The 53,325-nt window shown below is 55.4% G+C and carries 63 protein-coding genes and 5 pseudogenes (2 of these 68 only partly in view); 34 read left to right on the top strand and 34 right to left on the bottom strand.

Features of this window, described 5'->3' with window-relative positions:
• The 3 genes from HNQ72_RS22415 to HNQ72_RS30420 all read left to right on the top strand — a co-directional run.
• A protein-coding gene (locus HNQ72_RS22415; RefSeq protein ID WP_183995451.1) for an Rmf/CrpP family protein crosses the window boundary here: on the top strand, positions 1 to 151 show its 3' portion. Its footprint begins 260 nt before the window's first position; only the last 151 of its 411 coding nucleotides appear in the window; the start codon falls outside the window, past its left edge; it ends in the stop codon at positions 149 to 151.
• Positions 152 to 299: 148 nt separating this feature from the next.
• Entirely contained in the window at positions 300 to 932 is a 633-nt protein-coding gene (locus tag HNQ72_RS30425; protein ID WP_210319685.1) for an IS110 family transposase, read from the top strand.
• The gene (locus tag HNQ72_RS30420; protein WP_210319684.1) at positions 866 to 1,327 is read left to right on the top strand and encodes a transposase; all 462 of its coding nucleotides are present in this window, start codon (positions 866 to 868) and stop codon (positions 1,325 to 1,327) included. Before HNQ72_RS30425 ends, HNQ72_RS30420 begins: the two co-directional genes overlap by 67 nt.
• Before the next feature lie 286 nt (positions 1,328 to 1,613).
• On the opposite strand, the pseudogene HNQ72_RS31340 reads toward HNQ72_RS30420, so the two are convergent.
• From HNQ72_RS31340 to HNQ72_RS22390, 3 genes and pseudogenes are all read right to left on the bottom strand, one after another.
• Positions 1,614 to 2,051, bottom strand: a pseudogene (locus HNQ72_RS31340) (GNAT family N-acetyltransferase).
• Between the two features lie 252 nt (positions 2,052 to 2,303).
• Positions 2,304 to 2,933 carry a hypothetical protein gene (locus HNQ72_RS22395; protein ID WP_183995447.1) on the bottom strand — a complete coding sequence of 210 codons (630 nt, stop codon included), beginning with the start codon at positions 2,931 to 2,933 and terminating at the stop codon, positions 2,304 to 2,306.
• Positions 2,934 to 3,673: 740 nt separating this feature from the next.
• Positions 3,674 to 5,111 (bottom strand): annotated as a pseudogene (locus HNQ72_RS22390) (IS1182 family transposase).
• Between the two features lie 336 nt (positions 5,112 to 5,447).
• Here HNQ72_RS22390 and HNQ72_RS22385 point away from each other — a divergent pair.
• Both HNQ72_RS22385 and HNQ72_RS22380 read left to right on the top strand, forming a co-directional pair.
• The gene (locus HNQ72_RS22385; RefSeq protein ID WP_183995445.1) at positions 5,448 to 5,798 is read left to right on the top strand and encodes an antitoxin Xre/MbcA/ParS toxin-binding domain-containing protein; all 351 of its coding nucleotides are present in this window, start codon (positions 5,448 to 5,450) and stop codon (positions 5,796 to 5,798) included.
• Between the two features lie 9 nt (positions 5,799 to 5,807).
• Positions 5,808 to 6,305, top strand: coding sequence for an RES family NAD+ phosphorylase (locus HNQ72_RS22380; protein ID WP_183995443.1), 498 nt, complete (start codon positions 5,808 to 5,810; stop codon positions 6,303 to 6,305).
• On the opposite strand, the pseudogene HNQ72_RS30660 reads toward HNQ72_RS22380, so the two are convergent.
• Positions 6,300 to 6,568 (bottom strand): annotated as a pseudogene (locus tag HNQ72_RS30660) (class I SAM-dependent methyltransferase); the annotation flags it as partial. The gene HNQ72_RS22380 and the pseudogene HNQ72_RS30660 sit on opposite strands and share 6 nt — an antisense overlap.
• 400 nt (positions 6,569 to 6,968) lie before the next feature.
• Between HNQ72_RS30660 and HNQ72_RS22375 the strand changes: the two are divergent.
• Together HNQ72_RS22375 and HNQ72_RS22370 are read left to right on the top strand one after the other, a co-directional pair.
• Positions 6,969 to 7,388 (top strand): hypothetical protein, encoded by a 420-nt coding sequence (locus tag HNQ72_RS22375; protein WP_183995441.1) that lies wholly within the window; start codon positions 6,969 to 6,971, stop codon positions 7,386 to 7,388.
• 141 nt (positions 7,389 to 7,529) lie between these two features.
• A complete protein-coding gene (locus HNQ72_RS22370) occupies positions 7,530 to 8,114 on the top strand; it encodes a hypothetical protein (protein ID WP_183995439.1) in 585 nt (194 codons plus the stop codon).
• Here HNQ72_RS22370 and HNQ72_RS22365 read toward each other — a convergent pair.
• Positions 8,111 to 8,314 (bottom strand): hypothetical protein, encoded by a 204-nt coding sequence (locus HNQ72_RS22365; protein WP_183995437.1) that lies wholly within the window; start codon positions 8,312 to 8,314, stop codon positions 8,111 to 8,113. The two genes, HNQ72_RS22370 and HNQ72_RS22365, sit on opposite strands and share 4 nt — an antisense overlap.
• 279 nt (positions 8,315 to 8,593) lie before the next feature.
• Between HNQ72_RS22365 and HNQ72_RS22360 the strand changes: the two genes are divergently transcribed.
• The 4 genes from HNQ72_RS22360 (at position 8,594) to HNQ72_RS22345 (ending at position 10,740) form a co-directional block, all read left to right on the top strand.
• Entirely contained in the window at positions 8,594 to 8,959 is a 366-nt protein-coding gene (locus tag HNQ72_RS22360; RefSeq protein ID WP_244654470.1) for an NUDIX hydrolase, read from the top strand.
• 160 nt (positions 8,960 to 9,119) lie between these two features.
• Positions 9,120 to 9,695 (top strand): hypothetical protein, encoded by a 576-nt coding sequence (locus HNQ72_RS22355; protein ID WP_183995433.1) that lies wholly within the window; start codon positions 9,120 to 9,122, stop codon positions 9,693 to 9,695.
• Positions 9,696 to 9,803: 108 nt separating this feature from the next.
• Positions 9,804 to 10,115 (top strand): hypothetical protein, encoded by a 312-nt coding sequence (locus HNQ72_RS22350; protein WP_183995431.1) that lies wholly within the window; start codon positions 9,804 to 9,806, stop codon positions 10,113 to 10,115.
• Positions 10,116 to 10,527: 412 nt separating this feature from the next.
• Positions 10,528 to 10,740, top strand: a complete 213-nt coding sequence (locus tag HNQ72_RS22345; protein WP_183995429.1) for a hypervirulence associated TUDOR domain-containing protein — start codon at positions 10,528 to 10,530, stop codon at positions 10,738 to 10,740.
• On the opposite strand, the gene HNQ72_RS22340 is transcribed toward HNQ72_RS22345, so the two are convergent.
• From HNQ72_RS22340 to HNQ72_RS22330, 3 genes are read right to left on the bottom strand one after another with little or no spacing between them, the layout of a single operon-like run.
• Entirely contained in the window at positions 10,724 to 11,272 is a 549-nt protein-coding gene (locus tag HNQ72_RS22340) for a GXWXG domain-containing protein (protein WP_183995427.1), read from the bottom strand. The genes HNQ72_RS22345 and HNQ72_RS22340 overlap by 17 nt on opposite strands.
• Positions 11,273 to 11,281: 9 nt before the next feature.
• Positions 11,282 to 12,058: an exodeoxyribonuclease III gene (gene xth, locus HNQ72_RS22335; RefSeq protein ID WP_183995680.1), complete on the bottom strand. Its 777-nt coding sequence runs from the start codon at positions 12,056 to 12,058 to the stop codon at positions 11,282 to 11,284.
• A 16-nt stretch (positions 12,059 to 12,074) separates the two neighbouring features.
• Entirely contained in the window at positions 12,075 to 12,341 is a 267-nt protein-coding gene (locus tag HNQ72_RS22330; protein WP_183995425.1) for a hypothetical protein, read from the bottom strand.
• A 213-nt stretch (positions 12,342 to 12,554) separates the two neighbouring features.
• Between HNQ72_RS22330 and HNQ72_RS22325 the strand changes: the two genes are divergently transcribed.
• Together HNQ72_RS22325 and HNQ72_RS22315 are read left to right on the top strand one after the other, a co-directional pair.
• Positions 12,555 to 12,944, top strand: a complete 390-nt coding sequence (locus HNQ72_RS22325) for a response regulator (RefSeq protein ID WP_183995423.1) — start codon at positions 12,555 to 12,557, stop codon at positions 12,942 to 12,944.
• 923 nt (positions 12,945 to 13,867) lie between these two features.
• Positions 13,868 to 14,038: a hypothetical protein gene (locus HNQ72_RS22315; RefSeq protein ID WP_183995421.1), complete on the top strand. Its 171-nt coding sequence runs from the start codon at positions 13,868 to 13,870 to the stop codon at positions 14,036 to 14,038.
• A gap of 40 nt (positions 14,039 to 14,078) precedes the next feature.
• On the opposite strand, the gene HNQ72_RS30415 is transcribed toward HNQ72_RS22315, so the two are convergent.
• Complete coding sequence (locus HNQ72_RS30415; protein ID WP_210319683.1) at positions 14,079 to 14,297, bottom strand: hypothetical protein; 219 nt, start codon at positions 14,295 to 14,297, stop codon at positions 14,079 to 14,081.
• 223 nt (positions 14,298 to 14,520) lie between these two features.
• Here HNQ72_RS30415 and HNQ72_RS22310 point away from each other — a divergent pair, with 223 nt between their 5' ends.
• Positions 14,521 to 14,790, top strand: coding sequence for a hypothetical protein (locus tag HNQ72_RS22310; RefSeq protein ID WP_183995419.1), 270 nt, complete (start codon positions 14,521 to 14,523; stop codon positions 14,788 to 14,790).
• 33 nt (positions 14,791 to 14,823) lie between these two features.
• Here the strand turns inward: HNQ72_RS22310 and HNQ72_RS22305 are convergent, their stop codons facing one another.
• The gene (locus HNQ72_RS22305; RefSeq protein WP_183995417.1) at positions 14,824 to 15,384 is read right to left on the bottom strand and encodes a hypothetical protein; all 561 of its coding nucleotides are present in this window, start codon (positions 15,382 to 15,384) and stop codon (positions 14,824 to 14,826) included.
• 69 nt (positions 15,385 to 15,453) lie between these two features.
• Positions 15,454 to 15,966, bottom strand: a complete 513-nt coding sequence (locus tag HNQ72_RS22300; protein ID WP_183995415.1) for a ferritin-like domain-containing protein — start codon at positions 15,964 to 15,966, stop codon at positions 15,454 to 15,456.
• Positions 15,967 to 16,175: 209 nt separating this feature from the next.
• On the opposite strand from HNQ72_RS22300, the gene HNQ72_RS22295 reads away from it, so the two are divergent.
• Positions 16,176 to 17,897, top strand: coding sequence for a GAF domain-containing sensor histidine kinase (locus HNQ72_RS22295; protein ID WP_183995413.1), 1,722 nt, complete (start codon positions 16,176 to 16,178; stop codon positions 17,895 to 17,897).
• A gap of 63 nt (positions 17,898 to 17,960) precedes the next feature.
• On the opposite strand, the gene HNQ72_RS22290 is transcribed toward HNQ72_RS22295, so the two are convergent.
• The 3 genes from HNQ72_RS22290 to HNQ72_RS22280 all read right to left on the bottom strand — a co-directional run bounded on the left by HNQ72_RS22290 (position 17,961) and on the right by HNQ72_RS22280 (position 19,062).
• The gene (locus HNQ72_RS22290; protein WP_183995411.1) at positions 17,961 to 18,176 is read right to left on the bottom strand and encodes a hypothetical protein; all 216 of its coding nucleotides are present in this window, start codon (positions 18,174 to 18,176) and stop codon (positions 17,961 to 17,963) included.
• A 1-nt stretch (position 18,177) separates the two neighbouring features.
• A complete protein-coding gene (locus tag HNQ72_RS22285; protein ID WP_183995409.1) occupies positions 18,178 to 18,375 on the bottom strand; it encodes a hypothetical protein in 198 nt (65 codons plus the stop codon).
• Positions 18,376 to 18,852: 477 nt separating this feature from the next.
• Positions 18,853 to 19,062 carry a cold-shock protein gene (locus tag HNQ72_RS22280; protein ID WP_183995408.1) on the bottom strand — a complete coding sequence of 70 codons (210 nt, stop codon included), beginning with the start codon at positions 19,060 to 19,062 and terminating at the stop codon, positions 18,853 to 18,855.
• Between the two features lie 146 nt (positions 19,063 to 19,208).
• Between HNQ72_RS22280 and ligD (HNQ72_RS22275) the strand changes: the two genes are divergently transcribed.
• Complete coding sequence (gene ligD, locus HNQ72_RS22275) at positions 19,209 to 21,881, top strand: DNA ligase D (protein ID WP_183995406.1); 2,673 nt, start codon at positions 19,209 to 19,211, stop codon at positions 21,879 to 21,881.
• A 97-nt stretch (positions 21,882 to 21,978) separates the two neighbouring features.
• Positions 21,979 to 22,218 (top strand): hypothetical protein, encoded by a 240-nt coding sequence (locus tag HNQ72_RS22270; RefSeq protein WP_183995404.1) that lies wholly within the window; start codon positions 21,979 to 21,981, stop codon positions 22,216 to 22,218.
• A 38-nt stretch (positions 22,219 to 22,256) separates the two neighbouring features.
• Here the strand turns inward: HNQ72_RS22270 and HNQ72_RS22265 are convergent, their stop codons facing one another.
• The gene (locus tag HNQ72_RS22265) at positions 22,257 to 22,604 is read right to left on the bottom strand and encodes a hypothetical protein (protein ID WP_183995402.1); all 348 of its coding nucleotides are present in this window, start codon (positions 22,602 to 22,604) and stop codon (positions 22,257 to 22,259) included.
• A 3-nt stretch (positions 22,605 to 22,607) separates the two neighbouring features.
• Positions 22,608 to 22,871, bottom strand: coding sequence for a hypothetical protein (locus tag HNQ72_RS22260; protein WP_183995400.1), 264 nt, complete (start codon positions 22,869 to 22,871; stop codon positions 22,608 to 22,610).
• A gap of 358 nt (positions 22,872 to 23,229) precedes the next feature.
• Here HNQ72_RS22260 and HNQ72_RS22255 point away from each other — a divergent pair, with 358 nt between their 5' ends.
• Complete coding sequence (locus HNQ72_RS22255; RefSeq protein ID WP_183995398.1) at positions 23,230 to 23,880, top strand: hypothetical protein; 651 nt, start codon at positions 23,230 to 23,232, stop codon at positions 23,878 to 23,880.
• 26 nt (positions 23,881 to 23,906) lie between these two features.
• Here the strand turns inward: HNQ72_RS22255 and ligD (HNQ72_RS22250) are convergent, their stop codons facing one another.
• Complete coding sequence (ligD, locus tag HNQ72_RS22250; protein ID WP_183995396.1) at positions 23,907 to 24,938, bottom strand: non-homologous end-joining DNA ligase; 1,032 nt, start codon at positions 24,936 to 24,938, stop codon at positions 23,907 to 23,909.
• Between the two features lie 473 nt (positions 24,939 to 25,411).
• Between ligD (HNQ72_RS22250) and HNQ72_RS22245 the strand changes: the two genes are divergently transcribed.
• Positions 25,412 to 26,511, top strand: a protein-coding gene (locus HNQ72_RS22245) for an IS3 family transposase (RefSeq protein ID WP_183995394.1) whose coding sequence is annotated in 2 segments (ribosomal slippage) — positions 25,412 to 25,664 and positions 25,664 to 26,511 — 1,101 coding nt in all. Because the reading frame shifts where the segments join, the coding sequence is not laid out codon by codon here.
• 132 nt (positions 26,512 to 26,643) lie between these two features.
• Here HNQ72_RS22245 and ku (HNQ72_RS22240) read toward each other — a convergent pair.
• The 5 genes from ku (HNQ72_RS22240) to HNQ72_RS22220 form a co-directional block, all read right to left on the bottom strand.
• The gene (gene ku / locus HNQ72_RS22240) at positions 26,644 to 27,462 is read right to left on the bottom strand and encodes a non-homologous end joining protein Ku (RefSeq protein ID WP_183995392.1); all 819 of its coding nucleotides are present in this window, start codon (positions 27,460 to 27,462) and stop codon (positions 26,644 to 26,646) included.
• A gap of 2 nt (positions 27,463 to 27,464) precedes the next feature.
• A complete protein-coding gene (gene ku / locus HNQ72_RS22235; protein ID WP_183995391.1) occupies positions 27,465 to 28,352 on the bottom strand; it encodes a non-homologous end joining protein Ku in 888 nt (295 codons plus the stop codon).
• 79 nt (positions 28,353 to 28,431) lie between these two features.
• On the bottom strand, positions 28,432 to 29,124 hold the full coding sequence (locus HNQ72_RS22230; protein ID WP_244654471.1) for an SDR family oxidoreductase: 693 nt from the start codon (positions 29,122 to 29,124) through the stop codon (positions 28,432 to 28,434).
• A gap of 57 nt (positions 29,125 to 29,181) precedes the next feature.
• Positions 29,182 to 29,544, bottom strand: a complete 363-nt coding sequence (locus HNQ72_RS22225; RefSeq protein WP_183995387.1) for a response regulator — start codon at positions 29,542 to 29,544, stop codon at positions 29,182 to 29,184.
• Complete coding sequence (locus HNQ72_RS22220; RefSeq protein WP_183995385.1) at positions 29,544 to 31,004, bottom strand: PAS domain-containing sensor histidine kinase; 1,461 nt, start codon at positions 31,002 to 31,004, stop codon at positions 29,544 to 29,546. Before HNQ72_RS22220 ends, HNQ72_RS22225 begins: the two co-directional genes overlap by 1 nt.
• Positions 31,005 to 31,448: 444 nt before the next feature.
• Between HNQ72_RS22220 and HNQ72_RS22215 the strand changes: the two genes are divergently transcribed.
• The 3 genes from HNQ72_RS22215 to HNQ72_RS22205 are packed head-to-tail and all read left to right on the top strand — an operon-like array spanning position 31,449 to position 35,808.
• Positions 31,449 to 32,021: a PAS domain-containing protein gene (locus tag HNQ72_RS22215; RefSeq protein WP_244654472.1), complete on the top strand. Its 573-nt coding sequence runs from the start codon at positions 31,449 to 31,451 to the stop codon at positions 32,019 to 32,021.
• Positions 32,022 to 32,045: 24 nt separating this feature from the next.
• Positions 32,046 to 35,465 carry a CheR family methyltransferase gene (locus HNQ72_RS22210; RefSeq protein WP_183995381.1) on the top strand — a complete coding sequence of 1,140 codons (3,420 nt, stop codon included), beginning with the start codon at positions 32,046 to 32,048 and terminating at the stop codon, positions 35,463 to 35,465.
• A complete protein-coding gene (locus tag HNQ72_RS22205) occupies positions 35,458 to 35,808 on the top strand; it encodes a response regulator (protein ID WP_183995379.1) in 351 nt (116 codons plus the stop codon). The genes HNQ72_RS22210 and HNQ72_RS22205 overlap by 8 nt, the downstream gene beginning before the upstream one ends.
• A gap of 171 nt (positions 35,809 to 35,979) precedes the next feature.
• Here the strand turns inward: HNQ72_RS22205 and HNQ72_RS22200 are convergent, their stop codons facing one another.
• The 3 genes from HNQ72_RS22200 to HNQ72_RS22190 form a co-directional block, all read right to left on the bottom strand.
• Positions 35,980 to 36,468, bottom strand: a complete 489-nt coding sequence (locus HNQ72_RS22200) for a cupin (RefSeq protein WP_183995377.1) — start codon at positions 36,466 to 36,468, stop codon at positions 35,980 to 35,982.
• 54 nt (positions 36,469 to 36,522) lie between these two features.
• On the bottom strand, positions 36,523 to 36,768 hold the full coding sequence (locus tag HNQ72_RS22195; RefSeq protein WP_183995375.1) for a DUF2188 domain-containing protein: 246 nt from the start codon (positions 36,766 to 36,768) through the stop codon (positions 36,523 to 36,525).
• Positions 36,769 to 36,867: 99 nt separating this feature from the next.
• Entirely contained in the window at positions 36,868 to 37,731 is an 864-nt protein-coding gene (locus tag HNQ72_RS22190; RefSeq protein WP_183995373.1) for a glucose 1-dehydrogenase, read from the bottom strand.
• A 440-nt stretch (positions 37,732 to 38,171) separates the two neighbouring features.
• Between HNQ72_RS22190 and HNQ72_RS22185 the strand changes: the two genes are divergently transcribed.
• Positions 38,172 to 38,657, top strand: coding sequence for an alpha/beta fold hydrolase (locus HNQ72_RS22185; RefSeq protein ID WP_183995371.1), 486 nt, complete (start codon positions 38,172 to 38,174; stop codon positions 38,655 to 38,657).
• Between the two features lie 418 nt (positions 38,658 to 39,075).
• On the opposite strand, the gene HNQ72_RS22180 is transcribed toward HNQ72_RS22185, so the two are convergent.
• Entirely contained in the window at positions 39,076 to 39,303 is a 228-nt protein-coding gene (locus HNQ72_RS22180) for a DUF2934 domain-containing protein (protein WP_244654473.1), read from the bottom strand.
• Between the two features lie 105 nt (positions 39,304 to 39,408).
• On the opposite strand from HNQ72_RS22180, the gene HNQ72_RS30980 reads away from it, so the two are divergent.
• From HNQ72_RS30980 to HNQ72_RS22165, 3 genes are all read left to right on the top strand, one after another.
• Entirely contained in the window at positions 39,409 to 39,672 is a 264-nt protein-coding gene (locus tag HNQ72_RS30980; RefSeq protein ID WP_183995367.1) for a DUF2934 domain-containing protein, read from the top strand.
• A 9-nt stretch (positions 39,673 to 39,681) separates the two neighbouring features.
• Positions 39,682 to 39,876: a DUF6894 family protein gene (locus tag HNQ72_RS22170; protein ID WP_183995365.1), complete on the top strand. Its 195-nt coding sequence runs from the start codon at positions 39,682 to 39,684 to the stop codon at positions 39,874 to 39,876.
• A 393-nt stretch (positions 39,877 to 40,269) separates the two neighbouring features.
• Complete coding sequence (locus HNQ72_RS22165; RefSeq protein WP_244654474.1) at positions 40,270 to 40,599, top strand: ArsR/SmtB family transcription factor; 330 nt, start codon at positions 40,270 to 40,272, stop codon at positions 40,597 to 40,599.
• A 3-nt stretch (positions 40,600 to 40,602) separates the two neighbouring features.
• Here the strand turns inward: HNQ72_RS22165 and HNQ72_RS22160 are convergent, their stop codons facing one another.
• A complete protein-coding gene (locus tag HNQ72_RS22160) occupies positions 40,603 to 40,986 on the bottom strand; it encodes a PAS domain-containing protein (RefSeq protein ID WP_244654475.1) in 384 nt (127 codons plus the stop codon).
• A gap of 26 nt (positions 40,987 to 41,012) precedes the next feature.
• On the opposite strand from HNQ72_RS22160, the pseudogene HNQ72_RS30655 reads away from it, so the two are divergent.
• The 5 genes and pseudogenes from HNQ72_RS30655 to istB form a co-directional block, all read left to right on the top strand.
• Positions 41,013 to 41,678: pseudogene (locus HNQ72_RS30655) on the top strand (ImuA family protein); the annotation flags it as partial.
• Complete coding sequence (locus tag HNQ72_RS22155; RefSeq protein ID WP_244654488.1) at positions 41,623 to 43,158, top strand: Y-family DNA polymerase; 1,536 nt, start codon at positions 41,623 to 41,625, stop codon at positions 43,156 to 43,158. The pseudogene HNQ72_RS30655 and the gene HNQ72_RS22155, both read left to right, overlap by 56 nt.
• 193 nt (positions 43,159 to 43,351) lie before the next feature.
• On the top strand, positions 43,352 to 43,867 hold the full coding sequence (gene msrA, locus HNQ72_RS22150; RefSeq protein WP_183995363.1) for a peptide-methionine (S)-S-oxide reductase MsrA: 516 nt from the start codon (positions 43,352 to 43,354) through the stop codon (positions 43,865 to 43,867).
• 144 nt (positions 43,868 to 44,011) lie between these two features.
• A pseudogene (istA, locus tag HNQ72_RS22145) lies at positions 44,012 to 45,538 on the top strand (IS21 family transposase).
• Positions 45,528 to 46,340 (top strand): IS21-like element helper ATPase IstB, encoded by an 813-nt coding sequence (gene istB / locus HNQ72_RS22140; RefSeq protein ID WP_183995361.1) that lies wholly within the window; start codon positions 45,528 to 45,530, stop codon positions 46,338 to 46,340. The pseudogene istA and the gene istB overlap by 11 nt, the downstream one beginning before the upstream one ends.
• A gap of 638 nt (positions 46,341 to 46,978) precedes the next feature.
• Here istB and HNQ72_RS22135 read toward each other — a convergent pair.
• The 7 genes from HNQ72_RS22135 to HNQ72_RS22105 all read right to left on the bottom strand — a co-directional run bounded on the left by HNQ72_RS22135 (position 46,979) and on the right by HNQ72_RS22105 (position 51,134).
• Positions 46,979 to 47,992, bottom strand: coding sequence for an IS30 family transposase (locus HNQ72_RS22135; protein WP_112504184.1), 1,014 nt, complete (start codon positions 47,990 to 47,992; stop codon positions 46,979 to 46,981).
• Between the two features lie 115 nt (positions 47,993 to 48,107).
• On the bottom strand, positions 48,108 to 48,401 hold the full coding sequence (locus HNQ72_RS22130; protein ID WP_183995359.1) for a hypothetical protein: 294 nt from the start codon (positions 48,399 to 48,401) through the stop codon (positions 48,108 to 48,110).
• 655 nt (positions 48,402 to 49,056) lie between these two features.
• Complete coding sequence (locus HNQ72_RS22125; protein WP_183995357.1) at positions 49,057 to 49,359, bottom strand: hypothetical protein; 303 nt, start codon at positions 49,357 to 49,359, stop codon at positions 49,057 to 49,059.
• Between the two features lie 98 nt (positions 49,360 to 49,457).
• Positions 49,458 to 49,736, bottom strand: coding sequence for a metalloregulator ArsR/SmtB family transcription factor (locus HNQ72_RS31335; protein WP_183995355.1), 279 nt, complete (start codon positions 49,734 to 49,736; stop codon positions 49,458 to 49,460).
• A gap of 519 nt (positions 49,737 to 50,255) precedes the next feature.
• Positions 50,256 to 50,423 (bottom strand): hypothetical protein, encoded by a 168-nt coding sequence (locus HNQ72_RS22115; RefSeq protein WP_183995353.1) that lies wholly within the window; start codon positions 50,421 to 50,423, stop codon positions 50,256 to 50,258.
• 308 nt (positions 50,424 to 50,731) lie between these two features.
• Positions 50,732 to 50,938, bottom strand: coding sequence for a hypothetical protein (locus HNQ72_RS22110; protein WP_183995352.1), 207 nt, complete (start codon positions 50,936 to 50,938; stop codon positions 50,732 to 50,734).
• Positions 50,939 to 50,948: 10 nt separating this feature from the next.
• Positions 50,949 to 51,134: a hypothetical protein gene (locus tag HNQ72_RS22105; protein WP_183995350.1), complete on the bottom strand. Its 186-nt coding sequence runs from the start codon at positions 51,132 to 51,134 to the stop codon at positions 50,949 to 50,951.
• A 203-nt stretch (positions 51,135 to 51,337) separates the two neighbouring features.
• Here HNQ72_RS22105 and ku (HNQ72_RS22100) point away from each other — a divergent pair, with 203 nt between their 5' ends.
• The 3 genes in view from ku (HNQ72_RS22100) to HNQ72_RS22090 are tightly spaced (at most 12 nt apart) and all read left to right on the top strand, a layout consistent with a single transcriptional unit that may run on beyond the window.
• A complete protein-coding gene (ku, locus tag HNQ72_RS22100) occupies positions 51,338 to 52,243 on the top strand; it encodes a non-homologous end joining protein Ku (protein WP_183995348.1) in 906 nt (301 codons plus the stop codon).
• Between the two features lie 12 nt (positions 52,244 to 52,255).
• Positions 52,256 to 53,068 (top strand): non-homologous end joining protein Ku, encoded by an 813-nt coding sequence (gene ku, locus HNQ72_RS22095; RefSeq protein ID WP_183995346.1) that lies wholly within the window; start codon positions 52,256 to 52,258, stop codon positions 53,066 to 53,068.
• Between the two features lies 1 nt (position 53,069).
• Positions 53,070 to 53,325 carry the 5' portion of a hypothetical protein gene (locus HNQ72_RS22090; protein ID WP_183995344.1) on the top strand. 65 nt of this gene lie beyond the right edge of the window, so the window shows 256 of its 321 coding nt (coding positions 1-256); it begins with the start codon at positions 53,070 to 53,072; its stop codon lies off the right edge, out of view.

Raw genomic sequence — 53,325 nt, 5'->3', positions numbered from 1 at the left:
AGGCAGGGAAGCCGCCGAGCTTGGAGATCCAGCATCTGTTTGTCCATATACCGAGGACGAAAACCCAGAGAGAATGGAAATTTGGCTCATTGGTTATGCGCCCCACATAGATCCGGACATCGTCGCCAATGACAACGTCGCGCCCTCATGAGCTTTTTAGGGCATCCCCTTTGGTTACGAGCGTAACTCGCCGCCCTGACATCGTCGGCTTTGCGCCATTAGCATGCGTAATCGGGCGGTCCCACGAGAGGCAAGCTCCTAGTACAATCCTGGTGCAACCGGGATGAAGGGAGATGACGATGTTCTACGCTGCTTTAGACGTGTCACTGCGCTCAGTGGCAATTTGCATCATCGACGAGGCCGGAAAAGTCAGGCTCGAACGGTCCGTGCCATCAGACGTACCTGATATTGTCCGTTGCTTGGAGGAGTTAGGTAAACCTATCCATCAGATCGGACTGGAAGCTGGCACGTTGACCCAACACCTGACGTACGGCCTCACGGAAACTGGCTTCGATGTCGTGTGCATGGAGGCTCGCCAAGTCAATGCTGCTCTTTCGGCCATGCGGAATAAAACGGACAAAAACGATGCGCGCGGTATCGCCCAACTGCTTCGATCGGGTTGGTACAGCAGGGTACACGTGAAGAGTGTTGGAAGCCACTATACCCGAGCGCTTCTTAGCAGCCGGAAGGTAGTGCAGCGAAAATGCCTTGATCTCGAAAACGAGCTTCGAGGGCTACTCAAGGTCTTCGGCGTCAAGCTGCCGATACGCCTGTCTGGTGGTGCATTTGAAAAGGCCGTCCGCGACCGATCGAAAACGATCCAGCGCTCAGTCATGCGCTTTTGCCAATGCTGGAGGCTAGGCAAATGCTTCTGGAGACGTTCCTCGAGCTGGATCGACGTGTCCGAAAGGCCGCCAATCAAGATGCCGTAACCACTCGTTTCATGAGTGTTCCGGGCGTCGGATATGTCACGGCTCTGAGCTTCAAGGCCGCAGTCGATGACCCAGCCCGTTTCAAGAGCTCACGAACGGTCGGAGCTCACTTCGGATTAACGCCACGGCGCTTCCAGTTTGGAGAAAAAGATAATCCCGGTCGCATCTCACACGCTGGTGATGCCGATGTGCGCGCGACGCTCTACGCCGCGGCCAACGCAATGCTTATGCGATCGATCGCGTGGAGCAGCCTGAAAGCCTGGGGTGTACGCCTCATGAAAACAAAAGGAAGGCGGCGAGCCATTGTCGCTGTTGCCCGCAAAATTGCTGTCTTGCTCCATCGCATGTGGCTTGACGGCACAGAATTCCGGTTTGGATCGGAGGCTGCAGCATGAATTGAAACAGCGACCGAAACCGATCCTGCCCGGATCGTCCCATGCGGACGACGGGATGGATAAAGCCGACTATGACTGCTGCGCTTCGAGCGCGTCCAAAAGCGAGGCTCTCCAGACCCTGATCCCATGCATGCGCGCAGCGGCTCCAAGCGAAACGGAGCCAACAGACTGCGAAGAGAAGCGTGACCCGCGTGAACGATCAGGCCGTTAATTATCAGAAAGAAAGAGCTTGACCCAAATGCCCGATTAGAGAAGCAGACATTGTCCTGTGCCGCTCATAGCTTGTTTATTCAGCGCTGGCGGTTGTATCGCGCCACGCTCTAAAAACGCGGGAGGGGCCGTCGCCGTCACACTCCTGTAAGCCTTCATCCGTCATGCCGATCTTCGCAGCGACGTGGATCGATCCGAATTTTTCAGGATCAATGTCCGCGATCACACCATCGAGATCGAGGGTTTCCAGTGCGTAATCCAGAATGGCCTTGGCGGCTTCAGTTGCCTATCCCTTCCCCCAAGCACTGCGATTGAATCTCCAGCCGATCTCGACTTCGGAGTTGATGTTGTCGGTGGGAATAAGCAAAATCCACCCGAGGGAAAGGTCGGGGTGCTCGTGCTGGAAAACAGACCAATAACCAAGTCCATACCCGAAGGTAGCCTCGATCCGCTCTCGAACAAACGCCTCATGACGCTCCGGGTCTGACCAAGGACCGGGAATGAACTTCGTCACTCCGGGTCACGATGCATTGCCCAGACAAGCGGCAAGGCCTCCTAGTTCGCGTGGCTTGGCAAGAGGCGAGCGGTTTTGAATGTAGGAAGTCTCGACATAGTTCTGCCATTTCTCACTTAGAAACATTTAGTCCACTAGCAACATGCGCTTCCGGTTTAAGTGCTCAAACGTCTGCTTCGGGCCGACTGCGGTCTTCCGCTTCGTGCCGATGGCCGCCATGACGCAGAAGCGCTAATCTATGATGCGGTGTCTTTACCGAAGAAGCCCGTCGACATCGAAATCTTCCCAACCGCGAAGCTGTGGCGCCGGATCATCGGGATTACGATCTGGCTTCTTGGGTCCCTTCGTTGCCTTTTTAACAGAACGGTTCAGGTTTCTCTGATGAGCGGCCCGCCGCCGTTTTTCAGCTTTCGCCTCAGCATCTTCCCCCCGCCACTCGTCGACTATACCCCGGTCGAGAAGGTCCTCCACGATTTTGGGATCGAATACATGGAACGTGATCTGACGGGCGCGACCATTCAACCGGACCGTTCGCGTCCCGGCGCTCGGTAGTCGCCCGTCTGCGAGCCATCGATGACGCTCGCTCGTCTTTATAGTCAGGATATCCCGTATTTCACGAGGGATCACCGGAAGAGTTTCGACATCCTTCATCGCCTTCGAGACGACAGCCACCGCTGTTAAGAAAGCGGTCTTATCGCTGGCGGGCATCGCAAGGGTGAGGTCGCGGCCCTCCAGAACTAACGACTTCTTCGTTGTACCCGAGAGCCGCGATTGGATCTCCTGCAATATTCCCTTTGCTCGTACGGACGATCCCAGGGTGGCCGCTGGCGAAAGCGTCCATGTTTTCAGCAGCTCGATGTCTGTTTTCGCGATCTTTGGCATCGCCCTAAGATGGGGGCAGCACACCCGCAGGTCAACGATATGTAGTGTTCGGCATAGACGGAGCCGACGGAGATCGCATTCTATCGACCGTAACTTTGCGCTAGAGGTCATAGGCGGGCGTTTCCATCAGGCGCGTCGTTTCTTTGACTAGAAGCGCTTCTTCAATCTTATCATAGCCAGGAGTTTTGTAGAAATTTATCGCAGTCAGCGACGACGGCACACGCATCCTGCAAGCTTAGATCAGTTGCTTGCCGATTGTATGACCGCTTCGGGCCGGTGGCCGACTTCTGCCTCGCGCCAAATGAAGACGCTAGGCCCGCCGAGAGGAAAAGGAAATCAACTTCTGCTTCGCGTCAACTAAGGCAGTGGTAAATTTTTCAAAGTCGATGGCGAGAGGACTGGTTACTGCTCCGCCGCTGTCTCGGTAGCGAGAATAAATGCTTACCTCAAACTGATCCGTAGATCGCTCTTGGCACCATTGTCGAAGAGGATTTCGGCAACTAGCTCTCCATATGCTGTGTCTGAGGTTATCGCTATTTCGTAGCTTATTTAAATTGCTTTGGTCTATCCCAGGGCCGAGGCTGTGTGAAAACCAGCGCATCCCGTAGCAATTCGTAATCGAGCTTGGGCTGGCGGAATTGGCTCTATGTTGCGCCTATCGAATGCTGGAAGGCGTCGCAAATAGTCCCGGTGGTTTAGTTCGGCGGCTTTTGGGGCCAAAAGGGCGTTTAGCCCCCATTTCAAGCGGCTATGGCTCTGATGAGCGCTCTTGCGCCAATCATATTGATCATCCGTTTGACGTTGTAGGCCAGCACGTGCAGCGCCATTTCCGTTCTCACGTTCTTCAGTCTGCGCATCTGGAAATGAGTTGCGCCCATCCAAGCCTTGATGGTTCCGAACGGATGCTCGACCGTGCATCGCCGGGTTCGCATGAGGCTCGGATTGTCGTCCATTCGGGAATAAATAGCTTCGGTCAGATGCTCGTGCTCCCAGCGTGTGATCCGCCGTTCCTTGCGCGATGTGCATTGTGCCTTGAGGGGGCATGACGGACAATCCGTGCGCCAGTATCGCCGAAGCATCAGTCCTTCCCCCCCTGGTATATCTGTATGCCAGCGCCTTTCCGGCAGGGCAAACATACGTGTCTGTGGCGCCGTCGTAGACGAAGTCAGCCTTCACGAACATGCCCTTCTTGCGGTTGTTCGACGTCTCCGGTCTCGGCACCGTTGCCTTAATCCCTCCCTCATGACAGCTCAACAGTTTAGCTCCGTTGAAATAACCACGGTCGGCGATGGCATCGAGCTTATCGACCTTCAGTACTTCCATTGCCGCCTTGGCCATGGGAGCCAGTTGCGATCGATCATTGCCGATATTGGTGACCTCGTGCGTGACGATAAGATGCGTCTCGACATCAACCGCTGTCTGCACCTTGTAGCCCACCCAGACCCGTGCCTCTGCCATATGTCGCCTTGGATCGGGCGTCTGGATCAGTCAGCGAAATCTGGCTGTCAGGCTTATCATTCAGCGTTTCCGCGATACCTTCCAGGCCTTGGTCTTCTTGGCGAACAGAGCGAGCTATTCCTTCAGCCGTGTGACTTTGCGCAGCGTTGCGTCAGATTGCTGCAAGGCGTCAGCTCTGCCCATTTCCTCCAAATACCGCGACGCGCTTGCTTCGAGGTGGCTGATCCGCAATTCGATCTTGCTGGAGGTGAAGTTGCGATCCCGGTTGTTGACGGCTTTGAACTTGCTTCCATCGATCGCGAAATTGCCGCCGCTCAACACACCGATCTGGCGGCATAACTCGACAAATCTGGCGCAGGCCTTACGAATTGCCGAGCCGTTGTCCTTCCGGAAGTCGGCTATGCTTTTGTGATCAGGCACCAGCCGCCTGGTCAACCACATCACCTCAACATTACGCCCGGCTTCACGTTCCAGCCTACGACTTGAAGGGATGCGGTTCAGGTAGCCATAGATGAAAAGCTTCAGCAACACCGAAGGGTGATAGCTGGGACGTCCGGTTTGCGCAGGCGACATGTGGCCGAAACCTGTGCCCGCCAAATCCATCGCCTCAACGAACGCCTCTATCACTCGAGCGGGGTGATCGTCGTCGATCCAATCATCGAGGCGGTCCGGAGATAGCGTAACCTGATCACGACTTATGCCTTCGATATAGCCTGACATTGCCACCTCCGATCGACGAAGATGATTCTACATCAGGACCAGGTTTTCACACAGCCTCGGCCGAAAGCCGTCATGGTGCTGACGTGCCAATCGCGGCTCGCGCCAACCGTCCAGATCGATATTGAGCGCTATGGCTGATAGTTAGTTGTTTAGGAGCCTTTGTTCGGGGCAGCCAAATTAGAAGGAACTGAATGAACCTGATAGCCCATGTTGACGCGTTCATGCGAAAGCTCACGTAAAAGCGGTTAATCGTCTTCTACCGAGAACCATTGAAACACGCCATTCTTGACGCTATATTGCGTCTATATTATCGGCTCTCTGGACTGAAGGTGTATCATGGGCCTCGCACAATATGCAGATAACGGACTGTTCGCACCGCGCAAGATCGCCGATGCGTTTCGCACGACTAGCGAAGAGATCGCCCGCACTGCAGGACTCGGAAAAGACGCCATCCAGCGCAAGGATCGTATTCGCTCCGATAGAACGCAGCGGCGCCTTCGCGAGATGATCGAAATCGTCAACAAGGTTGAGCGACGCTTTGGATCGGCATTGATTGCCTATGCCTGGTATCGCTCGGAGCCGCTGTCCGGTTTCTCCGGACAGACTGCAATGCAACTGGTCCGCAGCGGTCGGGCCGATGAGGTGCTCGACTATATCGACGCTGTCGACGCCGGCGTTCACGCATAAGTTCGGCGTATGCACTATCAAGGAAAGCTCTATCGGGCGCTTAACCCGATATACGCCTGTGAACCTCTTTCGGGACGCGGCGCGGAACTATACGGAGGCCGGTTTAACGCGAAAGGCGTGCCTGCCCTTTACACATCGCTGACGATCATGACGGCGCTCAAAGAAGCCAATCAGGTCGGCAATCTGCAACCGACGACGCTGGTCTCCTATGATGCCGATCTCGAACGTGTATTCGACTGTCGGGAAGACACGACCGTTCAGGCGCAAGGCATCGATGCGGCGGCGCTCGCAGATCATACCTGGCGTGATCAGATGAAGTCTGCCGGAGAGGCGAGAACGCAGACCTTCGCGCGTCAGCTTGCCGCCGACGGCTATTGCGGGCTGATCGTAAAGAGCTACGCAGCCGCCGCAACCGACGATGATCTCAATCTTGTCCTGTGGGCGTGGAGTAACGCGGCACCGAGCCGCCTGATCCTGATCGACGACGAACACCGACTGTCGCGATAGTAGGTGGAGGACGCTACGGCATTCCTCCTCGAGCCGGAATGGTATGCTCGCAAAGTAGTGACTATCGAACGCATCCCTTAGCCGCCGGTGGGTAGATGCGAAAACTGTGCAATCGAGATCGAAGTCCAGGAGGCTAAGGTCCACATCCGGCTCCCTCCGTTTAGGCGCGCCGCCTATTCCGCTTGCTGTCCGTTCGAAAAAACCCGCAAGCGTTGTCAATCAGGGGCGTTTTGCCATTCGTCGATCACTTGTTTTTCAACCATGGCCGCATCCTTCCGTTTGCGCGGTTAGAAAACCTCCCTGGCATGTTGACTTTGTCCGCACGCGGCGCACACCGCGTTAGGTCTCCCACAATTTGTGACCTCGGACGATAAGTGCAGCAATCTATCGTTTTCGCCAGATTGACTTAAGTGTCGGGATATCGCGTACGCGAATGCTTGGACCGAACCAGATAGAAGTCGCGCATCATTCGTGGGGAAAGCTCTAATGAGTAGACGATCACAAGTCAGAACAACGAGAGTAGCGTGGAAACGGGTTACGGTTTCTGTCATTACGTGAGTGCCGCGCAAGTTTAATCGTGTATGCGGTAATGTAGCTCTGTCCCAATCCCTGACGGATTGGATCAACAGAGCAGTGACGTGCGGCCCACAGAGGAGATCTTTCATGGCTGATGAGAATACTGCTGGCAAAATTGCCGATGGCGTTGGAGCTGAAACCACGACTGCACCTGTCTTAGAAAAAAAGAAGCGCGCACCGCGGCTCCCGAAAGCCGTCGCAGCTGAAACAGTAGCCACCGCTGCCGCTGCTCACGCTGCCGCAGAAACGCCGGCTAAGGCTCCCCGCGCCAAGCGTGGTCCAAAAGCCGAGGTTGCTAAATCCACCAAAACAGTGGAAGTGAAACAGCCGGCTAAAAAAGGCGCTCGTGGCGCGGCAGTCGCCAAGAAGGCAGCACCGCTTGTGGCAACTGATGACATCGCAGAACTGATCAAGCTCGAAGAAGAGAACAAGAACCTTCGCGCACAGTTGGCGACCAAGCTGCGCGACGAGAACGCAGACCTTCGCAAGCGCCTTGGGCAGAAGTGATTCTACCTGGCGGTTGAAATCGAAGATCAGCCGCAGAGACGTCTGTTCACACGTAACTGTCGGGCTCATTCCCTGAGCCCGACAAATTTCGAATTTCAATAGCGGCAACGACAGCTGCAATACGATAAGGGTTGTGATCCGATGAAAACACCATGGAGATTTCTTTCGGACCTGGTGTCGCGAAAATCAGAGGACCGCCCAGTCGAGCAGATTACCAAAGCTTCTGCTGTTGTAGCGATCGAGCATTATCCTGAGGAAGAAGTCCCACCCTCTAGTGCGGTTTCGGTTGAAAATCCGGTTGAGGCTGAAACCAATCTAGCTGCCCAGGAAGTAGAAGCGACGGAAATCGCTCTTGCCGTTCCAGTGGTCGAAGGCGATGCTATCGAGCAGTCACTCGAACCTGTCGAGATGGATTTCTCTGCTGAGCCCGAAGCGCTGCCGAAAGAACAAGCCAGCGAATTCGACGATGCAGGTGATGTCGCTGAGGATGCCGCTCTCGCAACGGCCCCGAAGGCAACAGCCACGAAGCGGAGAGGGAGGGCGGCTCCTGCTGCGTCTCCGATTGGTCTGCCTCGTGAGCAGGAACCAGACCAATCCAGTGTCAAGAAAACGGCCTACGACGAGATGATCGAACTAGATCAGGAGATCCTTGAACTGAGGCAGCTTCTGTCGAAAAAACTCATTATTCAGAACGCGCAACTGAAGACTTTGCTCGATCGCTACTAACGAAGGTTGCTCTCGCGTTCCATGATGTAGCTCGCCGCCTCGAACACGTGCTCTATCGCTTTCCCGAGATCCGCCGTTGCCTGACGAATATCGGCGGAGACGGCTGGATCTTTAGAAACTATCATTGCCCGGCTACGAATGGCTTCGCACGGATCCGCAATGCCATGGATGAGACGCAACAATTGGCCGGTATCGGTCATTCGTATACCTCGACATACTTCGAATGCTTTGCTTAAGCGAGCTTACACATCCTGGTTAGGATGCCGCAAGGATGCGGCACCACAGGGAAACTGTGGGCAGAGAGCTTTTGAAGCAACGATTTGTCTTGGACTTGTTTCGACCTGCGCGGTGGTAAATAATTTAGAGATGCCCAACGTGATCGAACGTCCCAAGCCAATGGGGCCAGCGCATCTCCATCCCGACACAGGGGAGATCAGCCAGTACGGCGCGCTTTGCTTTCGCTAAGATGCCATCGGAGGTTGAGCATACTGCTCATCACGACCCGCGAAACACGGCGATGGACGATTCCAAAGGGCTGGCCGATTAAAGGACTTAAGCCTCACGAAGTCGCGCAACGCGAAGCTTGGGAGGAGGCGGGGGCGAAGGGCCGAGCAAAGCGGAAACCTCTCGGACATTTCACTTATATCAAGTGGCTTGCAGGCGATGAGGCTGTTCCGGCGTGTGTCGCCGTGCATGTCATGGAAGTGAAGCATATGAAAAAGAACTTCCCCGAGCGTGGTGAACGAAGACTCGATTGGGTGTCGCCAGCTGAGGCAACAAGAATGGTTGCCGAGCCGGACCTTCAAGCTCTGTTTCGCAAACTTGAGTTCCGCTACTCGAGGTGAGCACATTCACCTGACAGGATGAGCGCTGTTGCCGTTCGATGGCTTGCGGGAGTGCAATGCCTCCGCGCTTCAGATATCCTTGATTCTAACCGCGCCGACCGACAGATGAGTGATCTGTCGGTCGGCCAGAACGGCACTGAAAGCTGAGCAAGGAAACCAGTTGAAAAATAGCCCGCCCAGAACGCTCCGCAGCTTCGTCGTTGAATACAAATCAAGCCGTCGACAACCGAAGCCAGTAGTCAAGTCGATCTGGGGCGACACGGATCTGAAGACACTCACACAGGCGGTCGCTGATGACATGCCTTTTTCAGCGCCGCGACAAGACATTACGGATAGTATCGAAAAAAATGCGGTCACCAACCAAAACGCCGCTATGACTGAAACACCGGTAGCCGAGCTAGCTGAAAGCTGCGAAGCAGAAGCCAAAGTGGCGTTCGAGTCAGAGCCCGTTCTCGCACCGGTGAACAGGGCGGACGAAGTGCGGGCTGCGATGCCTGCAGCTAAACCGAAAACCCAGCGCCGCTCTAGATCCGCCGGCGTGAGACGTGTCATCCAAAGCCCCAAATCCGCACCTCATACGCCGACGGAAATTCGATACGCGGATCCTGCGACAGACAGTTGCGATGTTCTTTCGGCACTAGAGCTGGAAAACAGGACGCTTAAACATCTGTTGGTGGAAAAGCTGCAATCCGAAAATAGACTGCTTCGGGAAATGCTGGAGCGCTTCGAGCAATAATTTTTGCACACGTGTTGCCATTAAGGCAAGAATCACACGCGAGAATCGACATCCGCAGGAACTTAGTTCGAAGGTGACGCTTTTGCTTCCGGATACAAGGAGAAGCCGATGTCAGATAGCAGCAACAAGACCATCATTGCGACTTTCGAAACGCGCGAAGCAGCGGACCTTGCGGTCGAGCACCTGGTTCAGCAGGTTGGTGTAGATCGAGCAGACATTTTCGTTCAGCCCGTTGGCCAGGATAATTCTTCTGGCGCGCACGTCAGCGGCGGCGATGCTCCAGCAGTGAATGAAGACGGGCGCGGCGACGCTCGGCTTAGCGGCGAGATCGAAGTGTCCGCCGACATATCCGCGAACAAGACTGCGGCACTTCACCGCGCGTTCGGCGATCTTGGCGCGTTACGCGTCACCGCCAAATGAAGAGGCTCTGCGATCCGCTGGTTACTCCGCGCGAGCCCCGACCAGGCGCTTCCCTTCGTCAGTGAGGACAAGATAGGGCGAGCCCTTGAAAGCGATCTCTCGCACGTAAGCGTCTCGCTCAAGCCCTGCAACGGTGGAGGCGGCAATGCGCTTGTCTCCGACCGACCAAGCCCGGCCCAAGCGTCGTTGGTGACGATACCGGTTGATTGCCGACAAGATGTCAACTGATGCTCTAGAGGGCTGCTTTTTACTAAGCGTCGTCATGACAGCTCCACAAGTTGTTCTCTCTATGTTCAGATGATGATTTCGAGTTGGACTTTCAAGATCGCGAACATCGGCCGCCAGATTTCTTAGCCTTGGAACCGGGAGTAAGCGTCCGAGTTTAGTCGGAACACGAAAACGGATCGACGTGATGACCGCAGATCTGAAGAAGGGCGACCATGTAGCTTGGAAAACCAGCCAGGGTGAGACGGAAGGTAAGGTCGTCAAAAAGCAGACCACCCCGACGAAGATTAAAGGTCGCGAGGTTAAGGCCTCGAAATCGGATCCTCAGATGATTGTAGAAAGCTCGAAGAGCGGAGCTAAGGCCGCCCACAAGCCGAGCGCTCTTAAGAAGACGTCATAGGAGAGGTGGCGCCCTCAACTTTCGCTAACTCGAAAAAGTAGTGGCGTGGATCACCGTTAACAATCATTTTGCCGATTACCTGGCCATCCTTCGATCGACGGAAGACTTCTCCAATTGTCTGCCGGTCGTAGACCAAAGCGGCCGTTATCAGTTCATCGTCCATACGCGATTGAAGCACGGCTGTGGTCCCCTGGGCACCGAGCCGGGGAGTAATGTGCGAGAACAAGCGAGGCGCAAACGCTTTGCGTCCAATACCCGAGAAACTCAAAGCCCACCGGGTCGGGAAGTAAGCGGGCTCAATAGCGATGAGCTTGCCAGGCGCTTTTTCAAAGAGAAGGGCGTCGGCCCGCAAATTAGGATGGAATCTCTTTCCAAACCATCCGAGATTTTCGAGCACACCGTCCAGTGGATGCCCGGACGGGCACCCCGAACCTCTCCAAAGTCCAATCATGTCGGCCGCATTGACCGGCTCAAGAGTCCTAAACCACGCCAAGGTTCTTTCCTGCGTATCCGAAGTCTTGGAGGTGGCCATCATTGACTCCTAATTTTGCGGCACGTCGAGTTCGATCATGACCGGGGCATGATCACTGGTATGAGGCCAACTTCTGGGCGTCCTGCGCATTGATGCCGACCTTAGCCAGGGCTCGACGGCCGGTGACAACAAAAAGTGGTCGATACGAAGCCCCGCATCGCGCTGGAAACTGTTTCGCCAATATTTCCAGAATGTGTAGATCCGCTCTTGGGGATGGAGATGGCGGACAGCATCGGTCCAGCCCTGCTTGACCAGATCGGCATAAGCCTCTCGAACCTCCGGTCGATAGAGAGCGTCATCGCTCCAACGTTCCGGCTTATACACGTCGAGGGCAGTCGGCATGACGTTGAAGTCCCCAACAAGAAGGGCAGGGACGTCCAGTTCCAAGACCTCAGCGGCATATCGATGAAGCCGTTTAAACCAGCGCAACTTGTAATCAAACTTCGGCCCAGGAGCCGGATTGCCGTTTGGAAGGTAAAGACATCCGACCAAGATGCCGTCGATTGCTGCTTCGATATAACGACACTGCTGGTCGTCTGGATCGCCAGGAAGGCCTCTGCGCGTTACGAGCGGCTCCGCTCCTCGGACGAGGATCGCAACACCATTCCACGATTTCTGACCGAGCCAAGCAGCTCCATAGCCCGCGAGGCCGATCTCCTTTTCTGGAAACGAGGTTGATTTCAATTCCTGAAGGCAAACGACGTCCGGCTTGTCCTCTTTCAACCAGCGGAGTAGAATTTCGAGGCGGCCGTTTATGCCGTTGACATTGTACGTCGCAATTTTCACAGCTGCGCCCGCGAGATCAATGTGTGATTTTCGGCAATGAAACTTCAGCTTCGAGATCACCGTTGCTCAGAGCATCATAGCGGTTCACCGGCGGCTTGCCGCCTCGGGTACCGAAGCCAGTCAGCTCGATCATCACGCGCTTCGCCTGTTCGACCACCTCGTCTTGGTTCGACAATTTGTGCTCGCGAACTTTCACTGAGACAGCCTCGCCGTCATCTCCGATAAAGTCCACAACCCAATTACCGGCGCCTTCATGCTGGACTCGCGTGTGTCTTAGATTCATTGCCTTGATCCCGGGTTTGCTCGTTGCTCGAAAAACCCACCTCCGTTCCAATCGTTCCGCCGCCCATGCAATTCGTCATATCGAACCGCTTATCAACCTGCCGAATTTCTCGTTCATTCGGATTTTATTAAATATGTTTGCAAATACTCATTAGTCGGGGCTGATCGAACTGGGCGTGGACGAGTTGGATGATCGACAACGATGGAGCCTGCCATGTCCTCGCGTACCGTGCTCGTAGCAGAAGATGATATCCTCATCCGGTTGATGTTGGTCGAGGCCCTAACTGACGACGGCTACCACGTTGTTCAAGCCGGGACGGTCCTAGAAGCTATCTCAGCCATCGGCCGGAACCCGACTTTCGACGCGATGATAACCGACGTCGATATGCCCGGCTCTCTAACGGGACTCGATCTGGCCGCCATGGTGTCGAGCGTGGCACCTCGAACTGAGATTATCGTTGCTTCCGGTCGTGACGTCAGTGATTGCGTCAGTCCGAGCTGGAGTTTCATGCCTAAACCATACAGTCTGGATCGGATACTTGCGCTCCTTGAAAGCCGCCTTGGGGCTCCGGCTCAGAACGGGATTGTCGCCCAGGCGATCTAGTGGTGCTACGTTGCATGGGACGAATATCTCATCGAGCGAAGCTTTATGAAAACAGTCCTTGGTATCGATGCGGCATGGACCTCCCAGGAGCCGAGCGGTGTGGCTCTGGTTTTAAACGATGCCAAGGCGTGGAGGCTTCTGAAGGTTGCTTCCTCATACGAGGCATTCCTGTCCGAAGCTTCCGCACCGACTGCCAGACATTGCGGCTCAATTCCTGACCCCCACGCGCTTCTGGCGAAATCTTTCGCGATAGCTCAGGCGCCGGTCACTATCGGTGCGATCGATATGCCGCTATCGACCGCACCGATCATCGGGCGCCGGGCATCCGATAATATGATCTCTTCTGTGTATGGCGCACGGCACTCTGGTACCCACACGCGGAGCGCCCTGCGTCCCGGCAAGGTAAGCGACGAACTGACAGCTGGCTTCAAGCAGGAGGGGTATCCGCTGCTTACATCAGAGGTAAGGTTGCCAGGCCTTATCGAGGTGTATCCACACCCAGCGTTAATCGAATTGTCGGCTGCCACGCGCAGGCTTCCTTACAAACACTCGAAATCTCGCAAATACTGGCCGGACGACGGTCCGCCGTCTGAAGCTCTTCGAAACTTGGGAGCGTATCGTCATGGTCCTGGAGACCAAAATAAAAGGCGTCGCCGCAGCCCTGCCTTTACCAGGCCGCAACTCCAGAGCCTATGAATTGAAGGCGTTTGAAGATGCTTTGGACGCTTTTGTGTGCGCCTGGGTAGGTGCCTGCGTTGTAGACGGGACGGCGACAGCACACGGCGATGACACGTCCGCAATATGGATACCAAGTGCCTGACTGCTGAAGACTACCAGGTATAGGGTCCGAAACTTTTCATCGGTCGTGCATTTGAAAATGGGCTTGTCGCGCTACGTCAGTTGAATCGGCAATCGGAGCCCCCATGAAGCAAGCTGACAGAATTGCGAAGAGAGAAGAAACGGACCGGGTAGCCTATGAGATCCTGGATAAAGAAGCCGAGGCGCGAGAACTGAAGACGGAACGTCTTCGGCTGCTAAGATTGTCCCGTGATTGCGAAAAGCGCCTGACAAAAGGTGAAGATAAGAAGCCTTGAATGGGAAAAGGCTCGGAAAATCCGAGCCTAGCTTCAATGATCAATGGCTATTCTTGTGGCTCTGCTTTCCAGCATTCACATGCTGTTCGTGAGACCCGCCTTGTTTGCCTGAGGACGATGACGATTTCTTATTCGAGGTTCCTGCATCGGCTTCCGCTGCAGCCTCGGAGGCAGGGGTTTCTTTGGCGGAACTAGAGCCCTTGCCGCTCTGCTGACCTGCCTTGACGTGCTGCTCGTGCGAGCCACCCTGATTAGCCATGATATTCACTCCCTATGGATTTCTATTCGGGGCACATGCCTCAAGAGATCGAACCGGCATTATTTGAAAGCGTTCCCGACTTTTCGCGCTTGGATTATGGAAACTCACCTTGGGGCTCGCGGCTCCCGTTCCAGGGATGCGAACACAATCCGGCGGAACAGCCAGCAAATCGCTGAGTTACTGCCTAACGGACGCGTCAGTGATTGCACAAAAGGAGCCTTTCATGCGCTACAAGGCAAAGCTTGGCGACGTCAGCTTGTTTGAGAACGAAAAAGCAGGACACGATAGCGCCCCTGATCATCGCGGCTATTTCATAGCGCACCGGGACATAAGAGCGGGAGAAAAGGTCGAACTCGCCCTGTGGGCCGGGAAGCCGAACAGTTCGCGCTCATTCGGCGGTCGATTGTCAGACGCTCAGAAAGATGCGGCTTCGACTAGACCTGATCCGCTTGACCTGTTCGGTAACCCCGTGCCTGCTCGCGATAGACGGTGACGGGTCCTTCGGGGTTCACACAACGGAATACCTTCAGGTCGGCCCTACAGCATCCTTTGCGAAAACCGGCAGCGAACTGATAAAGCGCCTATCTCGGCACCACTTGAGCGACGGACCGCGATCTACCCATAAGCGTTTCACCGACGAAATCTGATTGGGGAGGGGTAGGCCAATGAACGCAGTATCCGTTACGGACATTACTCGGCGGCCGCTGGGTTCTGTCTCTCGTGTCTCAATGGCGACCCTAATCACATCAACGTCCACGGCTCCCTCGGATTCTGCATCTTCCAGGATGGCGGTCGAAGTGGCATTACTGCCGGAATAGGCAACGATGGACGCATTCGTATTGAAAGCCAGTGCCACTGAAATGCATTCGTCGGGTGAGAGATTTGTAGCCTCACCCCTAATGCTGTCGTATCGATGCCCTATCCCAGAGCTTTCGCCATTCCTTATCAGTCCATAGAAGTGATACCAGCCGTGAAGGCTGAGATATTCAAGCTTCCAGACCACTTGGTCATACGTGCCGGGCTGTGCCAAGATCCCAGAAAGATCTTGAACGATGTCCTGATAGTTCTCTCTATCAACGTCTACCATTCACCAGCCTCGTACCCGGATACCTATTGTTGGTCAGGAAGAGCGCTCTGCCCCTCCTGACCGAGGTCGTTAAACTTTTGCCTTATCGCCAGCCTCGCGAAGGCTGAGAAAGCGGCTCGTGACGGCCGGAAGGTTTTGATCGAGCCAGTCCGCCATAGCTTTTTCCTCTGCGAGATTCAGTTTGAGGCTGTTTGCTCCAGAATTGTAGCCGCCTGTTTCGGCGATTGTGATCAACGACTTGTATGCGGCGATCTCGAAGTTTTCGAACGCGAAGTTCGCAAATGAATTTTTTAGTATCTCGTCACCCGCGACCGTATGGCCCATCGCAGCCATCGTGCCGGTGAAAGAAAGCGCCATATCCTTGAGCTTGGAGTGATCTTCATCGAGGCTTGATAGTATTTCCTCGATTCGTGTGAGCTGGCCTTCGGTTTCAGCGATATGCTGCTCAAACCGCGCCGCGACGTCCGGATAATTCTCGATCCGCTTGACCTGTGGCTTCATGATGCTCAGTGCTTGTGTTTCCATGGCGTGAGCATTCTTGAGGCCGGTAATGAAAATATCCCGGGTAGCATTGTCTGACATTAGGACCTCCTTCTTCGGAGGACCGATAACCAATTAGTTTGCGCATGGTTCCTGGCTCGGTAGCAGGTGACCGGCAAATGCAAGGGTTCGAAATTTTGGTTCCTTTGCTATCCCGGCTTTCGCCATTGTACGGTAGGAGAGGGTAGATCGTGTTCACGGTTCGTGCGAATGTGCCCCCTGCTTTTCCAGATAGGAAATTTGCCTAAGCCATGACGGCCGAGATCGAAAGAAGTCAGTATTCTACCCCGCTCTCCAGCCTCACTGATGCTGTGGCCCGGATTAGCCGTGCTCGTAGCCTAGACGATGTGATCTCAACAGTAAGATCAACTGCTCGCTCTTTGATCGGATGTGAGGGTATCGCCATCATCCGTTTGGAAGGAGAGCTTTGTCATTACGTCGAAGAGGACGCGATCGGTCCTCTGTGGAAGGGGCACACGTTTCCAGCGTCGGCATGTATAAGCGGTTGGGCGATGTTGAACCGCCAAACGGTTGTCGTGGCGGATGTGTCTAAAGACGAACGCATCCCGTACGAGCTTTATGCATCGACTTTCGTTAAAGCTGTGGCGATGGCCCCGATCAAGGTGGATGATCCGGTCGGAGCCATCGGTGCGTACTGGTCCCAAACCTACGAGCCCAGTAAATGGGAGATCGAGGTGTTGGAAGCACTAGCTAGCGCAGCGGCAACGGCTGCTGATACAATGCAACTGATTGCGGAACTGAAGCGCACGTCCGACTTCGCTCTGAATGCCAGGCCGACGGAAGTGTCCGGTATATACGAGGCAGACATAGCTCGTGTCACCGATATCGCTGCCGTGCCCCGCATCCTTGATGTAGCGCTACGGATGACTGGTATGGGTTTCGCTGCCGTCGCTCGGGTTACTGAAGATCGCTGGATTGCCTGCCAAGTTCTCGATCATGCTGGCTTCGGACTGAAGCCTGGCGGTGAGTTGCCACTTAAGAGCACACTCTGCGACGAGATCCGAAATCATCGCCAGCCGGTCGTTTTCAATGATGCGTCTAGTGATCCGAAATATTGCGATCACCATACGCCTCGGATTTATGGTCTCAGAGGTTACATCTCCGTACCCATCATCCTCGCTGATGGCCAATTCTTTGGGACATTGTGCGCGATCGATCCGAACCCGGCGAAAGTAAATAACCCTGAGGTACTCGGCGCCTTCACGTTGTTTGCGGAACTCATAGGGCATCATCTTCACGCGGGCGACAGCCTAGATCGGACGCGAGCGGCACTCGATGTTGAACGCAATCTCTCGGAGCTGCGTGAGCAGTTCATTGCAGTTCTCGGCCACGATCTTCGTAATCCGATCGCCGCTATCGATGCTGGGACCAACAAACTTCTGAAAGATGGCTGGACCGACCGAAGCCCACACATTCTCGGCCTGATGAAGGCGAGCCTGGGAAGGATGTCCGGTCTGGTCGATAACATTCTTGATCTCGCCAGGGCGAGATTAGGTGGAGGAATAACCGTCACCAAATCCACAGGTGACGTGGCCGCCATCCTAAACCAAGTTGTCGAAGAGATTAATATTGCTAATCCCGACCGGGAGATGGTGACCAGTCTAAATATACTGCACGAATTAAGTTTTGATCCGGACCGGTTTGCGCAGATGGTCTCCAACCTGGTCTCAAACGCGATCACCCATGGTGCCGAGGACGAACCTATTTTCATCGACAGCCGGATACACGCGGGGCAACTCGAAGTCAGAGTCAGCAATGGTGGCAGACCGATCCCTTCCTCCGATATCGACAAACTCTTTATGCCGTTTCGGCGCGGCGGTGCGACAACTGGTATGGAAGGGCTTGGCCTCGGACTTTTCATCGCTTCCGAGATCGCTAAGGGACACGGCGGCATTATCTCCGTGAGTTCGGATGACACTGAAACCGCGTTCACGTTTAGAATGCCGATTTGAAGGTTGTATTCGCTGCCTGCGCGAGGTGGCCGGGCATTCTTCGTGGGCCACCACCGAACAACATTAACGAGAACCTCTAAAGCTCCCCTCATTCGATTCCGACGGGTCGTAATTTACATCCCAGTCTTTTCCAGCTTTTTTACCAGGTGGATCGCGGTGGACCGTGGCATCCTCTGATCCAGTAATAACGGTCGGCTTCGCGCTGTGCACGCCTGAAGCTTTTCTATCAGCCTGAGAGGGCGCGTACTGTCCCTTGGCGTCATCTTCCGGGTTGGCCATATCAGTCATCCTTCGTTTTGAAAGCATCGGACAGATTTGTCTTTTTCGGGTTAGCGTTCGTTTCGCCGACCGCGTCTTCTGTCTGGTCAGGATCATCCTCTGCTTTTAAATAGCCACGCGGAGTGTTTTCCTGCGGTCCTTCCCAACGCGGGGTCTGAGCCGTGGTGCCAGCTGCACCGTCTTTAGGCGTTGTTCCCATCACTTTTTCCTCCGTGATAGCGGTAAAACAATCGCTAGGGAGGATCGTTCCGGCATTTGCCCAACATGCGCTCGTGGCGCCCCCTGACGGTGGGCATCCTCGGGAAGGAACAAGCCTGAGTATTGGCAGTTACTCGCACTATGATTGAGATCGGTGCGAGGAAGTCATGGACCGGAAAAGAGTCGTAGAGGTTGCAGTCGAGTCGGATAGTGGTCTTGTCCCAATTGGGATCATGAACCTCGATCAGGCATTAGCGCTTCCAGACGAGATCGATGCAAAGATTTCGCATCCCGAGCAGGCAGCTGGCGCCGCCGACTTATTTGTCGACCGACGCGAGCTAATTTCCAAGTCTCGCCACAGCAGATGACATGTCTAGTCGACAGTGCCGCCGGGTTCACTTGCCATCAGCCTGATCTCGCTTCCCGTGCACGACCACCGACAAGAAAATTGGCCGCAACGGGTGCGGCCAAGTCTTTTTTACAGAGCTTGAAGGTCTTCCGCTGCGGTCTTACCCGAGCGACGATCCTGGGTAGGCTCAAAGCTCACTTTCTGACCGTCGCTGAGACCCTGGAGCCCAGCACGCTGAACGGCCGAGATGTGGACGAAGACATCCGGCGAGCCGTTATCGGGCTGGATGAAGCCATACCCCTTTTCCGTGTTGAACCATTTTACTGTGCCTGTAGCCATTGGAAGTCCCTGAAGGTTTCAAAAACGAGCGAAATCTAGTCATCCGGCGTTCGGAGACAAGGGCAAATTTCGCGGCGGTCCCAATCCTGTAGGAACAATCGCGGCTTTTCATGCATTCCGAGTCTCGATCGAGATCGAGAACCGTTATGGCTGACAACCTCAAAAAATATCGAGCGAAACGCGATTTCAAGAAGACGTCTGAGCCGAGCGGCGAGCTTGTGGTGAAGCAGTCAAATCGCCGCCGTTTTGTCATTCAGAAACATGACGCCAGTCGGCTTCACTATGATCTGCGCATAGAGATGGATGGCGTCTTCAAATCCTGGGCCGTAACGAAGGGACCGTCACTTGATCCAGGCGATAAGAGGCTAGCGGTCGAGGTCGAAGATCACCCGCTCGACTACGGCGACTTCGAAGGCACGATTCCCAAAGGTGAGTATGGCGGTGGAACAGTCATGCTCTGGGACCGAGGGTATTGGGAACCGGAAGGCAATAAGAGCCCGGAGCAGGCGCTGGCGAAAGGTGACTTCAAATTCACGCTGGAGGGTCAACGACTCCACGGCAGCTTCGTGCTGGTCCGAATGCGTGGACGCGAAGGAGAGAAACGGACGAACTGGCTGTTGATAAAGCATCGGGACGACTATTCCGTCGAAGAGGACGGTGCGGCAGTGCTCGAAGAAAATGACACCTCCGTCGCGTCCGGCAGGACCATGGAGGCTATTGCTGCAGGGAAGGGCCGCAAGCCCAAACCCTTCATGACAGAGGGGGCGACTGTCGAAGCCGACGCTGTCTGGGACAGCAGCGAAGGGTTGGCGGCCGAAGAGCGGAAGGCAGGTACCAAGTCAAAAGCCAAGCCAACGAAAAAGGCGAAGGCCCCACCGAGAACGACGTTGCCGGACTTTATAGCTCCACAGCTGTGCGAGACGCTGGCCCGTCCACCTGGTGCCAAGGGATGGATCCACGAGATCAAGTTCGACGGTTATCGTGTTCAGGCCAGGGTCGAGGACGGCAAATCGACGCTCAAGACCCGCAAGGGGCTAGACTGGACCTCAAAATTCTCGGCAATCGCTGAAGCCGCTTCCGCCTTGCCGAATTCGATCATCGATGGCGAGATTTGTGCTCTCGATGAAAACGGGGCGCCGGATTTCGCAGCGCTTCAGGCCGCGATTTCAGAAGGAAAGACCGATGATCTGGTCTATTTCGCCTTCGATTTCCTGTACGATGGCGACGAGGATCTTCGCGATCACCCTCTCGCTGATCGGAAAGAGCGGTTGGCGGCAATGCTGTCGGAGGGGGGTGACGATCCGCTCCTACGTTTCGTCGAGCACTTCGAGACGGGCGGGGACGCGGTTTTGAAGTCGGCATGCCGCCTGTCTCTCGAAGGGATCGTTTCCAAGAAAGCAGACGCTCCGTATCGATCAGGCCGCACAGACACTTGGGCGAAGTCGAAATGCCGAGCGGGCCACGAGGTGGTTATCGGGGCATATGCCACGACCAACGGCGCATTCCGCTCTCTGCTTGTCGGTGTCTATCGAGGCAACCATTTCGTCCATGTAGGCCGGGTCGGGACCGGGTTCGGCGCGAAAGTGGTCGATCAGATATTGCCGAAGCTTCAGAAGTTGGAAGCAGCGAAGTCGCCTTTCACTGGGATCGGTGCCCCGAAAAAGTCGCCGGACATCGTTTGGCTGAAGCCCGAGCTGGTCGCGGAAATCGAATTTGCTGGCTGGACAGCTGACGGGCAAGTGCGGCAGGCATCATTCAAAGGCCTGCGGGAAGATAAGCCTGCCAAAGAGGTCGAGGCTGAAAAACCAGCTGAACCAAATGAAGTTGAGACGCCAGAGCCGGAGGCGGCCTCCAAACCATCGCAGGCCAAGAAATCCCCGTCCCGTCTTCGGAAGGGCGCAAAGGTCGACGTTATGGGAGTCCTGATATCCAGTCCCGACAAAGAGCTGTGGCCGGATGCACTCGATGACGAACCCGTCACCAAGGTCGATCTCGCCGAGTATTACGAGGCAGTAGGGTCTTGGCTAATCAACCACATCAAAGGTCGACCTTGTTCAATTATTCGCACTCCCGACGGCCTCGGCGGCGAGCAGTTCTTCCAGCGGCATGCCATGCAAGGCACATCGAATCTTGTCGAACAGGTCAAGGTGAGGGGTGACAAGCAGCCTTACCTGCAGATTGACCGCGTCGAGGGATTGGCAGCCGTCGCTCAGATCGGTGGAGCGGAACTCCATCCATGGAATTGCGAGCCCGATCAGCCGGAAGTCCCCGGTCGTCTGGTGTTCGACTTGGACCCTGGTCCAGATGTCGATTTCGATACCGTGATCGAGGGAGCCCGCGAAATCCGTGACAGGCTTGAAGAACTGGGCCTGGTAAGTTTCTGCAAGACCACCGGGGGCAAAGGCCTCCATGTGGTGACCCCCCTTGCAGTCTCTAAAGGAAAGAAGCTCAGTTGGGACGAGGGCAAGGCTTTCGCTCACGACGTCTGCCTGCAGATGGCACGAGACAATCCCGATCTCTACCTGATCAAGATGTCGAAGGCGCAGCGCGAGGGCCGTATCTTCCTAGATTACTTGAGGAATGACCGCACCTCGACGGCGGTTGCTCCACTCTCGCCTCGTGCTCGACCGGGGGCGACGGTCTCGATGCCGCTGAACTGGAGTCAGGTGAAGAAGGGGCTCGACCCCAAACGCTTCACAGTCCGAACGGTGCCCGGCCTCTTGAAAGATAGCACCGCCTGGCAGGATTACTGTGACGGCCAGAGATCGTTGGAGCAGGCAATCAAGCGACTGGCCAAGGTGATGAAGCGGGCGGCTTGACCGTGCTGCAGCCTTCGAATCGTAGTAAGGATGGTTCTGGCGAACCAAACGTATGCATATGCGTTTTGCCATCGTGCATCTCACGGGAGGGCGGTCCATGGGAAAGAAGTTGAAATCTGTCTATGGCACGATGATCTCGGGTATTTCGGAAGGGCTGACGGGATCAGCGCTATATGAGTATGTGACGTACAACTGCCAGCACGCTTCAGAAAAACGCATTTGCCGCGCGTCCTTGCTGGCATTGGCCGACGCTCGGGTACAGGACAGAAGTGTCCTGGAGCATATCTACCAGCTTGCAGTCCACAATCGACTTGGTGCGCTATCCCGCCAAGCCTGATTTTACGCTGAAGTGGCGGTGTCGGAGGCGTTTAACATTCAAGGAGGCGGTTCATCCTTCGAAATCGCCTTATACCAACCCCGGTATGGCGTGTTCTTGACCATCTTTCTATTGAAGTCTGGTGATCCGTCAGTCCACCAGACTGGACCGCGTTCTCCAAGAAGCACTTTAGCGACATCGACGTCTGATCTCGCCTTTCGGAGGTATTCAGCGTCCCCCTTCGCGGACTTCACCGCGCGGCGAGCGGTCATCAAATCCTTCACCAGCCGTTCGCGCTCATCGTCGGAGAGATTTGGATTGGTTGCACGCCAAAGCCTGCCGCGGACGACGAAATAGCGACCGTCGGGAGTGACATGGGGTGAGATCGAGGGTTTGGGATCTGCCATCACCTAGCCTGGGAGCCGATCACTTGTCGACGGTATGACGGATGAACCGAGCTGAACGCGATTGGCGCGTTCTTCGATAAATTGATCAAGCGCTGCGATCATCTGGTCAGCGCTACGAGAGCCTGCGTTGAACGCTTGCAGGAGGTAGGTAGCCGCTTCTCCACCCAGTTCGCTCTTTGGATCGACGGAATTGGCCGCACACCAGTCAAGGTGCGCGTCTCTAAGCGAATTGAGCTGGGTGACGTCAAAAGCGCCCGATGTGGTCATGATAGTCTCCAAGAATAAGTGGTAGCGTCCGTGTACCGGGCAGCAGCTACGCAGGCATCGCCCAGGCCGCGTAGCCAAACATACTGATCTCCCGGTCTGCTGACGTCACAACGCGCTGACATCCCTCTTGTTGCGACGCCCCGACTGTATTCAATCGCTGAAAAAGGCCGTGACTTGAACGCTCGCCTACGAAGCCACATCTAGCTGACAACAAAATCCTATCGATCTGTGGATTTCGATTGGTGAGAGCTGTGGCCGTTGCGTTCTTTCGCCATCAGGTCACACTGTCATTGGATTAACGACTCCGGTCGCACATCTCTGAGTCGTTGCCCTGATCGCTAAGCAAACGAGGTTTTCGGTGGTTGATTTCTTCAGTACGACGCAAGGCTTCATGACATTGGGGGCGCTTATCGGTGCCGGTAGTTTTGCTCTTGGAGCTGCAGGTGGATCCATGTCCAAAATTCCAGGTCTCTTCCGCCCCAGAGATAAGAAGAGCAATGCTCGCAACCTCGCGATGCTGACTGTCCTGGCGCTAGATGATTATGTCGGAGCCTGCTATGCGGCCGTCCACGACAAGCCCGAATTCAACCCTGCGGACCAGGTTGAGTTCGCGTTTCATCTGCCAGAGCCTGTCCTTAACCTTCCCAAGGATGTGGAGTGGCGATCGCTCGGAGATGACCTCGGCGAGGAGATTTTGTGGTTCTCAAACCGGGTCAGAAATCATGAGAACGCCCTTGAAAGCCTAGATCTTGCTCGCAAGGACCATGATAGCTTCTTCGAGCGCCGCGTTGAAGGTTATGCGCGGCTTGCCGCGCGGGCGATGGATTTGATTGCGAGGGTCTGCAACGAATTCGATCTGACGCTGCCCGACAAGCCCGACTACTACCATCAGGCTGAAGGGTTGGCCAAGATTTTGCATGCCCTAGAGCGGACCAATGCTGGAACGGCGCCGCTGACCGCTACCGTAGGGACCGCCAATGTAACGCCGCTTTTCCCGAAGATCTTATGAGTGGCGCGGCAGGCGGGGTGGAGTAGCTAATTCGGCATCTCGAAAATCGCTGCATTATCCTGTGTTTCGCGCAAACCCTTAAAAGATGCGTGACGCAGATTGCCGTCGTCTGTCCAACCTCGGAAATGTATTTCTGCGATGAGGGTCGGCTGCGCGAACACCAGGTTCTTTCCCTTCATTGGGATAGCGGGCTTTTTGGTCTTGAGCTTGTCGAGTGTTGTCTTCAGGTACACCGCGTCTTTCTCTTTAAAGCCGGTGCCAACTGACCCGACCGACACCCAGCTGTCGCCCCGCCGTGCTGCCAATAACAAGCTACCGATCCCGCCTCGGGCAACGGCGGATTGCTCATAGCCGATGACAACGAAGCTCTCGCTCTCGACGCACTTGATCTTCAGCCAGTCACCGGTGCGTCCGGATCGATATTTGCTGTCACGGTTTTTGGCAATAATGCCTTCGAGACCCATCGAGCATGCGGCTTCCAGTAATTCGGCCCCTTCGCCGTCGAGTTCCTCAGAGAGCTGGATTGCACCGCTCGCGCCGTGGAGGAAATCGGCCAGGAGATGGCGACGAACGGATAGCTCTGTATTTGTGAGGAGGTGCCCATCAAAGTAGGGAAGATCAAAGGCATAAAAAACCGCCTCCTTTGAAACCCGCTTTCCTCCCCGCCCACCGAGTGAACGTTGCAAGGCGCCGAAATCGGATCGCCCCTCTTCGTCCAGAACAACCGCTTCGCCATCCAGAATTGCTGAACCGACACCCAGCTTTCCCGCAGCATCCGCAATTGCCGGGAAGCGTGCAGTCCAATCATGCCCACCACGGCTAAGAATGCGGATACCTTTAGGCTCGACATGGATAGCCAACCGATATCCGTCGAATTTTATCTCGAACGCCCAGTCGGGACCGTTTGGAGTCTTCGGTTTCAGCAGTGCTAGGGCGGGTTCAACTCGCTCTGGCATCTTGTCAAACGGTAGGTCAGGCTGGGCAGGGTCCCGTGGCTTTCTTGGCCGAGATTTGGCAACTTGATCGCCGTGCAGCAGAGGTTTGGATCGACTACGCATTACTGACCCCACGAGCAGGACCAATCACCGGTCCACATCTTACGCGACTCAATCGATGACCAGCCGATTCGTTCCGCGCGTATTCCTGGGGCGTGGTGCACCCGCTAAGATGGGGCTCGGTATTTGACGAACGCTTGGCCGATTACAAAAACGCGGTCGATAAAGCCGTTCCCTGCGGAGAATGAGCCTGCCAAGCAGATTGCATCGCCTAGTCCGTCCGCGTCTTCTTCGCTATCGTGGGCAGACGTGCATATGGCTCGCTCTGGCGTAGAACCGTCATCGATAATCAACCAGTCGATCTCAGCTTCCAATTTGAATGCGTTTCGACCGCTGATGGCTACGACTACAACGTCATCCACTAGCCACTGCTCAACAAGTGCTTGGAGGCGATCGCTGTTGGGGACAGGGTGACCTGAGCCCCTGAACTTCCTCCAGATTTTGGTAGAGTCCGTCGTATCAAGGAGACGGACGGAATGAAGCATTCACGGTTCACGGACGAGCAGATTATCGGGATATTGAAAGAGCAGGAGAGCGGCATGCGGACTGCCGATGTCTGCCGCAAGCATGGGATATCCGAGGCGACCTTCTACAAATACAAGGCGAAGTTCGGCGGCATGGAGGTATCCGATGCCCGCAAGCTGAAGGCTTTGGAAGACGAGAACGCCAAGCTGAAGAAGCTGCTGGCCGAGACCATGCTGGACAATGCCATTCTGAAAGATGTCGCTTCAAAAAAGTGGTGACGCCCGATGTGAAGCGGGACGCTGTGGCTCATGTCTGCAAACAACATGGGGTGAGCCAGCGTCGGGCGTGTGAGGTTTTGTCCGTAGATCGGTCGAGCGTGCGATATCGTAGCGTTCGACCGGATGACGCTGATATCCGTGAGGCAATGAAGCTGGTGGCGTCCGAGCGCCGCCGTTTCGGTTATCGCCGCATTCACGTCATGCTGGGTCGGCAGGGCATCATCATGAACCTGAAGAAACTGCGGCGTCTCTATCGCGAAGAGAAGCTGACGGTGCGCAAACGTGGCGGACGCAAACGGGCTTTGGGGACGAGACGCCCTCTGGCGCTGCCCTCGCGTGCCAACGAGCGATGGAGCTTGGATTTCGTCAGCGACGCTTTCACAGATGGCCGTCGCTTTCGGGTCCTGGCCGTCGTCGACGACTTCACCCGCGAATGCCTGGCGCTGGTCGCCGACACGTCGCTCTCAGGTCGACGGCTTGCGCGGGAACTCGATGCCATCATCGCCCAACGAGGGAAGCCGCGAACGATTGTCTCCGACAATGGCACGGAGATGACCAGCATGGCCGTTTTGGAATGGTGCCAAAGCACTCACGTCGAATGGCATTATATCGCACCGGGCAAGCCGATGCAGAATGGCTTCGTAGAAAGCTTCAACGGCAGCTTTCGTGACGAATGCCTCAACGAAACACTGTTCTCGTCGCTGACGCAGGCCAGGATCGAAATCGCAGCATGGAAGGAGGACTACAATCGAAACAGGCCGCACTCTTCGTTGGGCAACATCACACCCAGTGAATTCGCAATGAAAATAGCTATGGAAAAACAGGCCGCGTAAGGCCAGATTGAAAACCCAAGACTCTCCTGAAAACTGGAGGGACGATGGGTCTCAGGTCAAGGGCATTGAAGCACGACGGCGCGCGAAGATGTCATACGTTCAATCCAAAATTTTGATTACAACGGGCAAAAATTATCCGGCCTTGCGAGACTTCAGTTCCTTCGCCACCGATTTCTTCAGCGCATCCATGATATTGACTACGTTGCTCGGCTTGCCACTCTTGCCCTTGTCCGAATTTGAAGAAGCCTTTCCCGGCTTTTTAGCCTTTTTCTTGCTAGCGATCAGCTTCAGCAGCGCATCCTGGATGGGATCGGAGACCATCGCCGGGGACCAGTCCTTCATCCGCTTTTTTATAACGTTTTCAAGGGCAGCGACGCCTTTAGCGTCAGACTTATTGCCGATCCCCGTGAAATATTCGGACTCGGGCCGCACTTCGTCACCGAACCGCAGTGTCCAGACTACGATACCGTCGCCGCGCGGCTCCAAAATCACCGCTCGTTCGCGGCGACCCAAGACAACCCTCGACACGCCGACGACATCTTGAGCGTTCATTGCTTCGCGGATCACCGCAAAGGCTTCGTCCCCTATTTTCTCGTTAGCTGTGAGATAGAAGGGGGTATCGAGATAGATCCATTCGATCCGATCTCTGGGGACGAACTTCTCGATATCGATCGTGCGGACCGTTTCCAGCTCAACAGATGCAAGGTCCTCGTCCGTCAGGATGACGTAGTCGTTTTCACCGCGCTCGTAACCTTTCGCCTGCTGCTCATCCGGAACGGGCTTGCCTGTCGCACTGTCGATGTATTGAGACACCACCCGGTTTCCGGTTTTCTCGTTGAGCGTATGGAAGCGGACCTTCTCGGACCCAGACGTGGCGGGGGTCATTGCGACAGGGCAGGTGACGAGCGAGAGCTTCAGATAGCCTCTCCAGTACGGTCGACGAGGTGCCATTGTCAGCTCGCTTTCTTGTGTTCAGACTTCGAAGTGGTCTTGGTCTTCGCTCGTGTTGTCTTCTTTTTTTCGGAATTAGCGTTGGCTGCCTTCGGCTTTTTGGAGCTTCCGCTTCCTGCACCAGCACTTTCTCGGAGAGCCTTCAGCAGATCGTTCGGTTTCGATACCTTGATCGGCTTAGGCTTGGGGAGGGACTTGCCCTCGGCTTTGGCTTTCACCAGAGCGGCGAGCGCGGTCTCGTATCGATCATCCGTTTTCGCTGGGTCGAACTCGCCCTTTTTCGTGTCGATGATGTGCTTGGCGAGATCAAGCATCTCGCCTTCAACCTTCACCTTCTTCACGCCTTTGAACGCCTCTTTAGACGATTTAACCTCGTATTCGAAATTGAGTGTCGTCGCGATCAGGCCTTTGCCATGCGGGCGGATCAGAACTGTCCGTATCCGACGGAACAGTACCGTGCGAGCTACGGCGGTAGCATCTGTGTTGGCGAGCGCATCTCTGATTGCGGTGAAGGCCTCACTCGCATCATCATCGACTGGCACTAGATAATAGGGCTTGTCGAAATATACGTCGTCTATCTTGCCACAAGCAATGAAGGCTTCTGCCTCAAGCATCTTGTCGGAGTCAGGCACTACCGCCGCCACTTCCTCGGGATCGATCATGATGTAATCGCCGGTCCCGGTCTCGAAGCCCTTGACCTGCTGGTCGCGCTCTACGACCTCTTCGGTCTCGCCATCGATGAACTCTCGCTTCAGACGGTTGCCGGTCTTTTCGTTGATCATATGAAAGCTGATCCGCTCGGAGGTCGAGGCAGCCGTATACAAGCCAACGGCACACGTCAGCTCGCCTATTTTTAGATGGCCTTTCCATTGAGCCCTGTGCGCGGTCATAACTGCCTCCAAGTTGCTGAGATGTTGAACTTAAACGAAGGCAGCTTGGTTCCAGTACGAGCGGCTTATTGGTGCTGGCCTACCACTCTATTGGGCGGGCATCGTAGGCGAAAAAGCCGCCGGTATCTGAGGCCCTCAAACCGTCCACGGTTGTTAAGATCATGGAGGCCGCTTCGTGGGGCTCTGTAGACTTGTGGTTCAAAGCGAATGGTCGGGACAGTGTCGTATTTACGGTTCCCGGATGTATGGCGACGACAACAGCCTCCGGCCGCTTTCTTGCGATCTCGATCGCCGCCGTGCGGATGATCTGGTTCAGCGCCGCCTTTGAGGATCTGTACGACATCCAGCCACCTAACCGATTGTCGCCGATCGAGCCGACGCGGGCAGACAGAAGCGCGAAGACCGATCGCTTTGATGCAGACAGCAAGGGTGTGAAATGCTTGAGGATCAGGGCAGGGCCGATGGCGTTGATCGCGAACTGTGCGGCCATGGCGTCAATGGTTACTTGCTTGATAGACTTTTCCGGCCCGACGCCATTGATCGTCAAAGCGCCAGTGGCACAAACTATGAGGTTAAATTGCTGATCGGCAAGCTTTGCAGCATGTGCTGCGATACTGTCCTCATCCAGGAGGTCGAGACCATCAGTGCTTCGAGAAAGCCCGATGACCGAGCGACAGGCATCGTGACGCTGCAAGGTGGCCGCCAACGCTTGGCCAATGCCGCCGCTTGCCCCTATGACGAGGGCGCGGAAATTCTTGCCAAATGATTCCACCGGAGCTTCCATGTTGCTGGGCAGTTGTTCGGCTATCGCTCGACAGGGGCGCTCGGCCTATGACGAAAGACCCGCTTCCTTCAAAACGGCCTCCAGCGCCTGTTGCGATACGGGCTTTCCTAAAAAAGAGGCACCATCAGGCAGTTTTCCCTGACCGGGATGGTACCGACCTGAAATAATAATAATGCGGCATTGGGCGTCTTGGCTTGCGATCTGATGCGCAAGGGCTATGCCATTCATCGAGCCCGGCATGTCGATATCAGTCAGGATTCCGTCGAACTCAAGTGATCCACGAAATATGTTCAGCGCCTCGTCGGCGTTGGCAGCTTCCGCCACATCAAATCCCATGTCCGAGAGTGCGTCGGCAAGATCCATCCTGATCAAGCCGTCGTCTTCAACTAAAAGCAAAGATTTCGGCATCAGTGTTCTTTCTGGAAGGTTTCCAAGTCTGAGGTGATCAGACACCGAAGTCCCGTTGATGCAAAATCGAGTTCAACTTTGCTGTCCAAGGTTCCGTTCAGACCGGCCGCGATCAGCCTGGTGCCGGAGCCTCGCTCACGCGGTAGCGTCACGGCCGGGCCGTTACTCTCCTCCCATGTCATTTCAAAGCGGTCATTGTTCGGACCGCTTACCTTCCAGGCGACTTTGACGGCTCCCTCGGAAGTTGAAAGAGCACCGTATTTCAATGCGTTCGTAGCAAGCTCGTGCAAAATCAGAGATAGAGATAGTGATGGGCGGGATCCGACCTTCAGCTCGGGGCCGCAGATTGAGAACCTCGGGTTTTCAGGATCGTCATGAAGAGAGATCATCTGCTTGACCAATCGACGGACTTTCGATGACCCTCGACCGCTTTCCAAAATGGTGTCGTGAGCTGCGCTCAAAACTCCAATCCGATCTGAAAGGCTTTTTCGGGCCGCCGGTAAATCGTGGGCGTTCCGTAGCGTTTGAGACGCGATCGCCTGAAACATAGCAAGCTGGTTTTTCAAACGATGACCAAGCTCGTGCGAAAGAAGTTCCTGCCGTTCTTCCTCTGCTCGGAGGTCTGTAACATCGCGAGCTTGCACCAAAACGCCGTTTACGCAGCCTCCATTGTCTCGCATAGCCTGATACACTAGATCGATAATCCTGGTCTGCTTCTCCCCGTCAGCACCACGGTTCAGTTCGATGGACAGGTTCTTTGCTACAAAGGGTTCGCCCGTATTGTACACCGCGTCGAGACGGTCGATGAAGCCCTGACGGACGACCTCGGACACAGCCTCTCTAACAGTGCGCCCAATGATCTCCCGACCCACGCCGATGATCGAGTGGTACTCCTCATTCGCATATTCGAATACGTGGTTTTGCCCGACCAACATTGCGATGCCGCCTGGGCTAAGTTCGAAGACCTGAAGCATGCGGTCACGTTGGGTCTTCTCGGCCCTTCTCATTGCGACTTGTGTAGTGATTTCCGTGCAAGCACAGAACATTCCCAACACTGTGCCCCACGGATCGCGGACAGGCGTATAAGAGAAGGCAAAGTGCGTCTCCTCAGGGTACCCGTTTCGGTGCATCAGAAACTCGATATCGTCCATCGCAGTCCCTTGCCCGGCGAAGGCAGCCGAGATGATGGGTTCCACCTGATCCCAAATATCATGCCAAAGGCTCTTGAAACTGCCGCCGAAGGCGGATGGATGCCTTGAGCCACACATCTCTGCGTATCCGTCGTTATATAATGTTGTTTGCGAAGGCCCCCAGACGATAAGCATTGGCTGAAGAGAGCCCAGCATTACATTTACCAAGGTCCGCAGCTCGACCGCCCAGGTCTCGACAGGCCCCAGCTGGGACTTCTGCCAGTTGTGATCGCGGAAAAGCCGACCGCAATCGGGATTAGGTAACTGCATGCATTTCCCCCAGAAGCTGCGTGTGAAGACGAAAAGTAGAGTTTCCGTCTCAATTTGAAATACGACCCCAATAATAAATCCGGCTATCCCTCGATCGGCAGAGAGAAATCCTAATTGGTGTAGGTGTTCCGAGCGAAATAGCGGTTGAACCCTGTTGTGCCGGATGCCCCCCATACTAGCCCCCGCTCTCACGCCGCTCAGTTCGCAAAATCCACATGTCGATGGGGTCTCTTCGTGGCGTTGTCTGCCATCGCCAGTCACCATGCTCAAAAGAGAGCTGATGGCTGCCCGGCGGGACGTGCGAAGTCGAAGGGGGACGACGCTGCCTGGCGTGATCGATAGCTTATGGTCGCTGTCCGCTGATAATAACGTCAATTTTCTTTTGAATAACGGCGTCCGCGCGTTACCTAGATGCGAACCAGAAACGCGCGTCGGATTAGATACTTGCCTGATATCGAGATTGCCCCCCCTTTGATCAACTTCTTCGAGAATTCCTCCATTGCGCTCGCGCTTGCTGAAGTGAAGGAAGACCATCATCTCCTTATGGTGAACGACCGGTTCTCGGAGCTGACAGGTTACGGCGCGGAGGAGGTGGTCGGCAAAAACTGCCGCCTTCTCCAGGCTACTTCAGACGGTCGGCAGGCGAATAATCTTGAGGCGAAGACGAAGCTTCGCCAATTTCTCACAGGTCAGGGAACGACTGTGAGGACGCCAATCGTCAATTTTCGAAAAGATGGAAGACCGTTTGTGAACCTTCTGTTCATGTCCCGACTGACGACCTCAGGTGGGGCGACGCGATATATCTTTGCATCCCAGTTCGATATCAGCAGATCGAGCCCGCACCTGCTGGACCAGTACGACCAAGATCTTGGGGGTGCACTTTCTCGGATACGCCCATTACTCGAAGGTCACAACGTGATGCTTGAGGGGACCCTGTCTACGATCGCAAACTCAACAAATGCCATCGCACAGGCAAAGGTGACCCTTGCCGAGCTTGATCGCAATCCTAGTCATTGAAGGTCTTCTGTGCCGCCTGTTTATATGAATGACGAAACAAAAGCCGGTATGGGTGTCGTGCCGGTAGTGGGGATCGGGTCGTCTGCTGGCGGCCTTGAGGCTTTGCGAGACCTCTTCTCAGCGGCAGTGTTGCCAACCGGACTAGCATTTGTTGTGGTCCAGCATCTGGACCCTCACCATGAAAGCATGTTGGCGCAGCTTATCGCGCGGCACACGAGCCTCAATGTCCTTCAATGCGAGGGCGGCGAGCAGATCGAGGCCGAGTGTGTTTACATCATTCCTCCAGGCCATGGGCTCGCAATTCGAAAGGGTCGCCTCGAATTGGCGCCGTTCACTCAACCTCGTGGCCTTCGTCGCCCAATCGACGACTTTTTCATCTCTTTGGCGAACGATCAGCATGCGAATGCTGCATGCATAATCCTGTCTGGGACCGGGGCCGACGGAACAACCGGCCTGCGGGCAGTGAAAGAGAACGGGGGGCTTTGCGTTGTACAGGAGCCCGAGACAGCAAAGTACGATGGAATGCCAACGTCAGCCGTCAGCACCGGATTGGTTGATTATATCAAGGCGCCTTCCGAGATCCTGGACTGCCTTAACCAGTTCTTCTTTAGACGGCCGATCGGGGCGACCGGTGATAAGGCGTCGTTGGTCGCAGATCACATTGACGATTTATGCCGTGTCCTCCGGTCCGCCATCGGTCACGATTTCTCGAACTACAAGCGGTCCACGGTCGTGCGGCGCGTCGAGCGCCGAATGCATGTGTTGGGCATCGACAAGGCCGCCGCCTATCTTCAGCGGATTAAAGCGGACAATGATGAGTGCGAGGCGCTATTCCGCGACCTCCTGATCAATGTCACAAATTTCTTCCGAGACAAATCAGCCTTTGATGCTCTGGTGGACAAGGCGGTGGTTCCGCTTTTGCGCGAGGCAGAGAAGAATGATGAAGAGATTAGAGTCTGGGTTCCGGGGTGCTCAAGCGGCGAGGAGGCATACTCAATCGCGATGCTTTTTGCCGATGCGGCGAAGGCCCTCGATTTGAACTGCAACATTCAGATTTTCGCGACCGATATTGATGAGAGCATGCTGCAAATTGCACGAGAGGGGAGCTACCCCCTCGCTGCTCTCGCAGATATCCCTTTGAATTTCCAAGAGCAGTTCGTCATCCCGCTAAAGGAGCGGTTTACTTTCAACTCGGCAATTCGAGGTATGATCCGCTTCTCGGCTCATAGCTTGGTCAAGGATCCACCCTTCTCGAAGGTCGATCTTGTTTCCTGCCGCAATCTGTTGATTTATTTCGATGACAAGCTGCAGCAGACGGTGATGCCGCTCCTTCATTACGCGCTGAGACCGGGCGGCTTCCTATTCTTGGGAACTTCTGAGAGCGTTGGCCGGTTCGAAAAGCTCTTCAGCGCGATCGATCAGAAAACGCGCCTCTTTGAGCGGATGCCAGGTTCACCTGCGTATCCAATTCCGCTTCCAGCAAGCAACCGGCGGGATTCCACCAGACGAGAGACGCCATCGGTCGCTCCCCCCAGAACTCGTGCTGACGACAGCCTCGCGGTCAATAAAATCGTCGATCGATACGTCCCGGCTTGCTTGGTGCTCGATACCGATGGACAGATCGTGGCGGCGTACGGCCCCCTGAGCCGGTTTCTCGAATTTCCTGTGTCCCGTTCAAACGAGAGCAGTGCAACCGCGCTCGCCAGGCCTGGGATAAAAGAGAATATCGGACCACTTCTCAGGCAAGCCGGGAAAGCTGGCAGACGGGTAGTCGCTCGTGATGTCGATGCGGTCACAGATTTTGGAACTCTCACGGTCGACATCATATGCGATCCGCTGCCGGACGGCACCCTTCTCTTCGTATTCCAGGAAAAGGGGAAGATCGCGGTTCCCGTAGAAAATGATTTGATCGACCTTGAGCCTGGTGATGGGCATGTAGAGGCACTCGAAAGCGAACTTCGCTTTACGAAGCATAGGCTCAGGACGGCGATCGAGGAACTCGAAACAGCGAACGAGGAGCTGAAGAGTTCAAACGAAGAAATGATGTCGATGAACGAGGAGCTTCAATCGACAAATGAGGAACTCACGACTGTCAATGACGAGCTAAAAGGCAAAATAGACCAGATCACAACGGCCAACGCGGATCTTCGAAACTTTTTCGAATCAACGAGCCTAGCTGTCGTTGTTTTAGACAAAGACCTGCGCGTCAGGTCGTTCACCCAGGCGGCGACAACTCTGTTTCCGTTGCAGCAGAGCGATAAGGGGCGTCCTTTCACTGATGTTGCCAGCCATGTTCTCGATTATGATTATGTAACAAACGTTCGAAAAGTCATGACGGAGGGCTGGGACGCTTTCGACACCGTTCCAGACAGGAGCCACTCGCGGACTTTTACGTTACGTATCCTTCCGTACCGGACATCAGACGGAACGATTGACGGCGCCACCATCGTACTGAACGACATAACTCAAGCTTTAGACGTCCAGAACGAACTTGCTTCAGAGCAGGAGCGCTTGGACTTGGCAGTGCATTCCGCTGGGATCGGCGTTTGGGAGTTCCTCCCCGAGGACGACAGCATCGCGCTAAACAGCACAATGCGCGATTTTTTCGGCTTTAGAGCCGAGAACGTGAAGTTCCAGGAATTCCTCAACGCTATTCCAGAGTCGAAACGGGACGACGTGGCAAAAGCCATCCGAATGGCCTCTAACACACACCAAGGTTTTGATCTCACACTTAAATTGGAGCCCACCGCATCGATCACCCGGTGGCTGAAAGTCTTTGCCCGACCGGTTACTCATCGAAGGCGCGGCCGTGTAATGGGGGTTTGCATCGATGTGACCGCTGAGAACGATCGAGCCGAGGCGCGAGATCTGATGCTTGGCGAAATGAACCATCGCGTCAAAAATCTGTTTGCGATGATCGCTGGCATCATGCGCATTGCATCACGCAACCACAGCGAAGTTCCGACATTCGTTGCCGACATTGAGGGACGAATCCTGGCTCTAGGCCAAGCGCATTCGCTTGCGACGAGGCAGGATCGCGAGAGTGGAATTTCGCTTGCGGAGTTGCTGGATGTGATCCTTGCGCCATATTCGATGCAGTCTGCAATTGCGATCGAAGGTCATAAATTTACAGTAAGACAAGAATTTATCACGCCGCTGACCCTCATTTTCCATGAGTGGGCAACAAACGCAGTCAAGCATGGGGTGTTGGGTGCAGTCGAAGGGTCACTTTCAGTCAGATGGGACGCAAATGAAGGTTCCCTGGTGATAGTGTGGTCAGAGCACAGAACAACGGAAATCGGTCACTTTGATAGCAAGGGCTTCGGAACGGTCTTGCTTTCGACAGCCGCTCGCCAACTGAAGGCGACCCTAGACACTGAAGCGGATGGCCACACCCTTACTCAAAAACTGAAAATGCCAATCTCGGTAGGTAAATATGAATAAGACGGTTTTGCTGGTTGAGGACGAGATGTTTGTCGCGCTCGATCTGCAGATGATTTTTGAAGACGGTGGCTGGCAGGTTGCGGGGCCATTCCCGTCAACGCAAGAGGCTCTTAAGTATCTTGCGGTCAACAAGCCGGATTGTGCAGTTCTAGATGTCCGGCTCGCCGATGGCGATGTTTATCCTGTCGCGGACGCCCTAGCAGCCATTGATGTGCCGTTCGTTTTCCACTCTGGACATGCCGATAATGCGCAGCTGAACGTCAGGTATCCTCAGTCAAAGCTTTGTTCGAAGCCGTGCAAGCCGTCCGATCTCCTCGAAGAAGCCCATCGTATGGCCGCGTAGCCCTTGTGAGTTTGAAGCCGAAGCGGGACCCTACGGGTGCGTCGACCCTTTGCTTCCTCGTCTTCGTGTCCAAAATGACCGCGTCCGCGAGCTTCCGCCACTCGTCCGCTGTCTTAGAGGATTTCCTCGGAGGCTGGTCGATATCGCTCCTCTTCATGCGAGAATAGCAGCCTACCGCCAATAGTCGTTTAGGCCACCCGCTAATCCGCAGATGGGATCGGTACTCGGTACCGGAAGCGATGATATAGTTTTCAACATGGCGTCGGAAGCAGCCTGGGTCTGGATGTCCGCATTCTGCCCCTCAGGATAAGCGCCGACGATTTGAAAGTCCGGCGAGGACCCAAGGTTTTTATGTCCGGTCCCAGCAGGGAGGATCAATGCGTCACCTGCGATGAGATCGAAGGTCTTGCCGTCTGGACCGCCGATGAGCAGCTTCGCCGAGCCGCTTCCGACGCCGAGCACCTCATGCGCCCCGGAATGGTAGTGCTGGTAGTCGAATACGCCATTCTGCCAGATGCCAGTCCAACCATTCTCCGAAAATGCCGCCTCAAAATCGGATGAGGTCGCATCAAAGATCGCCCGCCGGTATATCAACATTGGCAAGGTCGGATTGTTTGGGACCCAGTCGCTTGGATGAAAAACAATTTGCTCTATGCTCATGAGCCCGGCGACCTTTACGATTTTTCTGAGAGGTGATTTGGTGTCAGAACGGCGTTATCGAGCGTCGTCGACCACGTCAGTTTCTGGTCGGTCACCACCGTCAACCATCTGTGTTTGCCAAGTCCCATCGGAGAGCTGGAAGGTAATTTCTGCCGGGTCGCCACCAACTTGCTGGCGCTCTGCGGCTGACCGGGCAGCAGCCAATGCCGCATCGTGGTTTGGAAAACTCTCTGACCAGACGTCACCAACACGGTAAGCGTACCCTTCATCATGCTCGGCAACGTGATAAGTAATCGGCATTTGATATCCTTCCTAGATGGTGCTCGCGGGCCGAGACCCGCACTTGGTGAGGTAAAGGCGCTCGCCACACCTTTGCGTAGTGTCGAGTGTTGCAAGGCCTCAAATCATTATGGATCCGCCAGTTACTGGGATGACGGCGCCTGTCATGTAGCTGCCTAGACCCGATGCCAGCAGAATGTAAGCTCCAGCAAGTTCAGCAGGTTGACCGGCCCGGGCTAGCGGCATCTTCTCGCCGAAACGTTTGGCTTTTTCGTGCGGCAGGGTCGACGGGATAAGAGGCGTCCAGATAGGGCCCGGCGCAACAGCATTAACGCGAATGCCTTTCTCTGCCAGCATTTGTGCTAGCCCAGCTGTGAAATTAGATATCGCACCCTTCGTGGCCGCGTAAGCGAGCAGTTCCGGCGACGGTTGGCGGGACTGAATGGAAGTCGTGTTGATGATAGCACTGCCTTCCGGCATATGTGGAACGGTTGCCTTGCAGAGAAAGAACATCCCGTGAATGTTCGTCTGGAAAGTTTCGAGCCATTCATCGGTGCTGATTTCATCCATCGATCCGCGCGACCGTTGGAAGGCAGCGTTGTTGACGAGAACGTCAAGGCGGCCGAATTCGTCAACTGCTTTCGCTACCAGCTCTTTGCAGTGGTCTTCGCTCTTGATGTCCCCTGGAACCAAAAGCGCCCTTTTGCCAGCTTTTCTCACCCATTCAGCGGTCTCCTGAGCGTCCTCGTCCTCGTTAAGATACGAGATGACGACGTCAGCGCCTTCTCGGGCGAAAGCGATCGCGACGGCCCTGCCGATACCGGAATCACCGCCGGTAATTAGAGCTACTTTTCCGGAAAGATGATTTGCGCCTTGGTACGTCTGCTCACCGTGATCGGGCAGGGGATCCATGAGTTTGGTTTGGCCGGGCGGGTCCTGTTCCGGAGCGGGGTAGGTTGGTTCGGGGCGGGATTCGTCCGACATGCTATCTCCTATTCGACAATTGGGGTGCGACAGGGGCAGAGCGCCCAACTCCCTGCACTAAATGGTCAGAAGGTTTCAAAGAGGCCGAGCCTTCTTCCAGCTTGGAGGGGCGGCTAATGATAAATGCCGGATCTTTTCTGCCGTCTCCAGTACGGAGCAGACCTGTGTCAAAGCGCATTCGAGCCCCCTTGTCGCATCGAACAACCAATAGCGATCTGGTCAGTTCCACACGATCACGGCATGTACACTACCGTACCGAGCGTCGATGGCGGTGAGGCAGCTGATAGATTGAGTGTAGGATGGCTCCGCGCCTAGGGACCACGGCGGGGACCTGTGATATTAATGATACTCGCCGAGTATTCGCCCGTCCCGGGCTATCTGCCGTGGAACGAGAGGTCCTTCCTTCTGTTGGAGTTGCAATTACAGCCCAGGGGATCGACATGCCTCATGAGCAGACCGAACGCATCGTAGAAATCAATGGCATTGAATTGCATGTGATGGAGGCGGGTCGGTCTGATGGAGAGCCGATCCTGTTGCTCCATGGGTTTCCCGAATTCTGGTGGGCTTGGCGAAATCAGATATCCGCTCTGGCTGAGGTAGGCTTCCGTGTGATCGCCCCAGATCTGCGCGGATATAGGCAAAGTTCCGCGCTGCCCGGATGGAAGAACTATACGGTCGAAAAGCTAGTCTCGGATGTTGTCGAGTTGGCAGCGGCATTACGGGTGGGCCGGTTCAATCTTGTTGGGCTCGACTGGGGCGGCATTATCGCGTGGACACTCGCAGCTCGACATCCGGTGTTGGTTCATCGGCTCGTGGTTTTGAACGCCCCTCATCTCGACATCGTCCAAACTGTTTTAAAGGAGCGCCCGACCCAGATCTTGAAAAGCAGCTACATCGGATTTTTTTCAGCTCCCATTGCTGCCTGAGCGCATGTTGGCGGCTATGTCGTTCAAGATCCTCCGAACGGCCCTTTCCCAAACTGCGAGGGCAGGGACGTTTACATTTGCGGAACTGAACGCATACCAGACCGAATGGCAACGGCCAGGAAGGCTGGGAGCTATTACCGAGCGCTAGTCCGTCGAAGACCAACCATACTGGGTAGGATCGTGCCGCCAACGCTTATCATCTGGGGATGCAAGGACACTGCCCTTGATTACAAGTTGGCGGAGGCAAGCCTGCTTCAATGCGCGAACGGCAGCATGATCACTCACCGAAATGCGACCCACTGGCTCCATCTCGAAGAGCCAGAGTGGGTCAACGAAAATCTGGTTCAATATCTTCTTGGAGACCAGGAACTGGATCGGCACGATCCTGGGATTTTTGAGGAGGCTGGGTGAACCTGCTTCACCATTCTTCCTCCTCATCATCCCACCTTGCCGCATCGGTGAGCTTTTGGTGGGTCTGAGCATTCCACTCCTCAAGCGCTCGCTGCCAATGCGCTTGATCAGCACCATCTGGTCGGCCAGCATGCTCCCATATTTCATAAGCTCTTCGGGTAACCCAAGCGTCTCGATCTTCCAAGAAGTCTTCCTCTGCGAATGAGGTCTCGAATTTGGGGCGCGGCCGCCGCACATCAATGTCCGCTACCGTACAGATGGACGGAGCGAACTTGCTCCTCACACTATCGGGAACCGACTTTCGCGAAATTTGTTCGGCTGTAACGAAGAGGAGTAATCTATGGATCTAGAGCAAATTCGTAAGCTCGCACACGCCAAGTGGGAAGCTGAGGGCCGACCTGAAGGGCAACAAGATCGTCATTGGCGAGAAGCCGAGCATGAGGCGTCCCACGGTAATAGCCCTCAGACATGGTCAGCTGATCGTGGCGGCGGGGTGTCTCCGCCAACCAGCACCGGTCTGGTTGAAAATGAACAAGTTCAGGAGCCAGCGAACGATTGGCCCGCCGCAGGTGATGGCGACGAGAGCAATGCAGGACGAGGCTGAGATTTTCTAATGCCAAAGTTCTATTTCGAAATCTTAGAGCGCGACGGAAGCGTCACCGAGGGTGAGGGCGACTTCGCTTCGCTCGACGAGGCAAAGATTGAGGCGGCTCGTATGCTGACGGATGTCACCGCAGACGGACTGCCCTGTCCGCCGATGAACATGGTCTCAATCGAAATCTTGGGTGAATCGAGTGAGCCTCTCTGAGAGGCCCGATTGTCGTACGAAGAGATCGACAAGGCAGCTATTATCTCGGCGGCAAAGAACAGCGATTGATTGTAACGTCGCGACTGGCGTTCCTTGTTGTGCCGAGGTCGGGTCAGGCTTGTATGTCGGCTACACTTGCGATGTGGTCCCGCCTTATCGCGAGGCGTGATTTTGCAGGAAGCTGCTGCCACCGAACTTTTCTGATGCGAATTCACTTGGTGCGTCATCTTGGCGAGAAGACCACTCGACGATTTTATCCGTTAGGTGGGGCCACCTATCCGGCGGGGGATAAGTGTAGTCACGCGCGTGACTAAAAAATGCCGCTTTAATATAGAGATAAATGATCTATGGGTTGCTTCTACATTAGTTGATTCTCATGTCAGGATGATCGTTTTGCGCTCCAAGGACGCGCTAGAAATTCACTCGAAACTGCTATCGGCGCTTGCCAATCATAAGAGGCTCCAGATCATGCAAATCATCTCTGAGCAGGAAGTTGGCGTCGGTGATCTGGCTAAAAAGGTGGGACTGAGCCAGTCAGCCCTGTCACAGCATTTGGCAAGGCTTCGGAACGAGCAATTAGTGGTTACTCGTCGAGATGCTCAGAATGTTTATTATTCGACGAACCACGCAGGTGTTCGCACCATTCTGAATAGCCTGAAATCGATCGAGCGAAGTGCTCCAGAAGACAAACCAAAAACAAACCTCATCGAAACGGGTCAGTGAACTCTAGTGGGTGTGCTTTGACGGAGACATCGGCGCGTTGATAGGCACAACAATCCCCACATAGCGGATGATATCTCCGTCCTTGTTTCGGAAGCCACGACCGTAACCCGTGACGAAGGCGTAGTGCCCCTCTGCGTTCATAACCCGATAGGTCTCATTTTGCGGCCTGTCTGTCACGATGCTGTCGCGGATCGTCTTCGCCAGTTGAGGCCGATCTTCTTGGTGCACCCGGTCCAAATATGACTCAATCGGCAGACCCTGTGACGCTACGACTGGGTTCAAGCCGAAGAGATTGGCGAGCGCACCGTCTGCGTAAAGAATATTCTCCGGCACATCCCATGTGAAGAAGTCTGCTTCAGGGGGAGCTTCACCGACCACCTGGGCCACAAATAAAATATTATCCAGAGTGTTCTTTGCCTTTCGGAGTGCCCGAGATCGACACGCGTCTGCCGGGCGGCGGACTAGCTTACGGCGCCATTCATGAATTTGCGGGCGGGGGCGGTGGAACCATTGATGGCGCAGCGGCCGCATTGTTCGCAGCCGGAATTGCAGCTCGCACGAAGGGAAAGATCGTGTGGTGCCTAACGCGCCCTGACCTGTTTTTTCCCGCCATAGCCCAAGCGGGATTGAATCCCAATCGGGTCATCTTCGTGGAATCGGACCGGGAAGAGGAGGTCTTGGCAAGCATGGAGGAAGCGCTTGCGTACGGCGGGCTTGGAGCCGTTATTGCCGAACTCGTGCGTCTTCCGATGACGGCTTCCCGGCGACTGCAGCTCGCTGCCGAGAAGAAAGGAACTATGGGTCTCGTTGTGAGGCGTTGGCGGAGGCAGACAGAGGCAAATGACTTCGGTCAGCCGACGGCGTCAACGACCCGCTGGCGGATCAGTGTCCTTGGTAGCGAAGCGTTGCCGGTGCCGGGCGTGGGAAGACCCCGCTGGTTCTTAGAGTTGATGAGAGTGAAGGCGGGGGAGTGTGCGGAGTATTGCGTAGGAGCATGTGATGACAAGGGTCGTATCCATTTAGCTGCCGAATCTGGCCACGGATTGGATACGTCGCGCCGATCCATCAATTCCGGTTGAGCAAGCTATGGCCGTCATTGCGAAGAGTGGATCAAAGCGTTGGGTATCGGCTGCCGATGCCGCCGCTCGGGCAGCCGGAGTGCGGGTTGGGATGCCTGCCGCCAAAGCCCAAGCACTTTTCCAAGGTCTGATGCTGATCGATGCCGACCTGGACGCATATAATTTGGCCCTGGAAAGGTTGTCGCACTGGGCGCTGACGCAGTATTCGCCCATTGTCGCGATGGACCTACCTGACGGAATCGTCATGGATACTGAGGGTGCGGATCACCTGCGCGGCGGCGAGCAATCAATGCTCACTGGCATCGTCAACCTTTTTCTTGCAAAGGGACTGACCGCTCGGGTCGCTGTCGCTGATACCTGGGGTGCCGCTCATGCTTGCGCACGGTCCACCGATCGCCAAGTCATTATAGTGCCGCCTGGTCAGGTGGTCCGCGCAGTGGAGCGGTTATCGATTTCCATGCTCCGCTTGCCGGAAAAAATCGTCGGTGATCTACGGACCTTGGGCTTCAAGACGGTCGGCGAGCTATCGGCAACGCCGCGTGCTCCGCTTGCGCTTCGCTTTGGGCCGGAAATCGGGCGACGGTTGGATCAAATGTTCGGCCGAGTGCCGGAACCAATCGAACCCATTCGTACTCCCGATCAGATCGAGGTAAGCCGATCGTTCTCCGAGCCCATTGGTGCTGCCGAGACCATCAACAAATACGTTGGACGCTTGGTGATTCAGCTCTGTGAAGAACTGGAGCGGCGTGGCCTTGGCGTTCGGCGTACAGACCTGATCGTCCATAAGGTTGATAACACTAATCAATCCATTCGAGCGGGAACCGCCAAGCCCGCTCGTGACGTCGCTTGGTTGACAAAGCTGTTCAAGGACCGAACCGAAAAAATCGAACCTGGCTTTGGCATCGAAAAGCTCGTTCTCGTCGCGGTCATGTCCGAAGTCCTCGAAGAGAGCCAACGGACCTCATCTCTCGTCGAAGAAGAAGAGGAAGATATCACCCCTCTGATCGACATTTTCGGTAATCGCGGCCAGCGGGTTTACCGCTTGGCCCCGGTCGCCTCCGACGTGCCTGAGCGGAGTGTTCGTCAAATTGCGGCTACAGCTGAAGACGTTGAGTTCTCCTGGACTGCCCGTTGGCGAAGGCCAGTCCGCTTGCTCGCTCGGCCGGAACTCGCTGACGTCATTGCGCTGATGCCTGACCACCCCCCGGTCAGCGTCACTTGGAGAGGCAAGCGCAGAAAGGTCAAGAACGCAGACGGCCCCGAGCGGATTTTTGGCGAGTGGTGGGAGCGATCTTCCGAGTGGGTCGCGGTTCGCGACTACTTCGTTATCGAGGATGAAACGGGAGAGCGTCTGTGGGTTTTTCGCTCCGGCGACGGCGTCGATGCCGTGCTATTGGTTCCAGCCCCGTGGACATGGTCGACCTTACCTAGTTTATTGTTGTCTGCTCCATACACGGATCGCGCGTTCAAGGACGGATGAGACGAGTTCTGTGGTGGTCAGTCGAGCATGATCTGCGTGTTTCATTGAGGTCTCCTGTTTGACGATGACTGAACCGCCAGCAGCGAGGGATAGTTCCGTATTTTGAGCAAGTCGTTGCCAACACCTCATAGCACTGGCGGAAGGCCTCGGCACAACCCATATTCTCGTCAGAATTTTCACTCGGAGATTTGACATGACGACAGAACGCGCTGTTTTAGCTGGTGGCTGCTTTTGGGGAATGCAGGATCTGATCCGGAAACTCCCTGGTGTCGTTTCGACCCGGGTCGGGTACACTGGAGGCTTCGTTGAAAACGCTACCTATCGAAATCACGAAGGCCACGCCGAGGCGATTGAGATCAACTTCGATCCGGCTAAGACCAGCTTCCGCGACCTTCTTGAGTTCTTTTTTCAGATCCACGACCCAAGCACCTTGAACCGCCAGGGCAACGATATCGGGACAAGCTATCGTTCGGCGATTTTTTACACATCGGACAATCAAAAGCAGGTCGCGGCTGACACCATTGCGGACGTCGATGCCTCCGGAATTTGGCCGGGCAAGGTGGTGACCGAGGTGGTGCCTGTTGAAGAGTTCTGGGAAGCCGAACCGGAACATCAGGATTATCTCGAACGCATCCCCAACGGCTACACCTGCCACTTTCCCCGTCCCAACTGGCGGCTGCCCAAAAGAGCCTCCGTTCTGAGTGCATAGCTTTTTTGTCTGACGCGAGCAGAGCGCATGTGTGTTGATTTCCACTGAGAGCTGACCCGGCGCAGCCCGATATTTCCATTGAGAATTGACCCATGTTTCAACCGTCTCTCGCGTGTTTTCAGCGGGGGCTCTGGAGTGATCGACATGGCATTACTGAGCGTGATCCGACGCTGGTATTTTCGAGACCATATCTCGATCCGGGAGATTTGCCGCAGGACCGGCCTGTCCCGGAATACCATCCGCAAATACCTGCGCGCCGGCGGCGTGGAGCCTAAGTTCAAGGTCCCTGATCGGCCGAGCAAGCTTGATCCATTTGCGGATCGGTTGGCTGCCTGGCTGAAGACGGAATCCAAGAAGGGCCGCAAGCAGAAGCGAACGATGAAGCAGTTGCATGCCGATCTGGTGAGCCTCGGCTACGAGGGGTCATACAATCGGGTTGCGGCATTCGCTCGGGAATGGCGGGATGATCGTCAGAGGGAATTGCAGACGACCGGCCGTGGCACGTTTGTCCCCTTGGCGTTCGAGCCTGGTGAAGCCTTCCAGTTTGACTGGTCGGAAGATTGGGCGATCATCGGCAATGAGCGCACCAAGCTCCAAGTCGCTCATACGAAGCTGAGCTACTCCAGGGCCTTCATCGTCCGGGCCTATCTTCTGCAGACGCACGAGATGCTGTTTGATGCCCACAATCATGCATTCTGCGTGTTCGGAGGCATCCCCGGCCGCGGCATCTACGACAACATGAAGACTGCAATCGACAAGGTCGGCCGTGGCAAAGAGCGAGACGTCAACGTGCGCTTCATGGCCATGGCCAGCCATTATGTGTTCGAGCCCGAGTTTTGCAATCCAGCGTCCGGATGGGAAAAGGGACAGGTCGAGAAGAACGTTCAGGATGCCCGTCATCGCTTCTTTCAACCGATCCCTCGCTTTCCATCATTGGAAGCCCTGAATGATTGGCTTGAGCTTCGGTGCAAGGAGTTCTGGGCGAAGACACCGCATGGCCAGATGCGTGGCACTATCGCCGACATCTGAGCTGAGGAGGCTCCAGCCCTCATGCCCGTTTCCAGGCCGTTCGACGGGTTTGTCGAATACACGAAGCGGGTCACACCTACCTGCCTCGTGCATCTGGAGCGCAACCGCTACAGCGTTCCGGCATCCTTCGCCAATCGACCGGTAAGCCTTCGCGTCTACCCAGATCGTGTTGTCGTCGCGGCGGAAGGTCAGATCGTTTGCGAGCACCGTCGCGTCATCGATCGTTCCCATGACCGGCCGGGACAGACCATTTACGACTGGCGGCATTATCTGGCGGTGGTGCAGCGAAAGGCAGGTGCTCTTCGCAACGGTGCTCCATTCGTCGAGCTTCCCGAGGCATTCCGGACATTGCAACAATATCTGCTCAAGAAGCCAGGTGGCGACCGCGAGATGGTCGATATCCTGGCACTCGTTCTTCAGCACGACGAACAGGCAGTGCTCTCGGGCGTCGACATGGCGCTAAAGTCTGGTGTGCCGACGAAGACGCATGTCCTGAACCTGCTGCATCGCCTCGTCGACGGAAAAACCTTCACGCCGCCGACCCTCGACGCACCTCAGGCCCTGACGCTCACCAACGAGCCCAAGGCCAATGTCGAACGATACGATACCTTGAGAAAGACGGAGGTTCGCCATGCGTCATAACCCGGCAAGCGGCGCGATCGTCATCATGCTGCGGCAACTGAAGATGCACGGAATGGCCCACGCCGTCGGTGATCTGACCGAACAGGGATCGCCGGCGTTCGAGGCTGCCATTCCAATCCTGTCCCAGCTTCTCAAGGCGGAAACGGCCGAACGAGAGGTCCGATCGACGGCATATCAACTCAAGACGGCACGCTTCCCGGCCTATCGTGATCTGAACGGCTTCGACTTCGCCAGCAGCGAGATCAACGAGGCGCTCGTGCAGCAACTCCATGGCTGCGACTTCCTCAACGACGCCAACAACATCGTCCTGGTCGGCGGTCCCGGCACGGGCAAGACGCACATTGCTACGGCGATCGGTGTCCAAGCCATCGAGCACCACCATAAGCGGGTCCGGTTCTTCTCGACGGTCGAGCTGGTCAACGCGCTGGAACAGGAAAAGGGGCAAGGGCGCTCCGGCCAGATCGCCAACCGCCTCGTCCACCCTGATCTCGTCATCCTCGATGAGCTTGGGTACTTGCCGTTCAGCGCGTCAGGCGGTGCGATGCTGTTCCATCTGCTGAGCAAGCTCTACGAGCGGACCAGCGTCATCATCACGACCAACCTCAGCTTCAGCGAATGGGCCAGCGTCTTCGGTGATGCCAAGATGACCACGGCATTGCTCGACCGGCTTACCCATCATTGCCACATCCTTGAAACCGGAAATGACAGCTTCCGCTTCAAGAACAGCTCTGCGCATGAGCCCAAAACAACGAAGGAGAAACGCAAGACCTTGACCACTACGACCACCACAAACGATACCTAAAGGCGGGTCACTTCTCGGTGGAAACGCCGGGTCAGCTCTCAGTGGAAATCAACAGTACGGAAAGACATCCGGCGGAAACATACTCTCGGAGAACCAGGGCCCGTTGGATTTGATCCCAGCTTTGTGTGCTGAGTACAGCTTTTCAAAAGCCTGGGCCTCACTGTCTGCTATGACGGTGAACGAATCTGCGATTTTGAACTGAGACTTGAAGTCAGAGAGCGTCTGGGAGTGCTCGTCCGTCTTGTTGGTGATCACATCCTGGAACCAGATCGACGAGGGCACTGGCGACTGCACGAACGCGATCGCAAGGTTGTTTGCGATTGGGGTTTGAGATCGGTCGGGAGTTACTTTCCCGTTCTTCTTTCTCGCTCATGGCATCCTTGATGTGTTGCAGGCTGCTGAGCTCGCCACTGAATTCCTCATTCCGTGGATCGGACTGACGCATCCATAACCAGTCTGAGGGTCGTGGATGGAGCGCCACATTGGGGTGCGCTGGGGAAATTTATCCTGGAATTTCCAAACTAGATTTCCCAGAGGCGGGTTAGGGAATCATTTTGTTGGAAGCGACAGGCATGTCGCACTTGGAAATAGAATGTACCGATGCTGGTTCCAGCTTGAATGCAACGCTGCTCGAAAATCTACACGCATTGCCGTTCAAGAGCCAATAGATGTCGGCCGAACATCTCTTTCGGCGTCTGAAACCCTAAGCACTTGCGCGGCGTGTCATTCAGTCGGTCACATAGAGAGCGGATCTCCTGATTGCTGACCTCAAGCACAATCGTTTCCGGTGGCAGGTAACGGCGGACGCGCTTGTTGGTGTTCTCCACCGTCCCTTTCTGCCAAGGCGCCTGCGGATCGCAAAACCAGGCTGCCGTTCCCATGCCGTGCTCCAACTCGCGCCATGAGACGAATTCCAGCCCTCGATCGAATGTCAGGCTCTGGCGGGCCAGCGCGGGCAGGGGCGCCAGATGGCGGATCAACTGGCTCATGATTGGCTTCGATCGCCTGTCGTTGTTGCGAAACAGCAGGGTATAGCGGCTCTTGCGCTCGACGACGGTCGTGATGTTGGCGGCACCGTGCTCCTTCCTGAAGATCATCAGATCTGCTTCCCAGTGACCGAACTCGCTTCGCGAATTGATCGCTTCCGGCCTGTTGCGAATGGCGCATTCCATTGGAAAGACGAGGCTTCTGGGTTTGCGTGCGTATCGCGATCGGCGCTTGCGGCGTCGCTCAGGCAGATGCCGGCCCAGCTGCTGATCCTGACCTTCCTGGGAATAGACGTACTGGTAGATTGTCTCATGGCTCAACCGAGCGGCTGCGCCACTGGCAAGCCGCAATCGACCAGAAATCTGTTCCGGCGACCAGCCGTCCTTGAGGCGATCGATGACGGCAGCACACAGGCTGGGATCACGCAGAAGCTTGCGGTATCTGCGCCGCCGGTCAGACGCCATTCCGTGCGCTGTGACATGCCAGTATCCTTCAGCAATAGGGACTTCGCGGTCGTGCCAGAAATTCCGCCGCAGCTCCCGGCAGATCGTCGACCGGTCGCGGCGGAGGGTACGTGCGATCTCGGCCTGACTGATCTTCTTCTCATACATCCGCGAAATGATGCGGCGTTCGTCCAAACTCAGCTGCACAAAAGAGCGGGCCATTCCATCCTCCTGAAACCATGGCCATTATTGTCTTCGTTGCATTTGAAAATGGAATCTGCCCGATCCATACAGAAAGATCGCATAAGATACCTTATGGAACTGCTTCTCACGATTTTTAATTGCTCGCCGGCCGGATCGGTCGGCGTGGCGTTTCTCGTTGGGCGATGACGGCATCGAGTCCCCGCGCAAAACGCCAGCTTGAGAGCGACGAATCCTCGACCAGCGCCAGGCATCCGCGGGAAAAGTCGACGACGGCCAGACCCCGAAAGCGACGACCATCTGTGAAGGCGTCGCTGACAAAACCCAAGCGAGGGCGAAGGGCTTCTCGTCCTAAAGCACGTTTGCGTCCGCCACGTTCGCGCACCGTCAGCTCTCTTGGCGAGAGAGACGCTGCAGTTTCCAGGTTCATGATGATGCTCTGCCGAGCCAGAATGACGTCAATGCGGCGATAGCCGAAACGACGGCGCTTAGACGCACCAGCTTCTTGTTTGCGATATGAGGCACAGCGTCCCGCTTCACATCGGGCGTCACTACTTTTTTGAAGCGACATCTTTCAGAACGGAATTGTCCAGCATGGTCTCGGCCAGCAGCGCCTTCTGTCTTTGTATGCTCGTCTCCCAAAGACTTTGGTTTGCGTTCATCTGACACCTCCAGGCCCCAAACTTCACCTTGTATTTGTAGAAGGTCGCCTCGGATTTCCCGTGCTTGCAGCAAACATTAGCCGTCCGCATGCCGCTCTTCTGCTCTTTCTATATCCCGATGATCTGCTCGTCCGTGAACCGTGAGTGCTTCGTCCGTCACGTTGATACCACGGAGTCTACCAAAATCTAGAACACGTTCAGGGCTCTGGTCAGCAAGCATCACTGAAAGATACCGAAAATCAGTTGGCTCTACGGAGTGAGGCACGAGTTAACGCTTGGCTGCGTTGCATGGGCTTGCGATCCCCCCTCTCAGGCAGAAACGATCTGTTCAAGTCTGCGGCATGGTGATCGGGGCCTTGCCGTCGACGTCACCGAAGCTATCCGTCATCCAAGTCTGCACAGCGCAAACAGAGAATAATATAGTTATAGAGAATACGATGGTTGCAAATGGGCGATGTCTGCCTCGTTGGGTTGCGAATGCGGCACGTAACCCATCAGCCAAATTTCCATGCGTTCCAGCGGAATGAGTTCAGCCGTATTTATCGATGCGAAGCCGTCAACCCACGCTGCAAGCTCTACTGAGTCTCGATCGAGACACGAATTTGCGGTAACGAACTTACCGACGCGCGCTGCACAACAACCGTCTTCGAAGGCCGCGGCATAAAGATCGTTGTCTTCAAAATGATTGGTCCCCCAACAGCAGTGGTTGATTTGAGACAATTCCATTGCCGTGTCGAGACGGGCAGCCGGCTCTTGCGGTTACTTGTCCAAATCAGAAAGCGGTTTTCTCCGCGATGGGCGTGATGCAGTGGTCACGCTCAGCGTCAGGTCGAAAAGTTTCGGAGCGTGAACAACACGATCTTCTCCGCAATGCCTGGCGTAAGTGCGTATTGGATGTTCTTTCCCTTCTTGCGGCTGGTGACGAGCCTCAAGTCTCTTAACCGCCTAAGATGCTGAGATAATGGTGATTGCTGAAGACCAGTAAGCTGAACGAGCTCGAACACCATCAGATCGCGCTCAGACAGCTCTGTTAGCACCTGGAGACGAGCGGGATGTGAAACGGCTTCGAAAATTCTCGCTGCATTTTTGTGATTTGCTGTCATAAATCTAAATATACTTTCTTACGCAGAAAAAATAAATCGACGTTCTCTCTCAACGCGGTAGTAAAGGAGCGTTCAACAGGTTTCTGATTGCGTTTAGTTTATCTTTCCGGCACGCAAATTAGGCTCCCGGACGACAGTCCGGACCCGCTCTCCGGATCGCTGACGTTGCCCCACACCCTAGATTGTACGGGTGCCGAGGCATATATGTCTCGATATGACCCAATCAGAATTCGCGCGCCGTTTCGCCGAAGAAGTCCCCAAGATATCTTTCCGAGAGAAGAAGTTTCCATTCGGTCGCGACCCGATGAGTTGCGTTCTGGGCGTGGCTGCAACCTATTCTTGCGGTTATCTCGCGCACGGGGAAACGCCAGAAAATTACGCGCGCGAAGATGCCCATTTATGGGAATGACTTACCCGAACCGCCGTAAGATCAATGGATCTGTGCCCACGCCGGTATGCAGGTAATGGAGCCTAAACCGAGCTTCTCATTATACGTCTCCATGGCTTCTCTGATTGTTGTCAGTTCCCTTTTCTGTCGCTCGCATTCAGACTTCGACAGTAATCAAGGCCATTCGCACGCGCATCGCGGATCAGGGTCCGCCAGTCCATCCGCCCGAACGTTTCTTCCAGATAATCCGCCATAACGGACCGCAGCGCGTTCTCGACCCCGAAAACGATCGGATACATCGACGAAAACTCCTTGATTGCGGGTGTAGATCCGATGGGTGACCAGTCATTGCTCATGGGTCGGTATGGCCTGAGGAGCGCGAACCTGAACGGCTTCGCGGACGGCGTCGCGCAGCAAGGTCGGCTTCAGGGTATTCACCCAGCAGCTGGGACGCCGGCACATGCCGCTTGGTCATGCTGGAGTACTGGTGTCCATTGATTTCCCCACTCTATAACATAGTTACTCGCTCAGTGGCGGCACAATGGTGTTGCGAAATATGCAATGCAACAGAACAGCCATGCTCAAATCGCATATCGACACCAAGCGGTCAGGTCGCCGCCGGCCAATCGTTCGCTGGTTCGTCAAGCTCACCCGGAGCATCGGCAGGATCCGGATCCTGGCTGTATGCGCGCCGCATATCTGCCAGCTCCTTCTCCATGGCTGCGATAACCACAGGCGTTTCTGAGCCTGCGGTTACGTAGTGGTCAACGAGCTGTTCGAGCTTGAGGCGAAGGTCGCCGGCGATACCGGTCATGGTGATGCCCTCAATGTTTTGCGGGACGATGGTCGCCCTTGTCGCCCTCGCCGGATTTCGCGACCGTCTTGGCCTTCTGTCGTTTGTCGGCTGAGAGCGATCGGCCGACATCGACGCTCTCCTTGAACTGGCCCTTCTCGTCCCGGCGGACGTAGCGCTTGTCGGTCCCGGTATCGATCAGCTCTCTCTTCGACATCTGAATTCTCCTTCGGTTGCGATAAGCGAATAACTCGCGCGCGCCCGAAAAGATGCATCGAATCCATAGGCTTGATTTGAATCTCATGGTTGCAGGAGAAAATTGAATCAAACCATTGAAAATGATTCATTTTTCGAATCGGAACTGAGTCGCCGATGACGCAGTTGAATCGCATAGGTTGCGTCCTGTGAGAGGAGTTCGATATGGCCGGTCAGCGTGCTCAATGGAAAGGTTTCATCAAGTTCGGTGAGGTGTCGTGTGGCGTGGCGCTTTACACAGCGGCCTCGACCTCGGAGCGGATCACCTTCAATACGATCAACACTGCGACCGGAAACCGCGTCAATCGAGTATTCATCGACAGCGACACGGAAGAGCCGGTACCGAAGGAAGCCCAGACCAAAGGCTTCGAGATCGAAAACGGCCAATACATCATCATCGATCCTGATGAGGTGGCGGCCACTATGCCTGAGAGCAACAAGACACTGGAGGTCGAAGCCTTCATTCCCTGCTCCGATGTCGACGATGTCTACTTCGACAAGCCGTATTACCTCACGCCCGACAAGATGGGCACGGATGCGTTCGCCGCCTTGAGAGACGGCATGCGCAAGTCCAAGGTCGCTGCAATCGCCAGGACGGTTCTGTTTCGACGGATGCGCACCGTTCTCATTCGCCCACATGGCAAGGGCCTCATCGCGACCACGCTGAACTACAATTACGAGGTTCGCTCTTCGAAGAAGGCGTTTGAGGAGATGCCGAAGATCAAGATCCAGGGGGAAATGCTGGATCTTGCCAAGCACATCATCTCGACGAAGAAGGGCGATTTCGATCCCGCGGCCTTTGATGACCGTTACGAGGCGGCGCTGGCGGAGCTGGTAAAAGCGAAGATCGAAGGCAAGGCACTGCCGAGCCGCAAGAAGGTCGAGGTGTCCAAGCCGAATGACCTGCTCGCGGCACTGCGCGAAAGCGCTGGTCTCGGCAAAACCAAAGACGACAAACCGAAACGCACTGCCGCCAACGCCAACACAGGTGCTGGCCGGCAGCGCGCCGCGCGCGGGGCGGCATCAAAGACCGCCTCTTCGAAAGCTGCCCCGCAGCGCAAGGCCGGGTGAGGAGACGAGATCATGACACTTCGCCCCTATTGGAAAGGCTATCTGAAACTGTCGCTCGTTACCTGCCCGGTCTCGATGATGCCGGCGACGTCAGAAGCGGAGAAAGTCCGGTTTCATACGCTGAACAGGGAGACCGGTAACCGCGTCGTCTCGCAGTATATCGACTCTGTGACCGGCAAGCCGGTGAAGGACGACAATGAGGCCAAGGGCTATGCTCGCGGCGAAAACGACTACGTCATCCTGACCGACGACGATCTCGACGCCGTCGCCCTCGACACGGTGAAAACGATTGATATCGATAAGTTCGCACCGGCCGACAGCATCGAGTGGGTCTATCTGGAAAAGCCCCACTACCTGATGCCAGACGATCCTGTCGGACACGAAGCCTTTGCTGTGATCCGGGATGCGATGAAGGCCGACAAGGTCGTCGGCATTTCGAAGCTTGTTATCGGCCGCCGCGAGCGGGCCGTGGTCCTCGAACCTCGCGATGACGGCATCGTCCTGTGGTCGTTGCGATTTGGCGACGAAGTTCGGCCTGAAGAGAACTACTTTGAGGATATCGAAGCTGAGGCTGACAAGGATCTCATTCCGTTTGTCCAGAAGCTGATCAAGCAGAAGACCGCGCGCTGGTCGCCTAATATGGTCAGCGATCCGATCCAGGATGCACTCCTTGCTCTGATTGAGCAGAAGAAGAAGCAGCTCAAGCCGAAGAAGGCCGCGAAGGGCAAAAAGGCGGATGCTGCGCCAGCTTCGAATGTCGTGAACATAATGGACGCTTTGCGCAAGAGCGTCGAAGCGGATCTCAAAAAGAAGAAAGTAAGCTGACATGCAGGAAACCGAGATCCGTCTGTGTGAACCCGCACCATTTATCTATTTCGAAAACGGGCAGATCGCCGTGACAGATGGTTCGACCGTATGGCTGGTCATCGTCACCTGCGAAGCGATGAGGGTGACCGCGCCTCCGCCGGAGAAATCGCTGAGACGGCTAGTCCGCTATGCCGAATTCTATCGCGACCTTGCGGCTGCAGCCATTCGACGTGGCGATGATGTAGACGGCAAAGTCTGGGTGCGCGAAAGCGATG

The sequence above is a fragment of the Aliirhizobium wenxiniae genome (genome assembly GCF_014201355.1).
In the GTDB taxonomy this organism is placed as follows: domain Bacteria; phylum Pseudomonadota; class Alphaproteobacteria; order Rhizobiales; family Rhizobiaceae; genus Neorhizobium; species Neorhizobium wenxiniae.
The sequence above is the reverse complement of the archived record's forward strand: the minus strand, read 5'-3'. Positions and strand labels throughout refer to the sequence as shown.

Excerpts from the sequence above, each read along its gene's own strand:
- HNQ72_RS30420 (WP_210319684.1), top strand. The coding sequence starts at position 866 with ATGCTTCTGGAGACGTTCCTCGAGCTGGATCGACGTGTCCGAAAGGCC.
- HNQ72_RS22285 (WP_183995409.1), bottom strand. The coding sequence starts at position 18,375 with ATGGGAACAACGCCTAAAGACGGTGCAGCTGGCACCACGGCTCAGACC.
- msrA (WP_183995363.1), top strand. The coding sequence starts at position 43,352 with ATGACGACAGAACGCGCTGTTTTAGCTGGTGGCTGCTTTTGGGGAATG.
- ku (WP_183995391.1), bottom strand. The coding sequence starts at position 28,352 with ATGACCGCGCACAGGGCTCAATGGAAAGGCCATCTAAAAATAGGCGAG.
- HNQ72_RS22265 (WP_183995402.1), bottom strand. The coding sequence starts at position 22,604 with ATGGCAGATCCCAAACCCTCGATCTCACCCCATGTCACTCCCGACGGT.
- istB (WP_183995361.1), top strand. The coding sequence starts at position 45,528 with ATGCGTCATAACCCGGCAAGCGGCGCGATCGTCATCATGCTGCGGCAA.
- HNQ72_RS22195 (WP_183995375.1), bottom strand. The coding sequence starts at position 36,768 with ATGCCGATTACTTATCACGTTGCCGAGCATGATGAAGGGTACGCTTAC.
- HNQ72_RS22190 (WP_183995373.1), bottom strand. The coding sequence starts at position 37,731 with ATGTCGGACGAATCCCGCCCCGAACCAACCTACCCCGCTCCGGAACAG.
- HNQ72_RS22380 (WP_183995443.1), top strand. The coding sequence starts at position 5,808 with ATGCACTATCAAGGAAAGCTCTATCGGGCGCTTAACCCGATATACGCC.
- HNQ72_RS31335 (WP_183995355.1), bottom strand. The coding sequence starts at position 49,736 with ATGACAGCAAATCACAAAAATGCAGCGAGAATTTTCGAAGCCGTTTCA.
- HNQ72_RS22210 (WP_183995381.1), top strand. The coding sequence starts at position 32,046 with ATGAATGACGAAACAAAAGCCGGTATGGGTGTCGTGCCGGTAGTGGGG.
- HNQ72_RS22375 (WP_183995441.1), top strand. The coding sequence starts at position 6,969 with ATGGCTGATGAGAATACTGCTGGCAAAATTGCCGATGGCGTTGGAGCT.
- HNQ72_RS22125 (WP_183995357.1), bottom strand. The coding sequence starts at position 49,359 with ATGGAATTGTCTCAAATCAACCACTGCTGTTGGGGGACCAATCATTTT.
- HNQ72_RS22110 (WP_183995352.1), bottom strand. The coding sequence starts at position 50,938 with ATGACCGGTATCGCCGGCGACCTTCGCCTCAAGCTCGAACAGCTCGTT.
- HNQ72_RS22305 (WP_183995417.1), bottom strand. The coding sequence starts at position 15,384 with ATGGTAGACGTTGATAGAGAGAACTATCAGGACATCGTTCAAGATCTT.
- HNQ72_RS22395 (WP_183995447.1), bottom strand. The coding sequence starts at position 2,933 with ATGCCAAAGATCGCGAAAACAGACATCGAGCTGCTGAAAACATGGACG.
- ku (WP_183995392.1), bottom strand. The coding sequence starts at position 27,462 with ATGGCACCTCGTCGACCGTACTGGAGAGGCTATCTGAAGCTCTCGCTC.
- HNQ72_RS22370 (WP_183995439.1), top strand. The coding sequence starts at position 7,530 with ATGAAAACACCATGGAGATTTCTTTCGGACCTGGTGTCGCGAAAATCA.
- HNQ72_RS22270 (WP_183995404.1), top strand. The coding sequence starts at position 21,979 with ATGGGAAAGAAGTTGAAATCTGTCTATGGCACGATGATCTCGGGTATT.
- HNQ72_RS22185 (WP_183995371.1), top strand. The coding sequence starts at position 38,172 with ATGCCTCATGAGCAGACCGAACGCATCGTAGAAATCAATGGCATTGAA.
- HNQ72_RS22330 (WP_183995425.1), bottom strand. The coding sequence starts at position 12,341 with ATGAATCTAAGACACACGCGAGTCCAGCATGAAGGCGCCGGTAATTGG.
- HNQ72_RS30415 (WP_210319683.1), bottom strand. The coding sequence starts at position 14,297 with ATGGCTAATCAGGGTGGCTCGCACGAGCAGCACGTCAAGGCAGGTCAG.
- HNQ72_RS22130 (WP_183995359.1), bottom strand. The coding sequence starts at position 48,401 with ATGAACCTGGAAACTGCAGCGTCTCTCTCGCCAAGAGAGCTGACGGTG.
- HNQ72_RS22290 (WP_183995411.1), bottom strand. The coding sequence starts at position 18,176 with ATGGCCAACCCGGAAGATGACGCCAAGGGACAGTACGCGCCCTCTCAG.
- HNQ72_RS22295 (WP_183995413.1), top strand. The coding sequence starts at position 16,176 with ATGACGGCCGAGATCGAAAGAAGTCAGTATTCTACCCCGCTCTCCAGC.
- HNQ72_RS22315 (WP_183995421.1), top strand. The coding sequence starts at position 13,868 with ATGAAGCAAGCTGACAGAATTGCGAAGAGAGAAGAAACGGACCGGGTA.
- HNQ72_RS22105 (WP_183995350.1), bottom strand. The coding sequence starts at position 51,134 with ATGTCGAAGAGAGAGCTGATCGATACCGGGACCGACAAGCGCTACGTC.
- HNQ72_RS22200 (WP_183995377.1), bottom strand. The coding sequence starts at position 36,468 with ATGAGCATAGAGCAAATTGTTTTTCATCCAAGCGACTGGGTCCCAAAC.
- HNQ72_RS22340 (WP_183995427.1), bottom strand. The coding sequence starts at position 11,272 with ATGGCCACCTCCAAGACTTCGGATACGCAGGAAAGAACCTTGGCGTGG.
- HNQ72_RS22385 (WP_183995445.1), top strand. The coding sequence starts at position 5,448 with ATGGGCCTCGCACAATATGCAGATAACGGACTGTTCGCACCGCGCAAG.
- ku (WP_183995346.1), top strand. The coding sequence starts at position 52,256 with ATGACACTTCGCCCCTATTGGAAAGGCTATCTGAAACTGTCGCTCGTT.
- HNQ72_RS22205 (WP_183995379.1), top strand. The coding sequence starts at position 35,458 with ATGAATAAGACGGTTTTGCTGGTTGAGGACGAGATGTTTGTCGCGCTC.
- HNQ72_RS22325 (WP_183995423.1), top strand. The coding sequence starts at position 12,555 with ATGTCCTCGCGTACCGTGCTCGTAGCAGAAGATGATATCCTCATCCGG.
- HNQ72_RS22220 (WP_183995385.1), bottom strand. The coding sequence starts at position 31,004 with ATGCAGTTACCTAATCCCGATTGCGGTCGGCTTTTCCGCGATCACAAC.
- HNQ72_RS22280 (WP_183995408.1), bottom strand. The coding sequence starts at position 19,062 with ATGGCTACAGGCACAGTAAAATGGTTCAACACGGAAAAGGGGTATGGC.
- ku (WP_183995348.1), top strand. The coding sequence starts at position 51,338 with ATGGCCGGTCAGCGTGCTCAATGGAAAGGTTTCATCAAGTTCGGTGAG.
- HNQ72_RS22170 (WP_183995365.1), top strand. The coding sequence starts at position 39,682 with ATGCCAAAGTTCTATTTCGAAATCTTAGAGCGCGACGGAAGCGTCACC.
- HNQ72_RS22225 (WP_183995387.1), bottom strand. The coding sequence starts at position 29,544 with ATGCCGAAATCTTTGCTTTTAGTTGAAGACGACGGCTTGATCAGGATG.
- HNQ72_RS22345 (WP_183995429.1), top strand. The coding sequence starts at position 10,528 with ATGACCGCAGATCTGAAGAAGGGCGACCATGTAGCTTGGAAAACCAGC.
- HNQ72_RS22350 (WP_183995431.1), top strand. The coding sequence starts at position 9,804 with ATGTCAGATAGCAGCAACAAGACCATCATTGCGACTTTCGAAACGCGC.
- HNQ72_RS30980 (WP_183995367.1), top strand. The coding sequence starts at position 39,409 with ATGGATCTAGAGCAAATTCGTAAGCTCGCACACGCCAAGTGGGAAGCT.
- ligD (WP_183995406.1), top strand. The coding sequence starts at position 19,209 with ATGGCTGACAACCTCAAAAAATATCGAGCGAAACGCGATTTCAAGAAG.
- HNQ72_RS30425 (WP_210319685.1), top strand. The coding sequence starts at position 300 with ATGTTCTACGCTGCTTTAGACGTGTCACTGCGCTCAGTGGCAATTTGC.
- HNQ72_RS22310 (WP_183995419.1), top strand. The coding sequence starts at position 14,521 with ATGCGCTACAAGGCAAAGCTTGGCGACGTCAGCTTGTTTGAGAACGAA.
- HNQ72_RS22260 (WP_183995400.1), bottom strand. The coding sequence starts at position 22,871 with ATGACCACATCGGGCGCTTTTGACGTCACCCAGCTCAATTCGCTTAGA.
- HNQ72_RS22300 (WP_183995415.1), bottom strand. The coding sequence starts at position 15,966 with ATGTCAGACAATGCTACCCGGGATATTTTCATTACCGGCCTCAAGAAT.
- HNQ72_RS22115 (WP_183995353.1), bottom strand. The coding sequence starts at position 50,423 with ATGTATCCGATCGTTTTCGGGGTCGAGAACGCGCTGCGGTCCGTTATG.
- HNQ72_RS22365 (WP_183995437.1), bottom strand. The coding sequence starts at position 8,314 with ATGACCGATACCGGCCAATTGTTGCGTCTCATCCATGGCATTGCGGAT.
- HNQ72_RS22135 (WP_112504184.1), bottom strand. The coding sequence starts at position 47,992 with ATGGCCCGCTCTTTTGTGCAGCTGAGTTTGGACGAACGCCGCATCATT.
- ligD (WP_183995396.1), bottom strand. The coding sequence starts at position 24,938 with ATGCGTAGTCGATCCAAACCTCTGCTGCACGGCGATCAAGTTGCCAAA.